This window comes from Streptomyces sp. NPDC004721, assembly GCF_053601495.1.
The window spans coordinates 114142-169020 of record NZ_JBSGBZ010000002.1 but is presented as its reverse complement, the minus strand read 5'-3'; the positions used below and the strand labels follow the sequence as shown (position 1 = coordinate 169020).

General features: G+C 70.2%; 55 protein-coding genes, 1 tRNA gene, 2 pseudogenes and 1 riboswitch (1 of these 59 only partly in view). Of the genes and pseudogenes, 25 read left to right on the top strand and 33 right to left on the bottom strand.

What is annotated here, in order from left to right; all coding sequences use genetic code 11:
* Positions 1-143 precede the first annotated feature (143 nt).
* A complete protein-coding gene (locus ACWEK3_RS02460; RefSeq protein WP_450543734.1) occupies positions 144-1046 on the top strand; it encodes an LLM class F420-dependent oxidoreductase in 903 nt (300 codons plus the stop codon).
* Positions 1047-1206: 160 nt separating this feature from the next.
* On the opposite strand, the gene ACWEK3_RS02455 is transcribed toward ACWEK3_RS02460, so the two are convergent.
* From ACWEK3_RS02455 to ACWEK3_RS02440, 4 genes are all read right to left on the bottom strand, one after another.
* Entirely contained in the window at positions 1207-2079 is an 873-nt protein-coding gene (locus tag ACWEK3_RS02455) for a fumarylacetoacetate hydrolase family protein (protein WP_450543732.1), read from the bottom strand.
* Between the two features lie 168 nt (positions 2080-2247).
* Positions 2248-2943, bottom strand: coding sequence for a YidC/Oxa1 family membrane protein insertase (locus ACWEK3_RS02450; RefSeq protein WP_453248706.1), 696 nt, complete (start codon positions 2941-2943; stop codon positions 2248-2250).
* 105 nt (positions 2944-3048) lie between these two features.
* On the bottom strand, positions 3049-3387 hold the full coding sequence (locus tag ACWEK3_RS02445; protein WP_453248705.1) for a DUF6412 domain-containing protein: 339 nt from the start codon (positions 3385-3387) through the stop codon (positions 3049-3051).
* Positions 3388-3506: 119 nt separating this feature from the next.
* Positions 3507-4034 carry a winged helix-turn-helix transcriptional regulator gene (locus ACWEK3_RS02440; RefSeq protein ID WP_225078576.1) on the bottom strand — a complete coding sequence of 176 codons (528 nt, stop codon included), beginning with the start codon at positions 4032-4034 and terminating at the stop codon, positions 3507-3509.
* Between the two features lie 135 nt (positions 4035-4169).
* On the opposite strand from ACWEK3_RS02440, the gene ACWEK3_RS02435 reads away from it, so the two are divergent.
* A complete protein-coding gene (locus ACWEK3_RS02435) occupies positions 4170-5582 on the top strand; it encodes an MFS transporter (RefSeq protein ID WP_453248704.1) in 1413 nt (470 codons plus the stop codon).
* A gap of 161 nt (positions 5583-5743) precedes the next feature.
* A complete protein-coding gene (locus tag ACWEK3_RS02430) occupies positions 5744-6802 on the top strand; it encodes an SEC-C domain-containing protein (protein WP_453248703.1) in 1059 nt (352 codons plus the stop codon).
* A gap of 21 nt (positions 6803-6823) precedes the next feature.
* Here the strand turns inward: ACWEK3_RS02430 and ACWEK3_RS02425 are convergent, their stop codons facing one another.
* Entirely contained in the window at positions 6824-7765 is a 942-nt protein-coding gene (locus tag ACWEK3_RS02425) for a LysR family transcriptional regulator (protein WP_453248702.1), read from the bottom strand.
* A 95-nt stretch (positions 7766-7860) separates the two neighbouring features.
* On the opposite strand from ACWEK3_RS02425, the gene ACWEK3_RS02420 reads away from it, so the two are divergent.
* The 5 genes from ACWEK3_RS02420 (at position 7861) to ACWEK3_RS02400 (ending at position 15846) form a co-directional block, all read left to right on the top strand.
* Positions 7861-9063, top strand: coding sequence for a nuclear transport factor 2 family protein (locus ACWEK3_RS02420; RefSeq protein WP_453248701.1), 1203 nt, complete (start codon positions 7861-7863; stop codon positions 9061-9063).
* Positions 9064-9119: 56 nt separating this feature from the next.
* Positions 9120-9884: an aminoglycoside adenylyltransferase domain-containing protein gene (locus tag ACWEK3_RS02415; RefSeq protein WP_450543720.1), complete on the top strand. Its 765-nt coding sequence runs from the start codon at positions 9120-9122 to the stop codon at positions 9882-9884.
* A gap of 112 nt (positions 9885-9996) precedes the next feature.
* Positions 9997-11655 carry a serine/threonine-protein kinase gene (locus ACWEK3_RS02410; protein ID WP_453248700.1) on the top strand — a complete coding sequence of 553 codons (1659 nt, stop codon included), beginning with the start codon at positions 9997-9999 and terminating at the stop codon, positions 11653-11655.
* Positions 11656-11931: 276 nt separating this feature from the next.
* Positions 11932-12606, top strand: a complete 675-nt coding sequence (locus ACWEK3_RS02405; RefSeq protein WP_453248699.1) for a hypothetical protein — start codon at positions 11932-11934, stop codon at positions 12604-12606.
* 99 nt (positions 12607-12705) lie between these two features.
* Entirely contained in the window at positions 12706-15846 is a 3141-nt protein-coding gene (locus ACWEK3_RS02400) for a DUF3427 domain-containing protein (protein ID WP_453248698.1), read from the top strand.
* A 12-nt stretch (positions 15847-15858) separates the two neighbouring features.
* Here ACWEK3_RS02400 and ACWEK3_RS02395 read toward each other — a convergent pair whose 3' ends face one another.
* Positions 15859-16518 carry an ATP-binding protein gene (locus tag ACWEK3_RS02395; RefSeq protein WP_453248775.1) on the bottom strand — a complete coding sequence of 220 codons (660 nt, stop codon included), beginning with the start codon at positions 16516-16518 and terminating at the stop codon, positions 15859-15861.
* 216 nt (positions 16519-16734) lie between these two features.
* Here ACWEK3_RS02395 and ACWEK3_RS02390 point away from each other — a divergent pair, with 216 nt between their 5' ends.
* Both ACWEK3_RS02390 and ACWEK3_RS02385 read left to right on the top strand, forming a co-directional pair.
* The gene (locus tag ACWEK3_RS02390; RefSeq protein ID WP_453248774.1) at positions 16735-17580 is read left to right on the top strand and encodes a helix-turn-helix domain-containing protein; all 846 of its coding nucleotides are present in this window, start codon (positions 16735-16737) and stop codon (positions 17578-17580) included.
* Positions 17580-17801 carry a DUF397 domain-containing protein gene (locus tag ACWEK3_RS02385; RefSeq protein ID WP_450543714.1) on the top strand — a complete coding sequence of 74 codons (222 nt, stop codon included), beginning with the start codon at positions 17580-17582 and terminating at the stop codon, positions 17799-17801. The genes ACWEK3_RS02390 and ACWEK3_RS02385 overlap by 1 nt, the downstream gene beginning before the upstream one ends.
* A gap of 239 nt (positions 17802-18040) precedes the next feature.
* Here ACWEK3_RS02385 and ACWEK3_RS02380 read toward each other — a convergent pair.
* Positions 18041-18516: pseudogene (locus ACWEK3_RS02380) on the bottom strand (DUF6924 domain-containing protein).
* A gap of 405 nt (positions 18517-18921) precedes the next feature.
* Between ACWEK3_RS02380 and ACWEK3_RS02375 the strand changes: the two are divergent.
* Positions 18922-20826 carry an FHA domain-containing protein gene (locus ACWEK3_RS02375; protein WP_453248697.1) on the top strand — a complete coding sequence of 635 codons (1905 nt, stop codon included), beginning with the start codon at positions 18922-18924 and terminating at the stop codon, positions 20824-20826.
* 66 nt (positions 20827-20892) lie between these two features.
* Here the strand turns inward: ACWEK3_RS02375 and ACWEK3_RS02370 are convergent, their stop codons facing one another.
* Both ACWEK3_RS02370 and ACWEK3_RS02365 read right to left on the bottom strand, forming a co-directional pair.
* On the bottom strand, positions 20893-22071 hold the full coding sequence (locus tag ACWEK3_RS02370; protein ID WP_453248696.1) for a M20 family metallopeptidase: 1179 nt from the start codon (positions 22069-22071) through the stop codon (positions 20893-20895).
* Positions 22068-23507 (bottom strand): MFS transporter, encoded by a 1440-nt coding sequence (locus tag ACWEK3_RS02365; RefSeq protein ID WP_453248695.1) that lies wholly within the window; start codon positions 23505-23507, stop codon positions 22068-22070. The genes ACWEK3_RS02370 and ACWEK3_RS02365 overlap by 4 nt, the downstream gene beginning before the upstream one ends.
* 123 nt (positions 23508-23630) lie before the next feature.
* On the opposite strand from ACWEK3_RS02365, the gene ACWEK3_RS02360 reads away from it, so the two are divergent.
* Entirely contained in the window at positions 23631-24617 is a 987-nt protein-coding gene (locus ACWEK3_RS02360) for an Lrp/AsnC family transcriptional regulator (RefSeq protein ID WP_450543710.1), read from the top strand.
* A 26-nt stretch (positions 24618-24643) separates the two neighbouring features.
* Here the strand turns inward: ACWEK3_RS02360 and ACWEK3_RS02355 are convergent, their stop codons facing one another.
* Both ACWEK3_RS02355 and ACWEK3_RS02350 read right to left on the bottom strand, forming a co-directional pair.
* Positions 24644-24841 carry a DUF1737 domain-containing protein gene (locus ACWEK3_RS02355; RefSeq protein WP_453248694.1) on the bottom strand — a complete coding sequence of 66 codons (198 nt, stop codon included), beginning with the start codon at positions 24839-24841 and terminating at the stop codon, positions 24644-24646.
* A 95-nt stretch (positions 24842-24936) separates the two neighbouring features.
* Positions 24937-25410, bottom strand: a complete 474-nt coding sequence (locus tag ACWEK3_RS02350; RefSeq protein WP_365420151.1) for a carboxymuconolactone decarboxylase family protein — start codon at positions 25408-25410, stop codon at positions 24937-24939.
* Between the two features lie 214 nt (positions 25411-25624).
* Here ACWEK3_RS02350 and ACWEK3_RS02345 point away from each other — a divergent pair, with 214 nt between their 5' ends.
* The 3 genes and pseudogenes from ACWEK3_RS02345 to ACWEK3_RS02335 all read left to right on the top strand — a co-directional run bounded on the left by ACWEK3_RS02345 (position 25625) and on the right by ACWEK3_RS02335 (position 27149).
* On the top strand, positions 25625-25933 hold the full coding sequence (locus ACWEK3_RS02345) for a hypothetical protein (protein WP_450543707.1): 309 nt from the start codon (positions 25625-25627) through the stop codon (positions 25931-25933).
* A gap of 124 nt (positions 25934-26057) precedes the next feature.
* Positions 26058-26596 (top strand): annotated as a pseudogene (locus ACWEK3_RS02340) (protease).
* Positions 26597-26630: 34 nt separating this feature from the next.
* Positions 26631-27149 (top strand): levansucrase, encoded by a 519-nt coding sequence (locus ACWEK3_RS02335; protein WP_450543704.1) that lies wholly within the window; start codon positions 26631-26633, stop codon positions 27147-27149.
* A gap of 58 nt (positions 27150-27207) precedes the next feature.
* Here the strand turns inward: ACWEK3_RS02335 and ACWEK3_RS02330 are convergent, their stop codons facing one another.
* Complete coding sequence (locus ACWEK3_RS02330) at positions 27208-28686, bottom strand: MFS transporter (RefSeq protein WP_450543702.1); 1479 nt, start codon at positions 28684-28686, stop codon at positions 27208-27210.
* A 148-nt stretch (positions 28687-28834) separates the two neighbouring features.
* Entirely contained in the window at positions 28835-30154 is a 1320-nt protein-coding gene (locus tag ACWEK3_RS02325; protein ID WP_376396313.1) for a DUF445 domain-containing protein, read from the bottom strand.
* 198 nt (positions 30155-30352) lie between these two features.
* On the opposite strand from ACWEK3_RS02325, the gene ACWEK3_RS02320 reads away from it, so the two are divergent.
* The gene (locus ACWEK3_RS02320; protein ID WP_453248693.1) at positions 30353-31684 is read left to right on the top strand and encodes an SGNH/GDSL hydrolase family protein; all 1332 of its coding nucleotides are present in this window, start codon (positions 30353-30355) and stop codon (positions 31682-31684) included.
* A gap of 27 nt (positions 31685-31711) precedes the next feature.
* Here the strand turns inward: ACWEK3_RS02320 and ACWEK3_RS02315 are convergent, their stop codons facing one another.
* The 4 genes from ACWEK3_RS02315 to ACWEK3_RS02300 are packed head-to-tail and all read right to left on the bottom strand — an operon-like array spanning position 31712 to position 35110.
* The gene (locus tag ACWEK3_RS02315; RefSeq protein WP_361415115.1) at positions 31712-32401 is read right to left on the bottom strand and encodes a DUF1707 SHOCT-like domain-containing protein; all 690 of its coding nucleotides are present in this window, start codon (positions 32399-32401) and stop codon (positions 31712-31714) included.
* Between the two features lie 9 nt (positions 32402-32410).
* On the bottom strand, positions 32411-33433 hold the full coding sequence (locus ACWEK3_RS02310) for an ABC transporter ATP-binding protein (protein WP_390724244.1): 1023 nt from the start codon (positions 33431-33433) through the stop codon (positions 32411-32413).
* A gap of 44 nt (positions 33434-33477) precedes the next feature.
* Positions 33478-34317, bottom strand: a complete 840-nt coding sequence (locus ACWEK3_RS02305; RefSeq protein WP_453248692.1) for an ABC transporter permease — start codon at positions 34315-34317, stop codon at positions 33478-33480.
* On the bottom strand, positions 34310-35110 hold the full coding sequence (locus tag ACWEK3_RS02300) for an ABC transporter permease (RefSeq protein ID WP_361415109.1): 801 nt from the start codon (positions 35108-35110) through the stop codon (positions 34310-34312). The genes ACWEK3_RS02305 and ACWEK3_RS02300 overlap by 8 nt, the downstream gene beginning before the upstream one ends.
* Positions 35111-35338: 228 nt before the next feature.
* On the opposite strand from ACWEK3_RS02300, the gene ACWEK3_RS02295 reads away from it, so the two are divergent.
* Positions 35339-37786: a transglycosylase domain-containing protein gene (locus ACWEK3_RS02295; protein ID WP_453248691.1), complete on the top strand. Its 2448-nt coding sequence runs from the start codon at positions 35339-35341 to the stop codon at positions 37784-37786.
* On the opposite strand, the gene ACWEK3_RS02290 is transcribed toward ACWEK3_RS02295, so the two are convergent.
* The 3 genes from ACWEK3_RS02290 to ACWEK3_RS02280 form a co-directional block, all read right to left on the bottom strand.
* Positions 37770-38090, bottom strand: a complete 321-nt coding sequence (locus tag ACWEK3_RS02290) for a DMT family transporter (protein ID WP_450543694.1) — start codon at positions 38088-38090, stop codon at positions 37770-37772. The two genes, ACWEK3_RS02295 and ACWEK3_RS02290, sit on opposite strands and share 17 nt — an antisense overlap.
* A 38-nt stretch (positions 38091-38128) precedes the next feature.
* A riboswitch (guanidine-III (ykkC-III) riboswitch) is annotated at positions 38129-38192 on the bottom strand.
* Positions 38193-38300: 108 nt separating this feature from the next.
* Entirely contained in the window at positions 38301-38657 is a 357-nt protein-coding gene (locus tag ACWEK3_RS02285; RefSeq protein WP_361415103.1) for a GroES family chaperonin, read from the bottom strand.
* Between the two features lie 54 nt (positions 38658-38711).
* Positions 38712-39041: a DUF3618 domain-containing protein gene (locus ACWEK3_RS02280; protein ID WP_361415101.1), complete on the bottom strand. Its 330-nt coding sequence runs from the start codon at positions 39039-39041 to the stop codon at positions 38712-38714.
* 130 nt (positions 39042-39171) lie between these two features.
* Here ACWEK3_RS02280 and bcp point away from each other — a divergent pair, with 130 nt between their 5' ends.
* The 4 genes from bcp (at position 39172) to ACWEK3_RS02260 (ending at position 41179) form a co-directional block, all read left to right on the top strand.
* A complete protein-coding gene (gene bcp, locus ACWEK3_RS02275; protein WP_453248690.1) occupies positions 39172-39639 on the top strand; it encodes a thioredoxin-dependent thiol peroxidase in 468 nt (155 codons plus the stop codon).
* Between the two features lie 135 nt (positions 39640-39774).
* A complete protein-coding gene (locus ACWEK3_RS02270) occupies positions 39775-40425 on the top strand; it encodes an HNH endonuclease signature motif containing protein (RefSeq protein WP_384088299.1) in 651 nt (216 codons plus the stop codon).
* A complete protein-coding gene (locus ACWEK3_RS02265; protein WP_450543688.1) occupies positions 40422-41096 on the top strand; it encodes an HNH endonuclease signature motif containing protein in 675 nt (224 codons plus the stop codon). The genes ACWEK3_RS02270 and ACWEK3_RS02265 overlap by 4 nt, the downstream gene beginning before the upstream one ends.
* Positions 41096-41179: transfer RNA gene (locus ACWEK3_RS02260), tRNA-Leu, on the top strand. Before ACWEK3_RS02265 ends, ACWEK3_RS02260 begins: the two co-directional genes overlap by 1 nt.
* Positions 41180-41230: 51 nt before the next feature.
* Here ACWEK3_RS02260 and rdgB read toward each other — a convergent pair.
* The 3 genes from rdgB to ACWEK3_RS02245 all read right to left on the bottom strand — a co-directional run bounded on the left by rdgB (position 41231) and on the right by ACWEK3_RS02245 (position 42906).
* Positions 41231-41833, bottom strand: coding sequence for an RdgB/HAM1 family non-canonical purine NTP pyrophosphatase (gene rdgB / locus ACWEK3_RS02255; protein WP_450543686.1), 603 nt, complete (start codon positions 41831-41833; stop codon positions 41231-41233).
* Positions 41834-41847: 14 nt separating this feature from the next.
* Positions 41848-42585: a ribonuclease PH gene (gene rph / locus ACWEK3_RS02250; protein ID WP_361415095.1), complete on the bottom strand. Its 738-nt coding sequence runs from the start codon at positions 42583-42585 to the stop codon at positions 41848-41850.
* Between the two features lie 87 nt (positions 42586-42672).
* Entirely contained in the window at positions 42673-42906 is a 234-nt protein-coding gene (locus tag ACWEK3_RS02245; RefSeq protein ID WP_141360559.1) for a glucose PTS transporter subunit EIIB, read from the bottom strand.
* 319 nt (positions 42907-43225) lie between these two features.
* Here ACWEK3_RS02245 and ACWEK3_RS02240 point away from each other — a divergent pair, with 319 nt between their 5' ends.
* The gene (locus tag ACWEK3_RS02240) at positions 43226-44530 is read left to right on the top strand and encodes a PTS transporter subunit EIIC (RefSeq protein WP_384425389.1); all 1305 of its coding nucleotides are present in this window, start codon (positions 43226-43228) and stop codon (positions 44528-44530) included.
* Between the two features lie 257 nt (positions 44531-44787).
* Here the strand turns inward: ACWEK3_RS02240 and ACWEK3_RS02235 are convergent, their stop codons facing one another.
* Complete coding sequence (locus tag ACWEK3_RS02235; RefSeq protein ID WP_376396340.1) at positions 44788-45540, bottom strand: MBL fold metallo-hydrolase; 753 nt, start codon at positions 45538-45540, stop codon at positions 44788-44790.
* Between the two features lie 217 nt (positions 45541-45757).
* Between ACWEK3_RS02235 and ACWEK3_RS02230 the strand changes: the two genes are divergently transcribed.
* Positions 45758-46207 carry a type II toxin-antitoxin system PemK/MazF family toxin gene (locus ACWEK3_RS02230; protein ID WP_453248689.1) on the top strand — a complete coding sequence of 150 codons (450 nt, stop codon included), beginning with the start codon at positions 45758-45760 and terminating at the stop codon, positions 46205-46207.
* A 493-nt stretch (positions 46208-46700) separates the two neighbouring features.
* Here the strand turns inward: ACWEK3_RS02230 and ACWEK3_RS02225 are convergent, their stop codons facing one another.
* From ACWEK3_RS02225 to clpS, 8 genes are all read right to left on the bottom strand, one after another.
* On the bottom strand, positions 46701-47216 hold the full coding sequence (locus tag ACWEK3_RS02225) for a hypothetical protein (RefSeq protein ID WP_450544537.1): 516 nt from the start codon (positions 47214-47216) through the stop codon (positions 46701-46703).
* A 185-nt stretch (positions 47217-47401) separates the two neighbouring features.
* The gene (locus tag ACWEK3_RS02220; protein WP_390872588.1) at positions 47402-48352 is read right to left on the bottom strand and encodes a PLP-dependent cysteine synthase family protein; all 951 of its coding nucleotides are present in this window, start codon (positions 48350-48352) and stop codon (positions 47402-47404) included.
* Between the two features lie 17 nt (positions 48353-48369).
* Entirely contained in the window at positions 48370-48657 is a 288-nt protein-coding gene (locus ACWEK3_RS02215) for a MoaD/ThiS family protein (protein WP_361415085.1), read from the bottom strand.
* 141 nt (positions 48658-48798) lie between these two features.
* Positions 48799-48894, bottom strand: a complete 96-nt coding sequence (locus ACWEK3_RS02210; RefSeq protein ID WP_365420089.1) for a putative leader peptide — start codon at positions 48892-48894, stop codon at positions 48799-48801.
* Positions 48895-48983: 89 nt separating this feature from the next.
* Entirely contained in the window at positions 48984-49406 is a 423-nt protein-coding gene (locus tag ACWEK3_RS02205) for a Mov34/MPN/PAD-1 family protein (RefSeq protein ID WP_450544542.1), read from the bottom strand.
* 140 nt (positions 49407-49546) lie between these two features.
* The gene (locus ACWEK3_RS02200) at positions 49547-50965 is read right to left on the bottom strand and encodes an amino acid permease (RefSeq protein WP_450544544.1); all 1419 of its coding nucleotides are present in this window, start codon (positions 50963-50965) and stop codon (positions 49547-49549) included.
* A 452-nt stretch (positions 50966-51417) separates the two neighbouring features.
* Positions 51418-52023 (bottom strand): DUF2017 domain-containing protein, encoded by a 606-nt coding sequence (locus ACWEK3_RS02195; RefSeq protein ID WP_384425370.1) that lies wholly within the window; start codon positions 52021-52023, stop codon positions 51418-51420.
* 12 nt (positions 52024-52035) lie between these two features.
* Positions 52036-52353: an ATP-dependent Clp protease adapter ClpS gene (gene clpS / locus ACWEK3_RS02190; protein ID WP_361415077.1), complete on the bottom strand. Its 318-nt coding sequence runs from the start codon at positions 52351-52353 to the stop codon at positions 52036-52038.
* A gap of 156 nt (positions 52354-52509) precedes the next feature.
* On the opposite strand from clpS, the gene ACWEK3_RS02185 reads away from it, so the two are divergent.
* A complete protein-coding gene (locus ACWEK3_RS02185; RefSeq protein WP_450544547.1) occupies positions 52510-53856 on the top strand; it encodes a nicotinate phosphoribosyltransferase in 1347 nt (448 codons plus the stop codon).
* A gap of 133 nt (positions 53857-53989) precedes the next feature.
* On the top strand, positions 53990-54577 hold the full coding sequence (locus tag ACWEK3_RS02180) for an isochorismatase family protein (RefSeq protein ID WP_388723504.1): 588 nt from the start codon (positions 53990-53992) through the stop codon (positions 54575-54577).
* Positions 54578-54718: 141 nt separating this feature from the next.
* Here the strand turns inward: ACWEK3_RS02180 and ACWEK3_RS02175 are convergent, their stop codons facing one another.
* Positions 54719-54879: the 3' end of a hypothetical protein gene (locus ACWEK3_RS02175; RefSeq protein WP_365427236.1), read on the bottom strand. It continues 178 nt past the right edge of the window; the window shows 161 of its 339 coding nt (coding positions 179-339); the start codon falls outside the window, past its right edge; it ends in the stop codon at positions 54719-54721.

Here is a 54879-nt window from a genome sequence, read left to right as displayed (position 1 = left end):
CGGGGGACTCGAAGGGTCACGCAAGATCGAGGTTGGTGCTCTCGGGGGAAGCCGGGGACCGTCCCGGGACGTCCTCCGGTGGGGATGTGCCGGACGCGTGACGATCAAGGCACAGCAACCCCCGTCCGGAGGGATCGGAACCGATGAGCGACACCACGGGCCCCGCGCGCCCCTTGCCGGAGACCATCGGCCGGTACGGCATCTGGAGCATCGGACTCCGCTCGGAGAACGCGGCCCGGCGCACCGAACTCGCCGAGGCTTCCGCCGAGTTGGAGGAACTCGGCTACGGAGCCGTCTGGCTGGGCGGCAACAGCACCGCCCGCAACGCCGCCCCGCTGATCGAGGCGACCGGGCGGATCGTCGTCGCCACCAGCATCCAGAGCGTCTGGCAGCAGGACGCCGCCGAGACCGCGGCGGAGTTCACCGCGCTGGAGTCCGCCCACCCCGGCCGCTTCGTGCTCGGCCTAGGAGTGAGCCACGGTCCGCGTGTGCAGCGGTACCGGAAGCCGTACTCGACGATGGTCGGCTACCTGGACCGGCTCGACGATCTCGACCGGTCCGGCGAGGGCGGCGTGCCCGCCGGGCGCCGGGTCCTGGCCGCCCTCGGCCCCAAAATGCTGCGGCTCGCCCGGGACCGGGCGGCCGGCGCGATCCCGTACCTGGTCACGCCGGACCACACCGCGCAGGCCCGCGAGATCCTGGGCAAGGCGACGCTGCTGGCACCGGAGTTCAAGGTCGTCCTGGAGACCGACCCGGCCCGCGCCCGCACCGTGGCCCGCGGGTACCTCGCCCCCTATCTGGAGCTGCCGAACTACACCGACAACTTCCTGCGCCTGGGCTTCACCGACTCCGACGTCGCCGGCGGCGGCAGCGACCGTCTGATCGACGCGGTGTTCGCCTGGGGCGAGGAGTCCCGGATCCGGGAGCGGATCGAGGCGTTCCACGCGGCGGGCGCCGACCACGTGGCACTCCAGGTGGTCGCCGACGGCCCGCGCGACGCCCTGCCGCGGGAGGAGTGGCGCAGGCTGGCCTCCCTGCTGGCGTGAGCGGACCGGGTCAAGAGGCGCGGGGCTGTGACAGAAAGCGGCTCCGCCGCGCGGGCGCGGGGCTGTGGCACTATGCGGCTCCCCCGCGCAGCCACGGGGAGCCACGACGGCGCCGCGGACTCGAAACCGCCCGCGGCCTCCCGGCCCGCCGGCGGAGCGCCTACGCGTCCTTGAACTCCTGCCGCTGCCGGCCCAGCCCCTCGATCTCCAGCTCGACCACGTCCCCGGACCGCAGGTACGGCTTCGGCTCGGGCCGGCCCAGGGCCACCCCGGCCGGCGTACCGGTGTTGATGACGTCACCGGGGTACAGGGTCATGAACTGGCTGGCGTAGCGCACGACTTCGGCGACGGGGAAGATCTGGTCCGCAGTCGACCCGTTCTGCTTCAGCTCGCCGTTGACCCACAGGCGCAGCGGCAGCGCCTGCGGGTCGGGGACCTCGTCGGCGGTGACCAGCCAGGGCCCGAGCGGGTTGAACGTCTCGCAGTTCTTGCCCTTGTCCCAGGTCCCGCCGCGCTCGATCTGGAACTCCCGCTCGGAGACGTCGTGCGCCACCGCGTACCCGGCGACGTGCGCGAGCGCCTCCTCATGGGACTCCAGATAGCGGGCCGTACGGCCGATGACGACTGCCAGCTCCACCTCCCAGTCGGTCTTGGCGGCGCCGCGCGGCACGAGCACGGTGTCGTCCGGCCCGACCACGGTGTCCGGCGCCTTGAGGAAGATCACCGGCTCGGCGGGCGGCTCGGCGCCGGTCTCGCGTGCGTGGTCGTGGTAGTTCAGCCCGATGCACACGATCTTGCCGATCCGCGCGAGCGGCGGCCCGATCCGCGACGCGGCCGCGTCCGACCCTTCCCCGTCCAGCGCGGGCAGTTCCCCCGCGGCGGCGGCGTCCCGGATCCGGCCGAGTGCCGCGTCGTCGGCGAGCAGAGCGCCGTCGATGTCCGGGACGATGCCCGACAGGTCCCGCAGGACCCCGGCCGCGTCCAGCAGCGCGGGCCGCTCCGCACCCGCCGTACCGACTCGCAGCAGCTTCATGTGTCAACTCCCTCGATCGCGGGCGCCCGGCCGATGAAGGCGACCTGGGTGCGGCAGACGCAACCATCGGAGGACTGGTCGATCGTCCAAGGTCAACCTCCACTCCGCAAGAGCGCGTTCACGTACTGGACCGTAGGTTCGCCGCGGAGGACGGCCGCGCCCGCGCGCTCACCGGTATAGCAGGACCCGCTCGACCGCGCTCCACGCCGTGCTGGTCACCACGTACAGCGCGGCGGCCAGCGGCACCACCGCCACGGTGACCAGCGTGAAGAAGGACATGTACGGCATGGCCTTGCCGACCGCGCCCGCGGCGCCGCCGCTCATCCCTGCCATATCGGTCGTGACCAGGGACTTCTTCGTCCGCAGGAAGTTGAACGCGGCGATGACGGCCACCACCGCGAACAGCGCCAGATACACCGCCCCGGCCGCCCCGAACACGCCGTCCCCGGCCAGGGCGTCGGCCCACCGCCCGCCGAGCGGCGCGGCAAGCAGCCGGTGGCCGAGCAGCCCGTCGCCGTCCGCGGCCGGCGTCGAGAACAGGTGGTACAGCAGGAAGAAGGCGGGCATCTGCAGCAGGCTGGGCAGGCAGCCCGACAGCGGCGACACCTTCTCCTCGGCGTGCAGCTCCAGCACGGCTTTTTGCAGCTTCTCGGGGTCCTTCCGGTACTTCTTCCGCAGCTCGCCGATCCGCGGCTGCAACGCGGCCCGCGCCTTCTGCCCGCGCGCGGCGGCCCGGGACAGGGGGTGGAGGAGGAGTCGTACGAGCGCGGTGAACAGGACGATCGCGGCGGCGGCCGCGGAGGCGTGGAACAGCGGCTGGAGCAGGTCGGCGAACCGCTCGACCAGGACGGCGAAAACGGACATGGGTGAGCCCTCCGGAGGTCTCGTCGTGCCAGGCGTACGGGAATGGCGTACGGGGATGACGGCATGACGACCCGCGCAAGGTCACGAGGTGAGGTGTGCGGTGCCCTACACGGTGGTCGCCGGAAGGGCGCGCCCGGGTGCCCGGGGCCGCGGCCGGCCCGCGGCGTCGGGATCACGCTGCGGCAGGAAGGCCGTACGGCGGTCCCGGTCCCGGATGGCCGTACGCACCCTGGTGGGCGGCACGGCGGGAGCGCAGCGGGAGGCGAGCACCGCACAGGCGACGAGCGCGGAACCGGCCGCCGCGGTCGCGGCGAGCGCGATGGCCACGGTCCCGGACAGACCGCCGGCGTCGAACAGGACGACCGGAAGCAGCAGAAGGGGAAGGAGGAGGGACAGGAGCAGCGGCACGGCGGCGGGGCGCGTGGCGACGCGACTGCGGATCACGTCGACTCCCTCCCCGTGCGCGTGCGTTGCGGTGCTCTGGTGCCGGCTGCCGGTTGCCGACGGACGGCAGGCGGCGGGCGGCGGGCGGCCTCCGGCTCACCATAGCGGCGTAGAGGCCGTTATACAGGATCGATCTCGAGGGGTTGCAGCAGCCGCCTCGGCTTGAGCAGTGCCCGGCTGACCGGATCCGCCGGGTCCGTGTCGAGTCCGGGTCCCGGTTCCATGAGGACGTCCTCGACCGGTACGACGGTCGCGCAGGAGGGGCACTCGCCGTACGGCCCGAGTTCGGTGCCGCACTCCGCGTGCCGGAAGTAGCGCAGCCGGACCTCGGTGAAGTGCTCGCGCCCCCACAGGCCGAGCGCCCGCAGGGTCGGCCACAACGCGATCCCGCGCTCGGTGACGACGTACTCGTACCGGGGCGGCGAGTCCTGGTACCGCCGCTTCTCCAGGATCCCCTCCGCCGTCAGCGTCTGGAGGCGGGCGGCGAGGACCGCGCGGGGGATGCCGAGGTGGACCAGGAAGTCGTTGTAGCGCCGGACGCCGTACAGCGCGTCGCGGACGACCAGCAGCGTCCAGCGCTCCCCGATGATCTCCAGCGCGCGGGCGATCGAGCACTCCTGCGTCGCGTAGTCCTTGCCCAGTGCCATGCCGTCCACTGTAGCCACTTTCCGAGGACTTGGTTCAATGAGCGAACTGAGGGTGTTACGGTTCACGAGCAGGTCGGTTCAATGACCGAACCTGCGTGAGCCTCTTCTCCGCCCAGCCCCCGGAAGGACGGGCCCATGACCGGGCTGAACTCCCCCACGACTTCCACCGCAGCGGTCACCACCCGCACCGCCGCCCCACGCCCCAGGCGCCGGGACGGGCCCCCGCACCCCCGGGCCACCCTGGCCGTGACCAGCGCGGCCACCACCGTGGCCCTGATGACGTACACGGCACCGATCATCACCCTCCCCGGCACCGCAGCCGCCCTGCACACCCCCCTCTCCGCCCAGGCATGGCTGCTCAACGGCACCCCGCTGGGCCTGGCCGCCCTCCTCCTGATCGCCGGCAGCCTGGCCGACGACTACGGGCGCCGCCGCGTCTTCCTCGCCGGCACCCTCACCCTGGGCCTGACCACCCTGCTGGGCGCCCTGGCGTCGACGACCTGGCAGTTCACGCTGGCCCGTATCGCGCAGGGCGCGGCCAGCGCGGCCCTGCTGGCCAGCAGCCTGGGCCTGCTCGTGCACGCCTTTCCCACCCCCCGCGGGCGGCTCCACGCGACCGGCGTCTGGGGCGCCTTCGTGAGCGGCGGCATAGCGGTCGGCCCGCTGGTCACGGGCGCCCTGCCGAACTGGCGGGCGGCCTACGCCGTCCTGGGCGCCACCGCCCTGGTCGCGGCCGCTCTCGGCACCCGCGCCCTCTCGGAGTCCCGCGCGCCGAGGGGCGGCCGGCCGGACGTCCTCGGCGCGCTGACCTTCGGGCTGGCCCTGGTGGCCCTGGTGGCCGCGCTGACCCTGGGCCGGGACGGCTGGCTGCGGGCGCCCGTGGGACTGCTGCTCGCGGCGGCCGTGACGCTGCTCGGGGTCTTCGCGCTGCTGGAGCGCCGTACCCGCACACCGATGATCGACCTGTCCCTGCTGCGCCGCCCCCGCTTCCTGGCCTCCTCGGCGGGCGGCCTGTTCACCGGCCTGGCAGTGATCGGCCTCTTCAGCTTCCTGCCGGCCCTGCTCCAGCAGACGCTGGCAATGTCGCCGATGACCACCGCCTGGCTGTTGCTGCTGTGGTCCGGCACGGGCTTCACGGTGGCCCTCCAGGCCAAGCGCCTGGCGGGGCGGGTGACGCCGCGCCGGCAACTGGTCCTGGGCTTCGTCCTCCACGCGGCCGGCGTCCTCACGATGCTCGGTGCGATCGGCTCCGGCTCCTGGCTCCGCATGCTGCCGGGCCTGCTGGTGAGCGGCGTGGGCAGCGGCCTGCTGAACGCCGCGCTGCCCCTGCTGTCGGTGGAGTCGGTCCCGCCGGACCGCGCGGCGATGGGCTCCGGCGCCCAGCAAACCCTCCGCTACATCGGCTCCTGCGCCGGCGTCGCCCTGACCATCGCCCTCGCGACGTCGACGGGCAGCCTGGCACGGGGCGCCGACGTCGCGATGGCGGTGTCGGCGGGGCTGGCGCTGGTGGGCGCGGTGAGCGTGGGGGTGTCGCGGGAGCGGGGATGAGAGTGCGGGGGCGGGGCGGGGGTGAGGACGCCGGAGCGGGGGTGAGGGTGCGGGGCGCACGGACGAGGGCTGGGCCCTGGGGCGAGGTCCCCTGGATCCCCTGGATCCCCTGGCCTGCAGATACCTCACGTTTGTCACCCTCCGGCAGTACGGTGTCCCCCATGCGCCCCGCCACGCCCGCCGAAGACGCCGACCACGCCACCGAAGCGGACCGCCTCGAGCGGACCGCCGATCTGTACCCCGAGGACGCCGAGGCCCTCCTCCTCCAGGCCGCGGCCCACCGGGAACTGTCCGGCGACCGCCCCGCCGCGACGACCCTCTACGACCGGCTGCTGTCCTCCCCCGCCGACCTGGAGAACCCCCACCTGGTCCGGGCCCTGAAAGCCGCCAACCTCTGGGAGTACGGCCACGAGGCGGAGGCGAGAGCGATCATCGAGGGCGTCCGTGCCACCGCGCCCCGCGACCCGGCCCCCTGGGTGATCGTCGCGGAGTCCCTGGAGGCCCACGACGAACTCGAAGCAGCGCATGAGACGTTCACCCAGGGCGTGGAACTGCTTCTCGCGGAAGCCCAGGAGCCCCCACACGCCACCCACCCCCTCCTCTTCGGCCGTCACCGCGTCCGCCGCATGCTGGGCACTGTCCACGACGACTGGGACATGCTGGCCGACACCCTCCACGCCTCCCCGGTCCCCCTGGACGAACTCCACGACCCGAAACGCGTCTGGTCCCTCGGCTCGGAGAACCCGGCCGAACTGCAAGCGGAGATCACCCGGCTTCGCGCCGAACTCGGCGCCTACCGCGCGGCCCTCTCCCGCCCCTTCCCGGTGGCGGTCCTGCACTGGCCGGCGGAAGAACTCTCCGAACTCCTCACGGCCTACGCCGGCCTCACGTCCGAATACCCCTCCCACGAGACCCACTTGGCGACGATAGAGGCGTCTCTGCGCGAACTGTCCTCCTCCGGCACCCCCAACCTGGGCATCGTCACGGGCACGGTCCCCTCCTACGAGGCCTTCGCCGCCTCGGAGGCCGCCTCCCCGTCCGACCCGGCCCTGCTGCCCCAGTACGCGACGACCCTGGCGGCCCGGGGCCGCGCGGTCACCTGGCCCCCGCAGCGGGGGGCGCTGTGCTGGTGCGGGTCGGGGCAGGCGTACGGGGAGTGCCATGGGGTGGCGAAGCCTGCCGCACCCGCCGCACCCGCCGCACCCGCCGAATCCGTCTGAGCAGGCCGGAAGCGAGCGGATTCAGTCCCCGTCGCGGGCATCCGTCTCAGCCGGCCGGTGCGCGGCTTGGGCGGGACGACCCGCGTTGAAGGCTGTCACGAGCTGGTCCAGCAGAGGCGCGGAACAAGGGTGCGGGTCGCGGCGCGGAGTGATCGTGTAGATGCCGCGGGTCGGGGGATCCACGAGGGCCACCGCGGTGACATCGGTCCGCAGCGCGCCGGCCAGCACCCCCGGTATCAGCGCGATGGCGTGGCCGGTAGCGACCAGCGCCAACTTGCCGGGCAGATCGGCCGCGGCGAGGTCGATGCGGGCGGTCACTCCGGCGCGGGCGGCGTGCTGGCGGAGCAGCGCCGCCGAGCCCTCGTTGTCCTCCGCCCACGTCTGCTCGGCCAGCGCCTGAATGCGCACTGGGGCGCCCCCGGCCAGCGGGTGGTCGACGGGAAGCACGACGACCATCTCGTCCGTCCCCAGGAACCGTCGTTCGAGACGCGGGTCGTTGGGCAGCCCCGGTGGCGCGTCGGTGACCACGGCGACGTCCAGGTCACCGGAGACCACACGGTCGTACAGCTCCAGGCTCAGTCCGGGCGACAGGCTCCACCGGACGGATCCGTCCGTGTCGAGCAGACGGCGTATCGCCGCGGGCACGATCCCGGCGGCCAGGGACGGCGTCGCACCGACGGCCAGTGGCCGGGCCGGCGCACCGTCACGCAGGTCCCGTACGGCACGAACCGCCCGGTCGGCCTCGGTGAGCGCGGCCGCTGCGTGACGGCGGAACACCTCTCCGACAGGCGTCGGACGCACACCACGCGCATGCCGCTCCACCAGTGGCACCCCGAGCTCGCGCTCCAGCCCGGCGATCTGCCGGGAGACGGCCGACTGCGTGTAGCCGAGTTCGTCGGCCGCCGCCGACAACGACCCGAGCCGGCACACCGTCACGAAGGTCCGCCATGAAGTGAGCGCCATGGCCCGGAAGCATGCCACCGATATGCGGATCCCGCAGAGCAGCCCTTCCACATCTGCGCTTGTCGCAACCTTCCCGGTGCCCCACGCTCGGACGCATGACCACACCGCACACCGTCGCCGTGCTCGGCCTGGGCCGCATGGGCGCCGCGATCGCGACCCGACTCGCCGACCAGGACTGGGACGTCGTCGGCTGGACACGGTCCGGTCGTCACGTCGCGGGCGCCGTCGAGACGACCCGCGACCCGAACGACGCCGTGGTGAAGGCGGACATCACAGTCCTGGCACTGTTCGACGGCCGGGCCTGTCGGCAGGTCGTCGACCGCATCCGCCCCTCGCTGCGACCGGACACGATCGTGCTGAACACCAGCACCATCGCCCCCGCCGAGGCCTCGACCCTGGCCCGGCACCTCGGCCCGTCCTACGTCCACGCGCCCGTACTCGGCTCCGTACCGGCCGTAGCCGCGGGCACCCTGCAGATCCTCGCCGCCGGCGACCGGGACGCGCTCGACCGAGTCGAACCGGTACTGCGAGCGCTCGGCACCGTGCGGCCCGTCGACGACGCGGCCACCGCCGCGGCGCTCAAGCTGGTCGCCAACAGCAGCCTCGCCGGCGCCGTCCTCGCGCTGCGCGACTCACTGCGGCAGGCCGACGCCCTGGACCTGCCCCGTCCTCAGGTACTGGACGTCCTCGAACTCGGCCAACTCGGCGGGCTCGTCACCCGCAAGCGGACGCTCCTCGCCGACCGGTCGACCACGACCGCGGCCCCGGCCGAGTTCACGATCGGCGCGCTGGCCAAGGACATGGCGCTGCTGGCCGCCGCGTCGAACAGCCCCCTGCGCAGCGCGGCCGACCTGGCCGCCACCTCTGCCGATCCGGAGGCCGACATCGCCGTAGCCGCCACGGTTCCCGCCGTGGACGATGCCGTGCTCGAACCCCTGCGCTCCTACATCCGCGGCCACGCCACCGGCGATCCCACCCACTTCCGAGACGCGTTCCTGCCCACCGCCCACATCGAGGGCATCCGGGACGGCGCGTTCGTGTCATGGCGCCTGGACGAGTACTGCGCGCTCTTCAACGGCCGCCCGGCCAGGGACGAACCGACCCGCATGCGCCACATCGACACCATCGACGTCCACGGCACCGTCGCCACCGCGTCCATGACCCTCCGGCACGGCCCGGACACCTTCACCGACGTCTTCCTGCTGGTCCAGGCCGAGGGCGGGTGGCGCATCGCCAACAAGGCGTACCACCGGACAGTGACCAGCGGTGGGGAGCGTTCTCGGACACTGAGGCCGTAGCACGAACTCCCAGAAATGAGGGTGCGTCCGCACGGGCCGGGGGGCATGCTGCTGCGATGGACCAGATTCGGGAGATCGCAAGGCTGGTCGACGACGTGCTGGGGCGCACCGTCATCGGAACCTACCTTCACGGCTCCTCCGTGCTCGGCGGTCTCAGACCGGCCAGCGACGTGGACGTCCTGGTCGTCTCTCGGCGCAGCATGAACGGCCGGGAACGACGGGCTCTTCTCCACGGGCTGTCGCGCATCTCCGGTTCCGGTTCCACCGGCGAGGCCCGTCCGGTCGAGCTCACGGTCACCGTTCAGTCGGAGGTCCGCCCGTGGCGGTACCCGCCGACCGCCGACTTCCTCTACGGCGAGTGGCTGCGCGACGAGTTCGAGGCGAGCGGGCCCCCTCGGCCGGAGCCGATGCCGGACCTGGCGCTTCTCCTCACGATGGTGCTGGCCGGCAACCACCCACTGACCGGACCGCCCCCGGCCGAGGTCCTGGACCGCGTGCCGTCCGGGGACCTGGCCAGGGCCGGCGTGGCGGGCATCCCCGGCCTGCTCGACAACCTTGACGGTGACACCCGCAACGTCGTGCTGACCCTGGCACGTATCTGGACGACGCTCGCCACCGGTGAGATCAGGTCGAAGGACCAGGCGGCCGACTGGGCCCTCGCCCGGCTTCCCCTGGACCAGCGCCCCGTCCTGGAACACGCCAGGGAGTTGTATCTCAACTGCCTGTACTGCGACGAGCACTGGAGCCAGGAGTTGAAGACGCGGGTACGCCCCCACGTGGAGACGGTGCTCGCTGAGATCGACCGGCACACGCGTCTCTGAGAGGCCGCCACCTCGGGCCCCCTGATCACGCCCTCCGCAACACGCCTTAAAGTGCTGCTTGTTGGTCGACTCATCGGATCGACGGATCTGGGGATCGGGGGGACGACGGCCGATGAACAATGCGGGCGCGACTGAGGTGTTCCAGCCCCTGCAACCGGACGACCCTCCCACGGTGGCCGGTTACCGCCTCGTCGCCCGGCTGGGCGCGGGTGGCATGGGCCGGGTCTACCTGTCGCACACGCAGGGCGGCCGCCCGGTGGCGATCAAGGTGGTCCGTCCGGAACTGGCCGACGACCCGGCCTTCCGCCGCCGGTTCCGTCGAGAGATAGCCGCCGCCCGACGGGTCCGGGGCGCGTACACCGCCGAGTTGATCGACGCCGCCGCGGACGGCGTACCGCCCTGGCTGGCCACGCTGTACGTACCGGGCCCGTCCCTCACCGAGGCCGTCGCCCGGCGCGGACCGCTGCCGGTTCCGGCGGTGCTGTGGCTGATGGCGGGGGTGGCCGAGGCACTGCAGGCCATCCACGACGCGGGCATCGTGCACCGGGACCTGAAGCCGTCGAACGTGCTGCTGGCCGCCGACGGCCCGCGCGTGATCGACTTCGGCATCTCGCTGGCCTCGGACGTCACCTCGCACACCACCACGGGCGCCGCCATCGGCACACCGTCGTTCATGGCTCCCGAGCAGGCGGCCGCGGGCGAGGTCACGGCGGCGACCGACGTCTTCGCACTCGGCCAGACGGCGGCGTTCGCGGCCCTGGGCGAGCCGCTGTACGGGGACGGCCCCGCGGTCAGCGTGCTGTACCGGATCGTGAACGACGAACCCGACCTCTCCCTCCTGCCCGAGCAACTCCGTCCGCTGATCGCCCGGTGCCTGGCCGCCGATCCGGACGAACGCCCCACCCCGGCGGAGATCGTCGAATGGTGCCGCCAACGGCTGGGCAAGGACGCCGACGCGGGCGGCGGACCGGCCGTCTGGCGGGAGATAGCGGGACCGGAGGTGACGGTCCCGCCCCCGGTCCCCAACCCCACCCATGGCTACACGCTGCCTTCGGTCGGCTGGCCGCAGCCGGCGGTTCCGGTCCCGCAGGTCACGTGGCCGCAGCCGCCAATGCCGTCGGACCCGGACGCGCGACGCACCCGCAGGCATCGCAACGCGCTGATCGCGACCGCCTCCGTGACAGCGGGCGCGCTGCTGCTGGCCGGCCTGACCTGGACAGCCATCAACGCGGCGAACCGGCTCCGCGACTGGGGTGCGTCCGCTTCCTCGACGTCCCCTCCGGAGGCCTCCGCGCGGTCCTCGGCGTCCTCATCCGGAGCCACGCCAGCCTCCGAGGCCGGTGGCCGGACACCAGAGGCGTCGCCCCCCTCCTCCACCACACCCAAGCCACCGCAAGCCGTCCCGTACCCCCAGCAGTGGCTGGACGAGAAGAACTCCCTGAACATCAAGGACCCAGTCGAGCGCAAGGACCGCAAGGGGGACATCCGCTTCGGCTGCAAGTTGGCCGGCTGCGAGCTGGAGAGCGACACCAGCGTGATCGCCTTGTCGTACGACAAGACGGGGGCCACTCTCGATTCGTGCCGCCTCACCCTCACCGACGCCCACAGGCACCGCCTCCCGCTGGCCGCGGCGGCGAACGGCAGCGAGATCTGCATCAAGCACCCCTCGGGAGACATCGCGCTGCTCGTGATCCAGGTGAAGTCCACCGCACTGCCGGACAGCGGGATCAGCTTCGTCATGGCCGACATGACGATCTGGCGGGCGGCCTAGCCAGGTCGTTCCGTCCGCATCACTGATCGCTCGCCTGCCGTGCCGCTGGCTGATGCCAGACGTCTTCGCTTCGGGCAGCGTAAGGCATCAGCGGACGTTCACTCACCCGGCCTATGGCGCCCAGTTCGAGTACTCACACCGCCAGTTGCCTCCCGATCCGCCCACCGAGCAGTGGATTCTCACCCCCACCATGGACACGATTCCATCACAGGGTCTCCACAAGTCTCCGCGGTCACGAGAAGATTCATCACTCATGCAATTCCCTGGGGGGGGACCATGAGCGACAGGACCGCGCCGCCACCTATGCCGAGCTACGGGCCACCCATGCCGCCCGTCCCGCAGCCGCAGACAAAGAAGCACCGGACAGCCATCATCGCCGCGGCCGCAGCAGTCGTTGCCGCGGCCGTCTCCGCCGCAGTCACGGCTGGCGCCACTGGAAGCAGCGGCACCAGAGCTGCTCCCACCGTCACCGTCACCGAAACCGCGAGCGACACCGCCGCGACGGCCGACGACACGACGGATTCCACGGACGAGTTCGCGGATGAGGACGACAGCGATGACGTCTACGCCCTGACCGACACCGCCACCTACGAGAACAATGTCGCCGTCAGCCTCTCCGGGTTCCAGCGGTCTGTGTCCGGGGAGTACGCGTCCCCCGAGAACACCAACTACGTGCAGTTCACAGCCAAGATCAAGAACGGGGGCAGGAAGACCCTCGACACCACCGGACTCACCGTCAACTGCTCCTATGGCGAAGATGGGCGCAGCAGCGAATCGATCTTCGACAGCGATCACAGCCTCGACGGAGGCCCCGACACCAAACTCCTCGCCAGAAGGTCTATCAACATGCCGTGGGGCTGCGAGCTCCCCAAGGGACAGAAGGTCTTCCAGGTCGAAGTGTCTCCCGACATGGAATCAGAGAGCGCGATCTTCACCGGCAAGGTGAAGTAAGCGGAAAGGGCCCCATCCTGCGGGGAGTTCGGCGGTACCGAAGGCTCGCTGTCAGTAGGGCCTGTTAGAACAGAACCATCAACGTTGATCGGGGACACGGTGGCAAAGGCGCGGGACCTGGAGCAGCCCATCGCTGGGGTGTACGAGAAGCTGATCACTCAGGACGTACGCGATGAGCTGGGGCAGCTCGAGGCCATGGGGTGGAAGGCCATCGACGCCGAGGTCAGTAAGGAGTCCTCGCCTCACGTTCTGGCCCGGCACGTCGGTGAGGTGGTCGCCCGCACGCTCAACCAGCTCCCCTCCGATCAGCGGGTCCCCTTCGTCAACAAGGTCCTGGAATCTCTGGCCATCGGGACCACCGGCCAGACCGACACCGAGCCCATAAACACGGTCGTGGAGGGCCCCCGTCAGTTGCTCGCCCTCGCCGAGCAGGAGGCGCCGGGCGCCTACGCAATCCGCCCCCTCACTCCGCTGTCCGAGACCTCGTTGCTCACCAACTCGCCGGAGGACCTCAGCCTGGGTGCCGAACTGCGGGCCGAGCTCGCGACCGCGGACCGTATCGACCTGCTCTGCGCGTTCGTGAAGTGGTACGGCATCCGAGTTCTGGAGGACGCTCTTCGCGCCGCCAAGGAGCGCGGCGTGGAGATTCGGGTCATCACGACCACGTACATGGGGGCCACCGACCGTCACGCACTCGATCGGCTGGTGCGGGACTTCGGCGCGACCGTCAAGGTCAACTACGAGATCCGCTCCACCCGCCTGCACGCCAAAGCCTGGTTGTTCCGGCGCAAGACGGGCTTCGACACCGCCTACGTCGGCAGCTCGAACCTGTCCAGGGCCGCACTGCTCGACGGCCTGGAGTGGAACGTACGGCTGTCGTCCGTCGCCACCCCCTCCGTACTGGACAAGTTCGAGGCGACGTTCGACGCGTACTGGAACGACACGGCCTTCGAGACGTACAACCCGGATCTCCACGGTGAACGCCTCGATGGAGCGCTGGCCCAGGCAGGTGGCACCAGCTCCACCACCGACCTGAAGATCAACCTTTCCGGCCTTCAGGTACGCGCCTTCCCACACCAGCGGGACATGCTGGAGCGGCTCCGCGTCGAGCGAGAGATCCGCGGGCGTCACGATAACCTGCTGGTAGCCGCCACCGGCACGGGGAAGACTGTGATGGCCGCCCTCGACTACCGCAGCATGTGCAAGTCGGACAACGAACGACCGAGGCTCCTGTTCGTGGCGCACCGCAAGGAGATCCTCAACCAGTCCCTGCGCACATACCGGGAAGTCCTCGACGACGCCTCGTTCGGAGAGCTGCTGCACGCTGGGCAGGACCCGCGTGAGTGGAACCACGTCTTCGCAAGCGTCCAGTCGCTCAATGTGCGGCGGCTGGAGCAACTGGCCTCCGATCACTTCGACGTCATCGTCATCGACGAGTTCCACCACGCCACCGCGACCACGTACCGCCGGGTGATCGACCACTTCGCGCCGAAGGAGCTGCTGGGTCTGACGGCGACCCCCGAGCGGATGGACGGGCGTAACGTCCAGGACGAGTTCTTCGAGGGACGCATCGCCGCCGAAATGCGCCTGTGGGAGGCCCTGGAGAACGATCTGCTCTGCCCCTTCCACTACTTCGGCATCCCGGACGGCATGGATCTGAGAAACCTGGGGTGGCAGAAGGGCACATACACCGATCAGGAGCTCGACAACCTTTTCACGGGCAATGACGCACGCGCCCGGATCGTGGTGAAGCAGATCCGCGACAAGGTCTCCAACCCCGGAACCATGCGGGCGCTGGGCTTCTGCGTGAGCAAGGCACACGCCCATTTCATGGCCGACTTCTTCCGCAAGGCAGGCTTCCAGGCCGTCGCGCTCGACAGCGACTCGCCCGCGGCTGTGCGCGCTCAAGCACTGCGCGATCTAGGCGACCGCAAGCTCCAGGTGATCTTCTCCGTCGACCTGTTCAACGAGGGACTCGACATCCCCGACGTCGACACGCTGCTCCTCCTCCGCCCCACCAACAGCGCCACGATCTTCCTCCAGCAACTGGGCCGGGGGCTGAGGCGTACCGAGACGAAACCGGTACTCACGGTTCTCGACTTCATCGGACAGCATCGGGCGGAGTTCCGCTTCGAGGAGCAGTTCCGGGCACTCACCAACCTCTCGCGGAACCGGCTCGTCGACCACATCGAGCATGACTTCCCGCAATTGCCGTCCGGCTGCCAGATCATCCTGGAGGGCAAGTCCAAGGACCTCATCCTCGACAACATCCGTGCCCAAGTGAACGCCACAGTCAAGACGTTGGTGAAGGAGGTCCAGGCCTACAGCACGCCACGCCTCGCCGACTATCTTCGGGAGAGCCGCCGGGAGATCAAGGAGCTCTACAAGAGCGACAACTCGTGGACGACGGTATTGCGCCGTGCCGGGCTGATCGACGAAACCGCCCCGGCAGGAGAGGCCGCTCTACTCAAGCGCGTCCACGCGTTTCTCCACGTTGACGACCCCGAGCGCGCCGAGGCCTACGGTCGTCTCCTCGAGGACGACATCCCGCCGTACGAGGACCTGAGTCCCAGTGACCAGTCCTACGCCCGCATGTTGTTCTTCAACCTCTGGGACAACGCGGGCGGCTTCACCAGCTTCCAGGCAGGCCTGGAATCCCTCCGCTCTCAGCCGGCGTTCCGTGACGAGCTCAGGCAACTGCTCTCCTACGTCATCGAACAAGCCGACCACTACCCTCTGTCTCTGTCCGGCCCCCTCACTCACGTCCCGTTGAAGGTCCACAGCGCCTACAACCGGTCCGAGATCCTCGCGGCACTCGGCGTGGCACGCTTCGGCGGTCAGATGCCACGGTCCTTCGCCCAGGGCGTGCAGTGGGTCGCGGACCTTCAGACGGACGCCTTGCTCATCACCTTGGAGAAGAACGAGAAGGATTTCTCCCCCACCATCCGGTACAGGGACTACGCGCTGAGCCCGGAACTCTTCCACTGGGAATCGCAGAACTCGACGGCCACGAACTCTCCTACCGGCATCCGCTACCAGCAACATGCCCAGCGCGGCAGTCACGTCTTGCTGTTCGTACGCCGCTACAAGAACACCGACATAGGCAAGTCCCAGCCGTGGATGCTCCTTGGCCCGGCGACCTACAAGACCCACACCGGAAGCAAGCCGATGGCCATCACCTGGCACCTGAAGCACGACCTCCCGGCCGACGTGTGGACATACTCGGCCCGGGCGAGCTGATCCACAGCAGTGCTAGCAGTCAGCGAGCTCAGCCTCGGCCTGGAAGTGGGCCTGGGCTCGCTCCAGTACTTCGTCCGGTTCCCGGCCGTGAGCGCCGAGCCAGTGAAGGAGATCGGCGATCACGTTGATCGCGGTCTCCTCCGCCACCGCCGTCCCCAGCCGAGTGAGCCGGGAGCTTTGCGGCAGCTTCGCCACCTCGGTGTAGAGCCCGAGCACATGCGCGGCTCGCGCCATACGAGGCCCCGTGGTGTGCCCGTCGTCCGCGGAGAGACTCGTAGACAGCTCACACCACGTGGCCTTGCGCCCGGCTGTGAGGTCGACGCCCCAACGGTCGGTGATGGCGTCAATGAGAGCGATACCACGTCCGGTCTCAGCGCTTGAGTCCGCGTCTGCCAGGACTGGGAGGGCTCTGGGATCGGGATCGTGGACTTCGATGCGCAAGTAGGTGCCGTTCATGAAGACGGCGAGCGTGGCCGGGGTGGCGGGCCCTACATGCTTAATGACGTTGGCGACGAGCTCGCTGACGCACAGCTGGGCAGCTTCGCTGACTTCGTGCAAGCCCCAAAGCTCCAAGTGGAGCCGCAGCATGCGCCGCAGAGCGGCAACTTCTTCCGCCTCGGCCAGAAACGGCAGCTCCCACGTCCTTCTCGGCATACATCCGGTGCACTCCATGACGTACTCCGCCTCTTCACTCACACTGTCGTTGGCGCCCTGCGCGCTCAGTGACAACATGACAACCAAGAGTCGCAGTGAGAGTTACGAAATGGAACTCTCATCTCACACGAAGAGAAGCACGGCAACGCACAACGCGCCCCGGCGCACGCCACCTTGCCGTCTCTCCTGAGGGCCAACAACGATCTGTCGCAGCAACAGGAAAGGGCCGTGGGCATGGCAGTCGGACCAACTACCCGTAGGCGCCAACTGGGCGCCGACCTACGTCGGCTCCGAGAGCTGAAGGGACTGACTCTGGAGGAGGCAGGCGCTCGCGTAGGCATCTCGAAGGCGACACTCAGCCGCTACGAGACAAAGGAAGGGACGGTGAAGTGGCCCGCCGTTGACGCCCTTTGCCGTGAGTACGGTGCCACGGACGAGGAACGTGCGGCGCTGGTGGAGTTGGCCAAAGGCGCCAAGATCCAGGGTTGGTGGCGGTCTCTAGCCGACCCCATCCCCGAGTCCATGAACCTCATGCTCACCCTGGAAGACGAGGTCGTACGCGAGGACCACTACGCCTGCATGTATATCCCGGGCCTACTTCAGACCCGTGCGTACGCCGAAGCCGTACACCGGGCCTCGGAGGTGCAGTGCCCGGAGCGCGAGGTGCAGCACATGGTCGACATTCGCATGAAACGGCAGGAGTTGTTGGATCGCGAAGAGCCACCTCACATCTGGTGCGTGATCGACGAGGCAGCCCTCCGGCGCCAGGTGGGTGGCCGGGAGGTCATGCGCCAGCAGCTGAAACACCTGCTGGTTATGTCCCAGCGACCGCGTATCACCGTCCAGGTGTTGCCGTTCGCATGCGGTGCACACGCAGCGGCCGTCGGCAGCTTCGCTGTCCTGCGTGGGCAAGCTCCCGAACTCGACGTGGTGTACGTAGACCTCATCGGCGGCGGTCTCTTCATGGAGAAGCCACAGGAACTGGAGCGCTATAGATTGGCGTTCGAATATCTCAGCGCCCAGGCACTCGACCTCGAGTCCTCTGCTGAGCTCATCGATCGGATTAGCAGGGAGCATTGATGGTGACGTCGGCAGAAGTGCACTGGTTCAAGTCCTCCTACAGCGGCGGCAGTGGGACCGAGTGTGTAGAAGCCGCCTTCGTCTCGTCCGGCGTGCTCCTGCGGGACTCCAAGCAGCCCGAGCATCCCCATCTCACCTTGTCGGCGGGGGCATGGGCGAGCTTTGTGGCTGGTGCACGATGTCCGCAAGTCACCAACGAGTTCGGCTTTTCGGCTTCCTGAGAGACAGTCCTGCCTCCCTGATCACAGCAACGCCTCGATGCCCACGTCAAGCGGAGGATGTGGGCCACCGCGCCCTGAGGTGACCAGGCATTTCACAAGTAGTGGGTGGCCCAGACCTCCAGTTCCGCACCTCGCCCTTCGGGCATGAACGGGGTCCTCACGAGGCGATGGGCCGAGACGCCAACATGGCTGTAACCCGGATGCGAAGGAGCCGGAACGAGGCGCGTAGTCGTGACTCTTCAGAAGGAACGGTAGATCCCCTCGGCGTCGTCGTGGGCGGCCGCCGCGTACTCCTCGAAGCCCAGGTTGCCGATGCTCAGGTTGGCGTAGACGTCGTGGACGCCTGCGGGGGTGGTGCGGAACTCGCGGCCGAACTCCGTCAGTTGCTCGCAGTCCTTGTCGTCCAGGCAGTCGTCCCGCGTCAGCGTGGTGACCGCGAGCAGCGGGTGGCTTCCGGCCTGCATGGTCGTTCGGTCTGCGAGGAACACGACGGACAGGTCCTCGTCAGCGCGAACCACCGTCAGGACCTCGTCGACGTGCCCCCTGCCCAGGCCGGATCGTTGACGAAGTGGACATGCGCCTCGTACGACCCGTCTCCCCAGGGCTTCATCAGTGCTGTCGCCAGGTCCTGCCATGCCTGGTCGTCGTCGTAGTCGACTCTGATGACCAGGGCATCGAACCCGTCTCGACCGGCGACGGCGGGCAGCGCTCTCATGGTTCCTTCTCCTCGGTCATGATCGATGGGCCGTGCCCGACTGTCTCATGGCCACCGTCCCCTCCTCCCCGGCAATCCCCGGAGTCCTCCCGCACCCCTCCCGCCACACCACACCTGATCTGCACCTTCCCGCCTTACGGCCTTGCGCGGAGGCGATCGTGGCGCGAACCTGGAACCCACCTGTTGGGGGCTGGGGCAACGGGCGTGGGGGGACCATGGCTGGCTGTGTCGAGCTGTCGAATTCCGGGGTGGGGCATGCCGAGGAAAGGGCGTGCGTCCGCCCGGAGTTGATGGGCCGGACGTCTCCGTAGGACGTTCCGAGGAGCAGCACAGCGGGTTGAGTCGGCAGGCGTGATGACCGCGGCCGGCCGGGGCCAGTACAGACAGTTCCAAGGGGGAGTGGCCATGCCGGCTTCGATCACCGGGCGTGTGGGGCCCCTGGCCGGGCGGCGGTTCTCTGTCGGCGCCGCTCCGGTCACCTTCGGCCGCAGCGGTGACAGCAGTGTCGTGATCGCCAGCGGGCGGGCCTCGCGTCTGCACGCGGAGGTACTGCGGGAGGCTGACCGCTACGTCCTGTACGACCGGGGAAGCCGCAACGGGACGCTGGTCAACGGGAGGCAGGTGACGTCCCACATCCTCGCGTCCGGGGACGAGATCACGATCGGCGACGAGGTCTTCTGCTTCGAGATCCCCGAGGCGATGGAGACGATCACGGATGTCCCGAACCCGCTCGCGGCCGCCGCGCCGGGTCCGGTCCTGAACGTCACCGTGTCGGGTGGCGGTCCCGTGGGGCTGAGCTTCGCCCTGCTGCTGGAGCACCTGATGGGGCGGCGCGTGGCCATCACCGTCTACGACGGCCGCTGGGCCCAGGACGGCTCGCGGGTCGTCTGGAAGAACGAGGCACAGGGCAATGTCCGGCGGCAGCAGGTCGTGACCGTCCAGAGCCGCCAGTACCTGAACCTCCCCGAGAAGGTCCAGGAGCGCTTGTTCGGCGCCGATGCGTACACCGAGATGTGGCCGGCCGGGCCGGACTCCGTGCAGGGCTACGGCCCGCGGAACATCCGGATCGCCTACGTCGAGGACGTCCTCCTGGAGATGGCGAACGAGAAATCCGACCGGATCCGGCTCGTTCCCACCCGCTTCGACGCGACCGAGCAGCGTGAGACGGTGGTCAAGGACCACGTGCTCGCCATCTGCGAGGGCGGTCGCTCACGGACCCGGGACCACCTCAGCGACAAGTTCGGCGCCCCCGACGCGTCGATCTACTCCCTGAAGGGGCAGCACGTCCAGGACGTCGTGCTGGGGCTGCGGGTGAAGTCCGAGCTGCCGGACCCCATGGCCGTCCTGCTGACGGTGGCCCAGAACCGCTTCCTTCTGAACTCCCTGCGCGGCGAGGGCTTCCTGAACATGCGCCTCACCGACGCCGAGGCCCAGGAGGTGATCGGGGTCGACCCCGTCCGGCATGTGTTCGAGCAGTGTGTCGCCTCGCGGCCCTGTCTCATGGGCCGCAACGACGAGGGCGACTTCCGCTGCTCGACCCACGGCACGCTGTTCCTGCCCGCCCTGGTCAAGGGGTCGGCCCTGTGGAAGCGCGTGCTGGAGGGCCTGGTCCTCTTCGGCGTCACCGAGAAGAACCTGAGCGCCGTCACCGGGTTCCGCCTGGACATGGTGCAGCGGCCGCGCTTCACCGCCCGGCTCCACTCCACGACGTCCAACACCCCGGGAACGTACGGCTTCCTGCTCGGGGACGCCGCCAACGCGATCCACTTCTGGCCGGGGCGTGGGCTCAACAGCGGACTCGCGTCGGCCATTTCTCTCGCACGCTCCCTCAGCAACGCCTGGCGGGGGAAGGCCTTCCGCGACGCCGACTTCGTCCGCCACGAGGCGGCGATGTCGATGCTCCAGTACCGGCACAAGAGCCGTGCCTGGAACGCGATGGTGACCACCGACGAACACGGCGACACCTGTGCGATCAAGGACACGATCGCGCAGAGCATCGAGGCGGCCTCTCCGGAGGCTTCGGACGGCGCGGCGGACAAGGCGAACGAGGCGGACATCGACGCGTTCATGGACCGGCTGCGGGAGATCCGCGACCGCCTCTCACCGCGGGTCCCTGGCATGCCGGACGACGCGACCCTCCGCGACCACCTGCGGAAACTGAAGCCCGAGACCGTCCGCACCCTGCTCGCGAGCGGAGCCTGGGACACCCTGACCGTCGGCGGCGAAGAGGTGGACATCGACATCTTCTACCGACAGGTCCCCTCACCGACACCCGTCGCGAAGCAGCCCGATCCCCGTCTGAAGGCCTGAAGACCCGAAGAGCCGAAGACCTGAAGACCTGAAAAGCCGACGCTGGGCCAGGGCGGCCCAGGGGAACTAGCAACGGCCGCGCTCGGCCAGCCGCTTCAGCAACCGGGCCCGCTGCCCCTCGTCGGTCGCGAGGCCCAGCGCCGTCCATGCCATGGCGAGCCCGCCGTCCAGGACGGCGAGGTCGGCGCTCGCGGTCGTGCCGTATCGCGTGAAGTCCGGGTTGTGCATGATCGCGTCGTCGCAGTCGTAGCCGATCATGGGGTGGATGGACGGCACGGCCTGCGAGACGTTGCCCATGTCCGTCGACCCGCCGCGCAGCCGGGGGTCGCGCGGCGGCACGGTGCGGCCGAGGTCGCCCGCCGCCTCGCGGTACAGCGCGCACATGTCCAGGTCCTGCCGCAGATCGGCGTAGTCGTTGCCGACCGTTTCGAGCGCCAGCTCGGCGCCCGTCGCCAGTGCCCCCGCCTCGAAACAGGCGCGCACCCGGGCCTGGAGCTCCCGCAGTTCGTCGATCGTCTCGGCGCGGCAGTCGTAGTCCGCCGTGGTACGGCCGGGGATGACGTTGGGTGCCTCGCCGCCGGAGGTGACGATGCCGGAGACGACCGCGCCGGGCGTCATCTGCTGCCGGTAGGCGCTGATCGCGACCTGCGCGATCATCATCGCGTCGGCGGCGTTCACCCCGCGGTGCGGCATCGCCGCCGCGTGTGCCGTACGGCCGGTGTACGCGACCTTCCAGCTGCTGATGGCGAGCGAGGTCATGCCGATGGCGTCGGTGGGCGCGGCGTGTGCCATCATCGCCGCCGCAACGTCGTCGAAGGCCCCTTCGCGCAGCATGTCGGCCTTGCCGCCGCCGTACTCCTCGGCGGGTGTGCCGAGGAGTTTGACGGTGACGCCGATGTCGTCGGCGACGGAGGCGAGCGCGAGGGAGGCGGCGGTGGCGGCGGCGCCGTTGACGTTGTGGCCGCAGGCGTGACCGATGCCGGGCAGCGCGTCGTACTCGGCGCAGATCCCGATGACCAGGTCACCGGAGCCGGCGGTCGCGGTGAACGCGGTCGGCAGGCCGCACACGCCTCGTTCGACCGCGAAGCCCGCGCCCTCGACCAGGTCGGCGATCTTCCTGGCGGACCGGTGCTCCTCGTAGGCGAGTTCCGGTTCGGCGTGCAGGCTGTGGCTGAGCGCGAGGACCTGGTCCTGCTCGCGGGTGACGGTGTCGCGGCAGCGTTCCTTCATCTGGGCGCTGGTCACTGGGCCTCCTTCGCGGGGCGGCTGTAGAGCAGGGAGACGAACGCGCCCGCCAGGGACACGGCGGCGCAGATCGCCCAGGCGTGGGTGTAGGCGGTGACGGCGGGCAGCGACCTGTCCGCCGCGGTCTCGGCGGCGAAGACGGAGAGCACCACGGCGGCGCCGAGCGAGCCGCCGACGTTGATGAGGAGTTCGTTGATGCCGGAGCCCACCGAGGTCTGGTCGTGCGGGACGGCCTCGACGGCGAGGGTCCGGGTGGAGTGCTGGAGCAGCCCGCTGCCGAGACCGACGACGGCGGTGCAGGTCAGGTAGGGCACGAGGCTGCTGTGGGAGACGTACACGGCGAGGTTTCCGGCAGCCATCAGCAGTGACCCCGCGAACAGGGTCCGCCGGTCGGAGAGCCGTGCGGCGACGGCGGGCGCGACCAGGGCGCCGAGCACGAGCGCCAGCATGTTCGGCAGCAGCGCGAACGCGGTGGCCAGCGGCGTGAGCCCGAGCCCGTAGCCCGCCTCGGCGCGCGAGGTGCTCAGGAACACCGGGTTGGCGACCAGCAGGCCGAGCATGCAGGAGCTGAAGGTCAGGGTGACGACCGCGACCACGACGACGTTGCGCCGCCGGAACAGGCGCACGTCCATGACGGGCGCCGCGGTCCGCCGTTCGACCAGCACCCACACCGCCGTCACCAGCACACCGCCGGCCAGACAGCACAGCGTCCTCGCCGAGGTCCACTCCCAGCCGGGCGCGCCGCCCTGCCCGAGCCCCAGCGTGATGGCGACGAGCCCCACGCACAGCAGCCCGGCGCCGAGCCAGTCCGCGGAGCCGCCCGGCCGTTCCTCGGTCTCCGGCAGCAGCGGCCAGGTCACCGCCAGGGCGAGACCCACCGCGGCGGCGGGCACCCACAGCGCGGCGGTCGGGGCCGCCACGTACTCGGCAATGAGGCCGCTGCTCACCGTGCCCAGTGCGAGCCCGCCGACCAGCGCCGCCACCATGAAGCTGATGCCGCGCCGGCTCTCGGCGGCGGTGCGCCGGTTGCGCAGGATGCCGACGAGCAGCGGGAAGAACCCGGCGAACGCGCCTTGGAGCACCTGCCCCGCGAGCAGCAGCCCGAACGATCGGCTCAGCCCCACCAGGACCGAGCCCATCAGCACGATGCCCAGGTTCCAGCGCAGCACGCGACGGTGACCGTGCAGATCGCCCAGCCGGGACAGGATGGGCGTGAAGGCGACGCTGGAGAGCAGGTTCGCGATGCTGATCCAGTTCAGCTCGGCGACGCTCACGTGCAGGGTGGTGGTGAGCCCCTTCAGCAGCGGGCCCAGAAAGCCCTGGGTGATGCCGCTGGACAGCTCCACCAGGACCAGGGAGACGATCACCGCGGCGACCGGGGTCGGGCGGAGGGCGGGTCTCGCGGGCGAAGGGGCGAGGATCGGGGTGTCGTTCATGGAAGCCGCACCTGTTCACGGAGAGTGGCTGGCGGAAAGTGCCACTCAAGGTCGCCCGAACGGCTTAGTCTCGGCAATGGCTCCCCGAATATTCAGTGGAAACGAGCATTTGAGAGGTGATCGTTGGCGGATTCAGGCAAGCCCGGTGAAGCGGTGCCGTCGGCCCTGGACGCGCTGGACCACGCCATCCTCCGGCTGCTGGCCCGCGACCCCAGGGCCGCCTGGGCGGATGTGGCGGGCCGCCTCGAGGTGCACGAGCGCACCGTCGCGCGCCGGCTGGACCGGCTCATCGGCTCAGGCCTGGTGCGGTTCACGGCGTTCCTGGTGCCCGAGTACCTGGGCGAGGGACTGGTCGTGGAGCTGGCGGTGCGCTGCGCGCCAGGGAAGTTGCACGCGGTGGCGCTCGCGCTCGCGCGCCGGCCGGACACACGCTCCGTGGACGTGGCCACCGGCTCGCCCGAGGTGCTGGCCGAGGTCCTCGTGCCAGGCCCCGAGCAGCTCCTGACCACGGTGGACGGATCGATCGCCGGCATTCCCGGTGTCACCGACGTGCACACGGCGGTGGTCCTACGACTCCTGCTGACCGCCAACGACTGGGACCCGTACCGCCAGGAGCCCACGCCGTCGCGCCGTCGCGTCGCCGAGGGCGGCGCCCTGCCCGAGCCGCTGGTCATCGACGAACTCGACCGCCATCTGGTGGCTCTGCTCGAGCGGGACGCGCGCATCCCCATGGCCCGGCTCGCCCGCGAGCTGTGCGTGAGCGAGACCACGGCCCGGCGCAGGCTCGCCCGGCTCATGGACTCGCACGTGCTGCACCTGCGCCTGCACACCGAGCCCGGTGTGCTCGGCTTCCCCGTCGAGGCCCGCTTCCGGCTCTCCGTCGAACACCGGGCGCTGGACACGGCCGTACGCCGCCTGGCCCGTGAATCCGACGTACGGCACCTGGTCATCACCACCGGCCGGGCGAACGTTCTCGGTTACTCCAGCCACCGCTCGGCCCAGGACGTGCACGACTTCATCACGCGGGTGTTCGCGGAGCTGGACGGAGTGACGGGGACGGAGGCGGCGCTGTTGCTGCGTTCGTACAAGAGAGCCGGGGTGGTCGTCTGACCGGCCCCGGAACCGGCCGCACGGCCCTACGCCCGCCCCTCTGACTCCGTCGGCCAGACCACCGCCTGGGCGACGACGACGTTCTCGCCGTCGAAGGTGAGGGCAGGGCCTTCATGAAGTCGGTAACCGAGGTCGAGCGCCTCGCTCACGCGCCGGCAGAACGAGGCGTCGTCCGGGCCGGTCAGGACCCGGTAACGGGGCAGTCCGTCTGGTGGTGTGGTCATGGGGAAAGGATCTCAGGCCGGCTCGACGGGTCCTCGGGCGGGCCGTTGAGGTCGACGAGCGGGCCGTTGCGGTCGACGGGGTGCCAGGCCCCGGGTCAGCCGAACATGCCGGGTTCGTAGTCGCCCGCGGGCTGCTGGACGATGACGTTCAGGCGGTTGTAGGCGTTGATCATGGCGATGAGGGTGACCAGGGCCGCCAGTTGGTCCTCGTCGTAGTGCTTGGCGGCGTTGGCCCAGGCCTCGTCGGTGACACCGCCCGCGGCGTCGGCGAGGCGGGTGCCCTGCTCCGCCAGTTCCAGGGCGGCGCGCTCGGCCTCGGTGAAGACCTTGGCCTCGCGCCAGGCGGCGACCATGTTGAGCCGTACGGCGGTCTCGCCGGCGTGGGCGGCGTCCTTGGTGTGCATGTCCAGGCAGAAGCCGCAGCCGTTGATCTGGCTGGCGCGGATCTTCACCAGTTCCTGGGTCGAGGCCGGGAGAGGCGAGTCCGACACGGTCTTGCCCGCGGCGTTGATCTGGCGGAGGAACTTGGCGGCGAGGGCGTTGCCGAAGAGGTTGAGACGGGCTTCCATCCTGGGCTCCTTGTAGTGGTTCGTTCTGCTTCGTACTGCTTCGCTTGGTTTCGCTTTCATACCTACGACGGACCCGGTCCGCGATGTGTGACGGACCCGTCGGGGCAATCGATGTGACTTGCGTCTCACTGCTTGACGAGGACGGCAGGCCCCGTCGGCCCGCCGCCTGACGTGCGGGTTAGCCTGGTTTGTCCTACGAGTGCGGGAGGCAGCGATGGTCAGGGTTCCTGCGGCAGTGGTCGCCGCGAGTGGGCTCGTCGGTGGGTACGGTGCGGCCCGGTGGACCGGGAAGCGGGAGTTGGGCGGGGCCGTGCTGGCGGTCGCCGGGGCCGCGTCGGCGTGGCAGTGGCGGCAGCGGGCCGGCGGGAAGGCGACAGGGGCGCTCACCGCCGCCTACGTCGCCGCCTTCGCCGCGTCTCATCCGCTGGCCAAGAAGGTGGGCGCCTGGCCGTCCGTGTTCACCGTCGCGGGCGCGGTCGCCCTCGCCTCCTGGGCCGTCTCCGACCGGCGGGACGCCCGCTAGGCCCCGGTCCCGGAGGGGTGGGCAGGGCCGCCGATCGTCCGCCCCGGGGGTGGTGGCGGGAATCCGTTGATCCCTGTCACTCTCGCCACTTCTTCAAGATCGGCCCGGTGTCTAGCGTCGGGGCGTGAACAAGTTCCTTCTCGCCGTGCACGTCCTGGCCGCGATCGTCGCCATCGGGCCCGTCACCGTCGCCGCCAGCATGTTCCCGCCCGCCGCGCGCCGGGCGCTGGCCGCGCCCGAGGACCCGCGGGCGGTGGAGACCGTGCGGCTGCTGCTGCGCATCTGCCGGGTCTACGCCGTCGTCGGGGTCGCCGTCCCGGTGTTCGGTTCGCCACGGCCAAGAACATGGGCGTGCTCGGCGACACCTGGCTGATCGTGTCGATCGTCCTCACCGCGCTCGCCGCCGTCGTCCTCGTCGCACTGGTGCTGCCCCGGCAGACCGCCATAGCCGAGGCCCTGGAGGAACGGCAGGTGACAGAGAGCACTGACAGTGGGGGTAGTGACGCCGCCGCGACCGCCATCGCCGTCACCACCGCTACCGCCCCCACCCTCGCCCCCAGGGCCACCGTTCGGCTCGCCATGTTCACCGGCCAGTTCAACCTGCTGTGGGCCGCCGTGACGGTGCTGATGATCGTCAGGCCGGGCTCCACGACGGGAGCCTGACGGGCGGCGTCACGGCGGGCATAGGATCCCGCTCATGTATGAACAGGGGTTCGGGCAGCAGCAGTCGGAGGCGGGAGCCTACCTCGCCGCCCTGGAGGGCCGGCTGCGGGCCGACGGGTGCGGCACCCGGTGGGAGGACTGGCACGGGATGCCCGTGCTCGTGGGACGCCGTTCCGACTTCCGGATGCGCTGGATGGCCACGAATCTGCATCTGTTCACGGTGGCCGCGGCGGTCCCCGAGGTCACGGTGGGCGCCATCAGGGACTTCACCTACGGAGTGCTGAAGTACGCCAAGGCCACCAAGGGCGGACTGCCCGTGGGCCTCCAGACCGGGGTCGCCGCCTTCCCGGTCCTGGTCAGCGAGAACGTCGACCCGGCCGCCGTGCGGTGGGCGGAGGAGCAGCAGCGCAACAAGTTCGCCTGCATGGCGCGGCCGGTGGTGGTCGACAGCGGGCAGCGCTATGTGGGCATGTACCGCGGCAAGCCCGTCCTCGGCCGGGTCTACGCGTCCCACTTCATCGAGAAGGGCACGCGGTACTTCTACGGCGACTGACCCTCGGCGGCTGATCCACGGCAGCCACCCGTGCGGCTGATCCGCGGCAGCCGCACGGCTAGGGCAACGCCTCCGTCTCCGGTGTCTTCACCGCCGTCAGCGGTGTGGCGATGTCCTCCAGGGAGCGGCGTTCGGCCTTGACCGCGAGGAAGGCGGCGACCAGGCCCGCCGCGCACATCAGGGCGGCGCCGATCCGGAAGGCGAGGACCGTGTCGCCGACCCTGCCGGTGCTGGTGAGGTCGGCGAAGAGGAGCGGGCCGCTGATACCGCCGGCCGCGGTGCCGAGGGCGTAGAAGAAGGCGATGGACATCGCCCGGGTCTCCATCGGGAAGATCTCGGAGACCGTCAGGTAGGCGCTGGAGGCGCCGGCCGAGGCGAAGAACAGCACCACGCACCAGCAGGCCGTCAGCGTGCCGGCGCTCAGCGTGCCGCGGCCGAACAGCCAGGCCGTGCCGAACAGGAGCAGGCCGGACAGCAGGTAGGTGGAGGAGATCATCACCCGGCGGCCGACCGTGTCGAAGAGGCGGCCCAGCAGCAGCGGGCCCAGGAAGTTGCCCGCCGCGATGACGGCGAAGTAGTAGCCGGTGTGGTCCGAGGGGACGTGGAAGAACTTGGTCAGGATCGCGCCGAAGCCGAAGGTGATGGCGTTGTAGAGGAAGGCCTGGCCGATGAAGAGGGAGAAGCCGAGGACGGCGCGCCTGCGGTAGTCGGCGAAGACCGTGCGGGCGATCTCGACGAAGCTCACGCTGCGGCGCTGGTGGATGGTGATCCGGCCGTGTGGCTCGGGCAGCGGCTCGTCCCGCTCGGATTCGATCCGGCGTTCGATATCGGTCACCACCTCCTCCGCCTCCCGGTCCCTGCCGTGGATCAGCAGCCAGCGCGGGCTCTCCGGGACGTGCCTGCGGACGAGGAGGATCACCAGGGAGAGGACCGCGCCGAGCGCGAACGTCAGCCGCCAGCCCAGGTCGGCGGCCAGGATGCCGGTGTTCAGGGCGAGGATCGACAGCAGGGAGCCGCCGACGGCGCCCACCCAGAAGCTGCCGTTGATGATCAGGTCGACGCGCCCGCGGTAGGCGGCGGGGATCAGTTCGTCGATCGCGGAGTTGATGGCCGCGTACTCGCCGCCGATGCCGAAGCCGGTCAGGAAACGGAAGAGGAAGAACCACCAGGCCTCGAAGGAGACCGCGGTCAGGGCGGTGGCCGCCAGATACACCGCGAGGGTGATCATGAAGAGCTTCTTGCGGCCGTAGCGGTCGGTCAGGCGGCCCCAGAAGAGGGCGCCGACGCAGGCGCCCGCCACATAGAGGGCGGCCGCGGTGCCCGTGACCTGTGCGGAGCTGATCGACAGGCCGCTGCCGGGCTCGGACAGGCGGCTGGCGATGTTGCCGACGACCGTGACCTCCAGACCGTCGAGGATCCACACGGTGCCGAGACCGACGACGATCGTCCAGTGCCAGCGCGACCACGGAAGGCGGTCCAGGCGGGCGGGGATGTCGGTGGTCACGGTACGGCCGGTCTCGGCCTCGGCGGTGGCCATGGGCGCCCTCCACGACGAGCGGAACGTCATGCGGGTTCCCCCGAACCGCGTGGATCACGCTCGGGATACGGCCGACCGGCCCAGGCTCCGCGCGACAGGGGGAAGCGACGACAGGGCCCGGGTCCCCGTCCCGGCCGCCGGCCGGGCCCTACGCCCCCATCGCCCGCGTCACCGCGTAGATCACCACTCCCGCCAGGGAGCCCACCACTGTGCCGTTGATGCGGATGAACTGGAGGTCTCGGCCGATGTGGGCCTCGATCTTGCGGGTGGTGTGCTCGGCGTCCCAGCCGGCGACGGTGTCGGTGATCAGGGAGGTGATCTCCTTGCGGTAGGTCGTCACCACGTAGACCGCCGCGCCCTCGACCCAGGAGTCGACCTTGCCCTGCGCCTTGGAGTCCTCGGCCATCCGGGCGCCCAGGGACAGCAGCGAGGCGCGGACCCGCAGACGCAGCTCGCTGCGCTCGTCCTCGGCCGCCGCCACGATCATGGACCGTACGGCCGTCCAGGCGGAGGCGATCAGGTCCTGGACCTCGCCGCGGCGCAGCACCTCGCCCTTGAGCCGCTCGATACGCGCGCGCGTGTCGGTGTCGGACTGGAGGTCGGAGGCGAAGTCGGTGAGGAAGCGGTCGAGCGCGCCGCGCGCCGGGTGCGAGGGCATGTCCCGCATCTCGGTGATGAAGCGCAGCAGCTCCTTGTAGACCCGCTCGCCGACCTTCCTGTCGACGAACCTCGGCGTCCAGCCGGGCGCGCCGCCCTGCACGGCGTCCATCACGGAGTCGCTGTGCAGCACCAGCCAGTCGTGCGCGCGGGAGACGACCAGGTCGACGACCCGCTTGTGGCCGCCGTCTGCGACGACCTTCTCCAGCAGCTTGCCGATGCCGGGCGCGATCTCCTGCGTGTTGGCTCTGCGGGTGATCGCCTCGCCGACGACGGCCTGGACGTCGGAGTCGCGCAGCACCGTCAGGGCGCCGCGCAGCGCGGTGGCCAGTTCCGCGGTCACCCGGTCCGCGTGCTCCGGCTGGGCGAGCCAGGCGCCGAGGCGGCTGCCGATGCCGACGGCGCGCAGCCGCTGCCGTACGACGTCCTCGGAGAGGAAGTTCTCGCCGACGAACTCGCCCAGCGAGATGCCGAGCTGGTCCTTCTTGGTCGGGATGATCGCGGTGTGCGGGATGGGCAGGCCGAGGGGGTGGCGGAAGAGGGCGGTGACCGCGAACCAGTCGGCGAGCGCGCCGACCATGCCGGCCTCGGCGGCCGCGGCGACGTACGCCGTCCAGGTACCGGCGCCCGCGTGCTCCCCCCACTTGGCGAGCACGTACACCACGGCGACGAACAGCAGCATCCCGGTGGCGGTCAGCTTCATGCGGCGCACCCCGCGGCGCCGCTCCTCGTCGGCGGGGCTGAACACGGTCATCGCGCGCTGGGAGACGGCGTCCGCCGTTCCCCGGCCGGCCTGTGTCGTCTGTTCCATCCACTCCACCCGTTCGGTGATCCCGCGCACAATTGTCCCTTCCTGACCGACTCCCGGAACGGAACAAGAGTTCCCGGCGTCTGTCCCGAGGGGGGTTCGGCAGGATCCAGCCAATTCTCCCCGGGCTCATGACCCACCATGTGCCCATCGGATCGGAGTGCCGGGGCTCCGGCCGGCGTCGCCCGAGGAGACACCCCCATGACCAGCCGCCACGGTTACGGCCTGCTGACCGCGATCGTCGCGCTGATCGTCGTCGTTTCCGCCGCCATCTACGCCGGGATCGCCTCCGGCACCGGCCGCCTGGCCGACGCGCCGGCCACCGGCCGTGCTTCGGGCCATTCCGCCGCCCCGGCCTCCTCCGGCACCTGGGTCGCCACCTGGGCCACCTCCCCGGCCGCCGCCGAACCCGGCACGGCGTTCAACGGCATGGCGGGCCGCTCGGTGCGCAACGTCGTGCACACGAGCGTCGCCGGGACGAGTGCCCGGATCACGCTGTCCAATCTCTACGGTCAGACGCCGCTGAACGTCACCCACGCCTCGATCGCCGTCGCCGCCGGTGACGCCACCGCGGCCGCCGCCACGCGCACCATGCGGCGGCTCACCTTCGCCGGCGCCCCCTCGGTCGTCGTACCGGCCGGCGGGCAGGTGATGAGCGACTCCGTGCGCATCGCCGTACCGCGGGGCGGCGACGTCCTGGTCACCACCTACTCCCCCACTCCGTCGGGCCCGGTCACCTACCACCCGTACGCCCGCCAGGTCTCCTACGTCGCCCAGGGCGACCGCACCGAGGACGTGACCGGAGCGCCGTACACGGAGCGGACGACGGTCTGGCGCTATCTGACCGCGCTGGACGTGCTGAGCGACGAGGCCGAGGGGACGGTCGTGGTCCTCGGCGACTCGATCACCGATGGCGTCACCTCGACCGTCGGCGCCGACCGCCGCTGGACCGACGTCCTGTCCGGCCGGCTGTGGGCGGCGGTCGAGGAGGACCGGGACGTGCCGCGCTACAGCGTCGTCAACGAGGGCATCAGCGGCAACCAGGTGCTGGCCGACCGGCTCGGGCGGCCCGCGGACAACCCCAGCGGGCTGAGCCGGTTCGAGCGGGACGTGCTGGAGCGGACCGGTGCCAAGGTCGTCGTCATCGAGCTCGGCGTCAACGACATCCTGCGCAATCCGCGGCTCGCCGACCCGCAGCAGATCGTCGGCGGGCTGCGCACGCTGGTGACGCGGGCGCACGCGCGCGGGCTGAAGGTCGTCGGGGCGACGCTGATGCCGTTCGAGGGGCACCGCGGGTACACGCCCGCGCGGGACGCGGTACGGCAGCAGGTCAACGCGGAGATCCGCAGCGGGCGGGTGTTCGACGCGGTGGTCGACTTCGACAAGGCGCTGCGGGACCCCTACGCTCCCCGGCGGCTGCGGGGCGAGTACGACTCCGGGGACCATCTGCATCCCAGTGACCTGGGGTACCGGGAGATGGCCGAGGTGTTCGAGCTGATGCTGCTGAAGAAGGCGGAGCAGGCACAGCTGTAGGCCGCGCCGTGGCAGGGGGTGCCGCGGCTACTCGAGCCTGCGGCGTTCCGCCTTGCGCTCCAGCTTCTCCTGGCGGCGCTGCTCCTTCAGGCGGCGCCGTTCCGCTTCGGTGGGCTTCCGCCTGACCCCCACGCCGCCCCAGAAGGCCAGACCGGTCACGATCACGCGCGGGGCGCCCGGCTCGCTGTGCGCGCCGTCCTCGCGGTGGTCGAAGCCGCCCATGATGCCGATGCCGCGCACCACCACCTCGACGCCGGGCGGCACGATCACATCCACGCCGCCCATGATCGCCACGCAGTTGATCACGACCTCGTGGTCGGCGAAGTTGGCGTCGCGCAGGTCGATGCCGCCGCCGCCCCAGAAGGTGAAGCAGTCGAACCGCTTGGGCACGGTCCATCGCCCCTTGCGCTCGAACCCGCCCATGATGGCGACGGCCCACGACGAGGACCCCTCGCCGCCGACCACCCGCGACGCCCAACTTCCGTCCTGCACAGGCTGCTTGACCATGTTCACCGCCGGGGCGACCACCCCGGGCACGGGCAGGTCCCGGGTGAGCGGCGCGAGTTCGCCGTACGTGCGCGCCTGGTACGCCGCCTCCAGCCGCTCCTCGAACTCGGTCATGTCGAGCCGCCCCTCGGCGAGGGCGTCCCGCAGATGTTCGACGACTCGTTCACGATCGGCGTCGGAAGCGCGAAGCTCCGGCAGGTCCTCCGTCATGGCAGCAGCCTACGAGACCGCTTTCTCGGCGTACATCCTCGCGATGACCGCCTCGATGTCGGGCTCCCGCACCGACAGGTCCACCAGCGGGTACTCCGCCGCGATCCGCGCCACCAGGGGCGCCGCCGACTCGGCCGCCGGGAAGGCCAGCCACTGCCGGGGCCCCTCGACCCGCACCACGCGCGCGGACGGCAGCTCGATCGGTGGCAGCTCGCGCTCCAGGTCGACCACCAGGGTGCGTTCGCTCTCGCCCGCCTCGTGCAGGCCGGTGAGGGGGCCGTCGTACATCAGGCGCCCGTGGTCGATGACCATCACCCGCGAGCACAGCTGCTCGATGTCCTGAAGGTCGTGCGTGGTCAGCAGCACCGTCGTACCGCGTTCGGCGTTCAGGTCGCGCAGGAACTCGCGGACCCTGGCCTTGCTGATGACGTCCAGGCCGATGGTCGGCTCGTCCAGGTAGAGGACCTCCGGGTCGTGCAGCAGGGCCGCCGCGATGTCGCCGCGCATCCGCTGGCCCAGCGAGAGTTGTCGTACGGGCACGTCCAACAGCTCGCCGAGTTCGAGGAGTTCGACGCAGCGGTCGAGGTTCTCGCGGTAACGGCCGTCGGGGATCCGGTACATGCGGTGCATCAGCCGGTAGGAGTCGATCAGCGGCAGGTCCCACCACAGGGTCGTACGCTGCCCGAACACCACCCCGATGCGCCGGGCGAGCCGGGTCCGCTCGCGGGAGGGGTCGATGCCGGCGACCCGCAGCCGGCCGCCGCTGGGCGTCAGGATGCCGGTGAGCATCTTGATCGTCGTCGACTTGCCCGCGCCGTTCGGGCCGATGTAGCCGACCATCTCCCCGCGCGCCACGCTGAAGGAGATCGAGTCGACCGCCCGCACCTGCCGCCGCTCGCGCCTCAGGAACCCCGTCTTCTTCCGCACGTCGAAGACCTTCTCGACCCGGTCGAGTTCGATGAGACCACCGCCCGCGCCGTCCCCACTGTCCACGCCGTCCCTGCCCTCCACACCGTCCACCGCCGTCGCCATACGCCCTGTACGTCCCTTCTCCCCTTCGCCCCTTGAAGTTCCCGTCAGTTCCCGGTACTCCGATACGACCGCAGCCCCACTCGCCAGGCCGCCCCCGCCAGCGCGCAGCACGCCACCGCGACCAGCGGCGGCGCGAACGCGGTCCACCGGGGCAGGTCGAGCGGATACGGCCGCCCCAGCACGTACAGCGCGGGCAGCCAGTTGACGAAGGCCAGCGGCAGCACGAACGTCACCCCGCGCACCAGCTCCTTGGCGAACACCGTCGGCGGGTACTGGAGCAGCGTGGTGCCGCCGTAGGTGAACGCGTTCTGCACCTCCGAGGCGTCCTGCGCCACGAACTGGAAGGCCGCCCCGGCCACGAACACCGCGCAGAAGATCCCGCAGCCGCTGACCAGCATCACCGGCATCAGCAGCAGCTTCAGCGGCGTCCAGTCGACGTCGAGCCGTGACATCGCCCAGCCCAGCACCAGCGCCCCCTGCGTCACCCGGCCCATCCGGCGCAGCGCGAACCGGTCGGCGGCCACCTGCGCGAGCACCGGCGCCGGCCGGACCAGCAGCGTGTCGAGGGTGCCGTCGCGCACCCGCCGCCCCAGCCGGTCCATGGAGCCGATCACCAGGTCGGCGAGCCCGAAGGCGGTGGCGGACAGCCCGTACAGGAAGGCGATCTCGGGCAGCGCGTAGCCGCCGAGCGCGTCGACGCGGGAGAACATCAGCAGGATCGCCACGAAGTCCAGTCCGGTCGCGACGAAGCTCCCGGCCGTGGTCATGACGAAGGAGGCGCGGTACGCCATCGTGGAGCGGATCCACATCGCGGCGATCAGGCGGTAGGCGCGCAGCCCTTCCACCAGCCGGTTGCCGGCCGGGTCCCCGATGGGCTCAGCCACCCTGCACCACCACTCGCCGCGTCGCCGCCGACTGCACCAGCCGCCCCGCCGCCAGCAGCGCCACCGCCCACGCGCCCTGGAAGACGTAGGTGCCGAGCGGGTCCGCGTGCCCCAGCAGGATGTCGGCGGGGGCCTGGAGCAGCGAGGACCAGGGCAGCACCCGGACCACCTCGCCCAGCGCGCCCGGGAAGACGTTCAGCGGCAGCAGCATCCCCGAGCAGAAGTACCCGGCCAGCCAGGCCATCTGCACCACGCCCGCGCCGTCCAGCAGCCAGAACGCGCTCAGCGCCACCAGGAAGCGGATGCCGAAGCCCACCAGCAGCGCCAGCGGCACCGCCCCGAGGAACGCCGCCCAGGTCAGCGGGTCCGACGGCAGGGCCACCGGGAAGAGCAGCGCCCCGAACACGAAGGGCAGCACCCCGCGGCCCAGCAGCTGGAACATCGCCCGGCCCGCGTCGGCCGACAGCCACCACAGCTGGAGGTCGGCCGGCCGGTAAAGGTCGACGGCGATGTCACCCGTTCGGATGCGTTCCATCAGCTCGTCCTCGACGCCGCCCCCGCCGATCGCGAGGGCCGCCAGGAACGCCTGCCCCAGCCACACGTACGTCACGGCCTGCGCCTGGTCGTAACCGCCCAGGTGCGGCCGGACGTCCCACAGGGCGAGGTACGTGTACACCAGGATCAGCCCGAATGCCGTATTGGTGAACACCCCGGCCGCCGTCGCCGCCCGATACGTCGCGTACCGTCTGAATCCCCCCGCCGCGACGGCCGCGTACAACCGTCCTGCGCCCACGTGCACCGCCTCCCAGGCCACGACACCGAAAGCGCGGGAGCTTAATGCGTGCCGGGCGTGACATGCCACGCGTTTTCCGGCCCCGACAAGTGCCCCGGGACCGGGAACGGAACGGTTGCCGCGAGAGTCTTCATCTGGGGGGCGCCGAAGGCGCATGACGGCGTACGGGGACGTACGGCCGTGACACGTACGGGGACGTACGACGGGAAACAGGAGTCCGAGCACGACATGAGTGACGAGCCGCAGCAGCCGAACCAGGGCGTGGCCGACCACCAGCCACCGGCGGCACCCGAGAGCGGGGGCGAAGCGGAGAGCGGGACAGGGAGCGGGGCGGAGGGCGAGACGGGCGACGGCGGAAAGGCCGGACGGCCCCGGCGCACCGGCTGGCGCCGCGCCGTACCGACCTGGCGGATGGTGCTCGGCGGCTTCCTCACCGCCATGCTGCTGGTCATCGGCGCGTTCTTCATCGGCTACTCGCTGGTGAAGATCCCGCCCGCCAACGCCATGGCCGTCAAGCAGGCCAACATCTACCTGTACGCCGACGGCTCCGAGATCGCCCGGGACGGCGAGATCAACCGGGAGAACGTCACGCTCGCCCAGGTCTCCAAGGACGCCCAGCACGCCGTGCTCGCCGCCGAGGACCGCGACTTCTACACCGAGTCCGCCGTCGACCCCAAGGCGATGCTGCGCGCCGGCTGGAACACCGCCCTCGGCAAGGGCAAGCAGTCCGGTTCGACGATCACCCAGCAGTACGTGAAGAACTACTACCTGGGCCAGGAGCAGACCGTCACCCGCAAGGTGAAGGAGTTCTTCATCGCGATCAAGCTGGATCGCACCGCGTCCAAGGACGACATCCTCGAGGGCTACCTCAACACCAGCTACTTCGGCCGCAACGCCTACGGCATCCAGGCCGCCGCCCAGGCGTACTACGGCGTCAAGGCCCAGGACCTCGACCCGGCCCGCGCCGCCTATCTGGCCGCGCTGGTCAACGCGCCCAGCGAGTTCGACGTCGTCGCCCACCCGGAGAACAAGTCCGCCGCCCTGGCCCGCTGGAACTACGTCCTGAACGGCATGGTCAAGAAGGGCTGGCTGAGCGCCTCGCAGCGGGCCGGGATGAAGTTCCCGATGCCGAAGGAGGCCACCGCCCCCACGGGCATGTCCGGGCAGCGCGGTTACATCGTCCGCGCGGTGAAGGACTACCTGGCCCAAAACAAGATCCTGGACGAGGACCAGCTCTCCGCGGGCGGCTACCAGATCACCACGACCCTGGAGAAGAGCAAGCAGGACGCTCTGGTCAAGGCCGTGGACGACCAGGTGATGAGCAAGCTCGACCGGAAGAACCGCAAGGTCGACACCTACGTGCGGGCCGGCGCCGCCTCCATCGACCCGAAGACCGGCGAGCTCGTCGCCATGTACGGCGGCATCGACTACGTCAAGCAGTACACGAACAACGCCACCCGCCGGGACTTCCAGGTGGGCTCCACCTTCAAGCCGTTCGTGTTCACCTCCGCCGTCCAGAACGGCTCCGCGACCCAGGACGGCCGCCCGATCACCCCGAACACCTACTACGACGGCACCAACAAGCGCCCCGTCCAGGGCTGGAGCGGCTCCTACGACCCCGAGAACGAGGACCAGCGGTCCTACGGCGACATCACCGTCAGCGAGGCCACGGACAAGTCCGTCAACGCGGTGTACGCGCAGATGGCCGTCGACGTCGGCTCCGACAAGGTCAAGGACACCGCCGTCGCCCTCGGCCTGTCGGCCGACACCCCGTCCCTGATCCCCACCCCGTCCATCGCGCTCGGAGTGGCCACCGCCAGCGTCGTCGACATGGCCGACGCCTACGCCACACTCGCCAACCACGGCAAGCACGCCCCGTACACGATGATCAAGAAGATCACCAAGGACGGCACCGACACCGTCGAGCTGCCCCAGCGCACCGAGACCCAGGCGATCACCCGCGAGGCCGCCGACACCACCTCCGCGATACTGCGCAGCGTCGTGCAGAACGGCACCGCCACCGCCGCCCAGGCCGCCGGCCGGCCCGCCGCCGGCAAGACCGGAACCGCCGAGGAGGACACCGCGGCCTTGTTCGCCGGCTACACGCCCGAACTCGCCACCGTCGTCTCGGTCATGGGCCAGGACCCGGTCACCGCCCATCACAAGCCGCTCTACGGCGCCATGGGGCTGGTCCGTGTCAACGGCGGCGGGCCGCCCGCCCAGATCTGGGCGCAGTACACCGGGGAGGCACTGAAGAACACCCCGGTCACCGACTTCGACCTCCAGCTCCAGCCGGGCGCCGACCAGGTCCAGCCGCCGCCCTCGGTGCCCGACGAGACCCCGGGCGACGGCGGTCAGGACGGCGGCGGCACGGCCGACCCCGGCGGCCAGGACCCGAGGCAGGACCAGGGCCAGGACCAGGGGCAGGGCCAGGGCGACGGCGCCACGCCCGACACCGGCGGCGACCCCACCACCGGCGGGACCGACCCCGGCACCCCGCCGGGCGGTCCCACCGACCCGGGCACCGGGGACGTCGGGGGCACCCCGCCGGGCGGCGCGGGAGGCGAGCCCGGCGGAGGCAGTCCCGGCACCCCGGGCGGGAACGCCGGGGCCGGTACCCCCGGCGACGGCGGCACGAACACCGGCCTGCAGGGCATGTTCAGTGACCGGACGTGACCTTGAGCCCCACCACGGCCACCAGCAGCAGACACACGAAGAAGATCCGGGCGGCGGTCGTCGGCTCCCCCAGCACCGCCATGCCGATCACCGCCGCACCGGCCGCCCCGATGCCCACCCACACGCCGTAGGCGGTGCCGATGGGCAGGGAGCGGGCGGCGTACGACAGCAGGACCATGCTGGTCACGATCCCGGCGCCGGTGAGCACGCTGGGCAGGGGGCGGGTGAAGCCGTCGGTGAACTTCATTCCGATCGACCAGCCCACCTCCAGCAGACCGGCGAGAATGAGCAGGACCCAGGCCATGACGGGCACCTCCGGGACGACGTAAGGACATGAACGGGGGTGCGTCGTCTTTGCGTTCGTCCCGGTACGGCGCGTCTCGTCGGGTTGGACCCGAGGCTAGCAAAGGAACGACAAAAGGGGCTGGTGACCATGGTCACCAAGCCCCTCGGCGGTCGGTCTGCGAAGCCGTCGTGCAGCGTCGTTGAGGACGTCCCAGGACGTCCCGTACCGCTACAGATACAGGCCGGTGGAGTCCTCCGAACCCTCGAACCGGTCCGCGGCCACCGCGTGCAGATCACGCTCGCGCATGAGCACGTACGCGACCCCGCGCACCTCGACCTCGGCACGGTCCTCCGGATCGAACAACACCCGGTCCCCCGGCTCGACGGTCCGCACGTTCTGCCCCACCGCGACGACCTCGGCCCAGGCCAGCCGGCGTCCCACCGCCGCTGTCGCGGGAATCAGGATGCCACCGCCCGAACGCCGCTCGCCCTCGCTCGTGTCCTGCCGGACGAGCACCCGGTCGTGCAGCATCCGGATGGGCAGCTTGTCGTGGTGGCTGCTGTGCTCATGTCTGTTGGCGCTCACGACTCGAACCTACCTGCCTTCGGCACCTCTGCACGCGGTGGGGCGTCGTGCCGCTCAGCGACGGCGCCGACGAGCGCCCAGAGCGAGCAGTCCGACCAGGCCGACGGCGACGAGCGCGACCGGTACGACCCGCTCCAGGCGCGGGGCGCCCTCCTCGTCCACGAACTGCGCCCGCACATCGCTCACCACCCGGTTGACCTGCACGTAGGCCCGTCCGAGCGTGTGGTCGACATGGGAGGCGACCTTGGCCTTGGCGTCCCCGACGATGGTCTTCGGGTGCACGCGCACCCCGATCTCGTCGAGCGTCTCGGCCAGCACCTCACGGCGGCGTTTGATGTCCGCCTCGATCTCAGCCGGGGTTCTGGTGTCCGCGGTGTCCGCCACCGTGCCGCCTCCGAAGTCAACTGATGCCTGTTCGGGACAGTCTGTCAGTTCCCGCTCCGACCGCGCTGTCGGCACCCCCGGTTACCCTCGGAGCGACACGGTATCCGCACGCACGAGGAGACGAGCTTCGATGACCGAGCGACTCCAGCCCGGGGACGTGGCCCCCGCCTTCGCCCTCCCCGACGCCGACGGCAAGGAGGTGTCGCTGGCCGACCACAAGGGCCGGAAGGTCATCGTCTACTTCTACCCGGCCGCCCTCACCCCCGGCTGCACCAAGCAGGCCTGCGACTTCACCGACAACCTGGACCTGCTGGCGGCCGCGGGGTACGACGTGATCGGCGTCTCCCCCGACAAGCCGGAGAAGCTGGCGAAGTTCCGCGACAAGGAGTCGCTCAAGGTCACGCTGCTCGGCGACCCGGACAAGAAGGTCCTGGAGTCCTACGGCGCCTTCGGCGAGAAGAAGCTCTACGGCAAGACCGTCGTCGGCGTCATCCGCTCCACGATCGTCGTCGACGAGGAGGGCAAGGTCGAACGAGCCCTCTACAACGTGAAGGCGACGGGCCACGTGGCCAAGATCATCAAGGACTTGGGGATCTGAGGGCTGCTCCCTCCACTTGTACGGCCCGCACCGGTGCCCGGTGCGGGCCGTTCCGCATTCCGTACGTGACTGTCCGATAAGCGGTTCGTTACTCCGTGTGGACCATGAACATGCGGCCGAGAACGGAGGGAACCCATGGGGGCCAGCGCGTACACCAAGGAGCGACTGGAGGAGGCGGCTCGCGGGGCGCAGACGCTGTCGGAGGCGCTGGAGAGGCTGGGGGTGGATCCGAGGACTGCGACGCGGCACTACATCCGGGAACGGATGAAGAAGCTGGGCGTGGATACGTCGCACTTCGAGCGGGAGGGTGTGCGGTGGACCAGGGAAGTACTCCAAGCAGCAGTCTCGGCGTCGACGAACATGTGCGAGGTACTGCGCTATCTCGGGTTGGAGATCGTCGGAGGGCAGCACACGCACATCAGCCGACGTGTCAAGGCGTACGGTCTCGACACCTCGCACTTTCAGGTGCCGACGCGAGGTGGCGACGCCAGGCCCCGTCGGACACCAGGAGCCGTGCTCGTCGAACTGCGGGACACTCAAGCCCGGCGAGTCCCGAGCGATCGCCTCAAGCGAGCGCTGCTCGCTCATGGCCTGGAAGAGCGCTGCGTCCTGTGCGGCATCGAGGCGGTGTGGCGGGGGCAATCACTGCCGCTGGAGGTCGACCACATCAACGGCAATTGGCGCGACAACCGCATCGGCAACTTGCGCTTTCTCTGCCCCAACTGTCATTCCACAACAGATACTTACCGGGGACGCGGCACGGTCCGTGACAGGCGTGACCGATGAGCAGCGGTCTGCAATACACCCGTGAGCGGCTGGAGGAAGCCGCCGCAGAGTGCTCCGACATCGACGAGGTCATCGGCTTCCTCGGCACGCGGCCATACGCCAACCTCCGGCGGTATCTCATGAAGCGATTCACCGACTTCGGCATTGACGTATCGCACTTCAGCCCCTGCGGCAGGCATCCCCAGCCCACACACGACGAACTGCGTGGGGTGATCGCTGAGTCGGCATCCCTCACAGAGGCGCTGCAACGCTTGGAACGTCCCGACAACCACTGGCAGCGTGCGCTGCTGCGCCAGTGGATCGCCGAAGAGGGCATCTCAACCGCCCACTTCCTCGGGCAGGGGCACCGGCGTGGCAAGCGGAGCCACAACGCCAGAGGCCCCGAGGACATCCTGGTGCGCCACGAAGGGAAGCGTCGGACAGACATCGCGCTGTTACGTCGTGCCCTCCGGGACATCGGAGTACCGGAACGCTGCGCAGGTTGTGGGGTCGGCCCCGAGTGGCTCGGGAAGCCCATGACGCTGGAGGTCGACCACATCGATGGAGACTGGAGTGACGATCGGAGGGAAAACCTGCGCCTGCTGTGCCCCAACTGTCATGCGATCACCAACACCTGGTGCAGGGGAGGCAGAAGGCGACGGGCGGCTCCCGGTACGATGGCAGACGGCTAGCGGCGGTGGCGCAATGGCGACGCAGCAGACTTAGGATCTGTGGCCCTTGATCGGGCTTGAGGGTTCGAATCCCTTCCGCCGCACATGAACGGCCTGCGAATCGAAGGATCGATGCGCAGGCCGTTTCTGTGTGCTCAGCCCAGCAGTTCCCGCACCACCGGTACCAGGGCGCGAAACGCCTTGCCGCGGTGGCTGATCGCGTTCTTCTCCTCGGGGGTCAGTTCAGCGCAGGTGCGGATGTCCCCGTCGGGCTGGAGGATCGGGTCGTAGCCGAAGCCGTTGGTGCCCGCGGGCTCGTGGCGCAGGGTGCCGCGCAGTTGCCCCTCCACCACGCGCTCCGTGCCGTCCGGCAGGGCGAGGGCCGCGGCGCAGGCGAAGTGGGCGGCGCGGTGGTCGTCGGCGATGTCCGAGAGCTGGGCCAGGAGCAGGTCGAGGTTGGCCTTGTCGTCGCCGTGGCGGCCGGCCCAGCGGGCCGAGAAGATGCCGGGGGCGCCGCCGAGGACGTCGACGCAGAGGCCGGAGTCGTCCGCGACCGCGGGGAGGCCGGTGGCCTGGGCCAGGGCGTGGGCCTTCAGCAGGGCGTTCTCGGCGAAGGTGACGCCGGTCTCCTTGACGTCGGGGACGTCCGGGTAGGCGTCGGTGCCGACGAGTTCGTGGGGCAGGCCGGCGTCGGCCAGGATCGCCCTGAGCTCGACGATCTTGCCGGAGTTGCGGGTGGCGAGGATCAAGCGGGTCATGCGGGGCTGCTCCTCTACTTCGCCAGGGCCGTCTCGAGTGCCGTGCGCTGGATCGCCGTGAGTTCGGCGCAACCTGCCACGGCGAGGTCGAGGAGGCTGTTGAGTTCCTCGCGGGCGAAGGGTTCGGCCTCCGCGGTGCCCTGGACCTCGACGAAGCGGCCGTCGCCGGTGCAGACGACGTTCATGTCGGTCTCGGCGCGGACGTCCTCCTCGTAGCAGAGGTCGAGCAGCGGCACACCGCCGACGATGCCGACCGAGACGGCGCTGACGGTGCCGGTGAGCGGCTGGCGGCCGGCCTTGATCAGCTTCTTGCCGCGGGCCCAGGTGACGGCGTCGGCCAGGGCCACGTAGGCACCCGTGATGGCCGCGGTCCGGGTGCCGCCGTCGGCCTGGAGGACGTCGCAGTCCAGGACGATGGTGTTCTCGCCGAGTGCCTTGTAGTCGACGACCGAGCGCAGGGAGCGGCCGATGAGGCGGGAGATCTCATGGGTGCGGCCGCCGATCCTGCCCTTGACCGATTCGCGGTCGCCGCGGGTGTTGGTGGCGCGGGGCAGCATGGAGTACTCGGCGGTGACCCAGCCCTCGCCGCTGCCCTTGCGCCAGCGCGGGACGCCTTCGGTGACGGAGGCGGTGCAGAAGACCTTGGTGTCGCCGAAGGAGACGAGGACGGAGCCCTCGGCGTGCTTGCTCCACCCGCGTTCGATGGTGACCGGGCGGAGTTGTTCGGGGGTGCGGCCGTCGATACGAGACATGGCGTCGAGCGTAGTCCCCCATGGACAAGGGGCTCCTCCCGCATCGGGAAGAGCCCCTTGACGGTGAACCGCGGCGGACCGCCGGGTTCACATCATGTCTTCGATCTCCGCGGCGATCGGGTCGGCGTCGGTGCCGATGACGACCTGGATGGCGGTGCCCATCTTGACGACGCCGTGCGCGCCGGCGGCCTTGAGGGCGGTCTCGTCGACCAGGGAGGCGTCGTGCACTTCGGTGCGGAGCCGGGTGATGCAGCCCTCGATCTCGTCGATGTTCTGGATGCCGCCCAGCCCGGCGACGATCTTCTCAGCCTTGGTGGCCATGTTCCTTCTCCCTGATCCGATCCGCTTTGTCGCAGTAACCCACAGTTGGCCCGTCTTTGCGAGCGGCCGTGCCATGGGTGCAGAATGGTGCGCTCACGGCAGCGGAACCGTCCGCCGACTGGTCTACACCAGCGTAGGCGCGGGGACCAAACGAGGCGATGCCCAGCACTCCCTGCCGCACATCACTGACCCTGAGGTCGAATCCACACGGTGCGTAGTGGCTCGGTCGTGGGAATCACGGGTTCCTTACGCCCCCTTCATCGTGTTACAACAGGTCTACACCACTGAGTGGTGTAGACCACCACCCGATGGAGGATGTATGAGCACCGCCACCGAGACGGCGGCCCCGGCGAAGAAATGGGGATCCGGCCTGTTCCAGGGCCTGCAGAAGGTCGGCCGCAGCCTGCAGCTCCCGATCGCCGTACTGCCGGCGGCCGGCATCCTGCTGCGTCTGGGACAGCCGGACGTGTTCGGCGCGGACGGACTCGGCTGGGACCAGGTCGCCAAGGTGTTCGCCGGCGCCGGTGGCGCGCTGCTGGATGCCTCGCTCGGCCTGCCGCTGCTGTTCTGCATCGGCGTCGCCATCGGCTTCGCCAAGAAGGCCGACGGCTCGACCGCGCTCGCCGCGGTGGTCGGGTTCCTCACCTATTACACGGTGATCCACCAGTTCCCGATCGAGGACGGTGTGCCGAAGGGCGCCGAGTTCGTCTCAACCGGTCTCGGCGGCGTGTGGAAGCACGGCTCCGAGATCACCGCGGCGTCTTACCAGAACCCAGGCGTGCTGGGCGGCATCATCCTCGGTCTGCTCTCCGCCGTGATCTGGCAGCGGTTCCACCGCACCAGGCTCGTCGACTGGCTGGGCTTCTTCAACGGCCGCCGCCTGGTCCCGATCATCATGGCTTTCGTCGGTACTGCGCTGGGCGTTCTGGTCGTGGTGGGCTGGCAGCCCATCGGTGACGTGATCACCGACCTCGGCAAGTGGATCACCGGGTTGGGCGCCGCAGGCGCGGGCCTGTTCGGTCTGGTCAACCGTGCGCTGATCCCGGTCGGCATGCACCAGTTCGTCAACACCGTCTCGTGGTTCCAGATCGGCGACTTCACCAACTCCGCCGGCCAGGTCGTCCACGGCGACCTGAACCGTTTCTTCGCGGGTGACCCGCACGCCGGCCAGTTCATGTCGGGCTTCTTCCCGATCATGATGTTCGGTCTGCCGGCCGCCGCCCTGGCCATCGCGCACTCGGCCCGGCCGGAGCGCCGCAAGGCCGTCCTGGGCATGATGGTGTCGCTCGCACTGACCTCCTTCGTGACCGGTGTGACCGAGCCGATCGAGTTCACGTTCATGTTCATCGCCCCCGTGCTGTACGTGATCCACGCGGTGCTGACCGCCCTGTCCATGGCGATAACCTGGGCGCTCGGCGTGCACGCCGGCTTCACCTTCTCCGCCGGCTTCATCGACTACGCCCTCAACTGGAACCTGGCGACCAAGCCATGGCTGATCATCCCGATCGGCCTGGTGTTCGCGGCGATCTACTACACCGTGTTCCGCTTCGCCATCACCAAGTTCAACCTCCCCACCCCGGGCCGCGAACCCGAGGAGGAGACCGAGGACCTCACGAAGGCGTAAGCCCGGCCACGACGTGAGAGAGCCCCCGGAGTTCCGTGACTCCGGGGGCCTTTCGTCTCCTGGACCTGCTGTCCTGGGCCTGCTGCCCTGGACCTAGTGCTGCGACCGGAAAGGTTCACCGGCTCGCGACGCCCGGCACGGCACCTCGCCGCGTTGTCGCATCACCCGAGTACATCCAGTACGAGGGCGACGCTCCGCCCCTCGATGCACCGCACCGAACGCCGCGAGCTTTCCGGCAAACCTTTCCGGCCACAGCACTAGATGTCGTACGACGCTCCGGGCGCCGCGAGCTCCACCGGGCCCGCGTAGGCCGCGCGGGCGTCGGCGAGGTTGATCTGCGGGTCGGTCCACGGGGGGATGTGGGTGAGGACCAGGCGGCGGACTCCGGCGCGCGCGGCGGCCTCACCTGCCTCGCGGCCGTTGAGGTGCAGATCGGGGATGTTCTCCTTGCCGTCCGTGAAGGCGGCCTCGCACAGGAAGAGGTCGCTGTCCCGGGCGAGTTCTTCCAGCGCCTCGCTCACTCCGGTGTCCCCGGAGTACGTCAGCGCCCGCCCGCCGTGCTCGACGCGGATGGCGTAGGCCTCCACGGGGTGGGCCATCCGCTCGGTGTGCACGGTGAAGGGGCCGATCTCGAAGGTGCCGGGCTTGACCGTGTGGAAGTCGAAGACCTCGCTCATCGAGGAGGCCGTGGGGGTGTCGGCGTAGGCGGTGGTCAGCCGGTGCTCGGTGCCCTCGGGCCCGTACACCGGGATGGGGTCGCAACGGCCTCCGTCGTACCGGTAGTAGCGCGCGACGAAGTAGCCGAGCATGTCGATGCAGTGGTCGGCGTGCAGATGACTCAGGAAAATGGCGTCGAGGTCGTAGAGACCGCAGTGGCGCTGCAGCTCGCCCAGGGCGCCGTTGCCCAGGTCGAGAAGCAGCCGGAAGCCGTCGGCCTCGACGAGGTAGCTCGAGCAGGCCGATTCCGCGGACGGGAACGACCCCGAGCAGCCGACGACGGTGAGCTTCATGAAGCAGAAACCTCCGCTGGCGGGAAAACTTCGGAGAGGAAGGTGACGGGGGTCGTGCGGTCCGTCGAGCGTAAGGCGGGATGCGTCCGGTCGCTCCTCCGGTAAGGGCTGTTGTGGGCGAACTCACCTGTGGTGTCACCGGTTCGGCTGGACCTGGAGCGCACGAGGAGCGTTGAAGGGCGCGCACCGAGGGTCGCACGCCGGTAACGTCATGGTTGTGGACACGTCCTGGTGGCTGGCGCTCGCGGCGGTGGTGCTGCTCGCGCTCGTCGCCACGCTCGTCGACGGCTGGGGACGGGGCCGCAGGCCCCCGAGAAGGTCGCGTGCCGGCCGTCTGGCCGGCCGCCGTGCCGTGGCGCGTCCGCAGCCCGCGGAGATCTGGTGGGCCAGCGTGCCCCACGGCGACGGGCCGGGGGCGAAGGACCGGCCCTGTCTGGTCCTGGCGGTGCACGGCAAGCGCGCCAAGGTCGCGGAGATCACCAGCAGGTACCACGACGAGCGGTCCGGAGTGATCCCGCTGCCACCAGGCTCGGTCGGGGACGCGCAGGGCCGGACCAGCTTCCTGGAGACCGACGAGGTCCGGGAGGTGCCGGTATGGGACTTCCGCCGCCGGGTGGGGGTCGTGGACCCGGTCCTCTGGGACCAGGTCCGATACCTGGCGGGCTGAACGAGGCCGACACGGCCCGACCGAACGGAACGGGCGCGGCCCGACCGAACGGAGCGGGTGCGGCCCGGCCGGGCGGGACGAACGCGGCCCGGCTGATCGGAGCCGGCGCGGCCCAGATGAACGGGACGGGCGCGGCCCAGCCGAGCGGAACGAACACGGCCCGACCGAACGGGGCAGACGCGGTCCAGCCGAACGGGACAGGCGCGACCCGACCGAGCAGAGCGGACGCAGCCCAGATGAACGGGACGGGCGCGGCCCAGCCGAGCGGAACGAACACGGCCCGACCGAACGGGGCAGACGCGGTCCAGCCGAACGGGACAGGCGCGACCCGACCGAGCAGAGCGGACGCAGCCCAGCCAAACGGGATAAACGCGTCCCGACTGAACGGGACAGGCACTGCCCAGCTGAACGGGACGGGCACGGCCCGGCTGAACAGAGCGGGCGCGGCTCGGCGCGCCGCGCTGTCGCGTCCGTGTGCCGTGGCCCGTCGGGCTCATGGCCCTGTCACCCGCACGGTGACCGTCCACTGTTGGATGCCCTGGCACGCGATCCGGCCGGGGCCCGCCGCGCACAGCGGGCGGGCGGAGGTCAGCCGGGCCGTTCCGGGCGTGACGGCGTCGAAGGCGGCGACGGCGTCGCCCGGCAGGATCACGATGCCGGCGTTGGCGGCCCGCAGGGCGGTGCCGCTGGACCTGACCGGTGTCCAGGGGCGGTCCTTGGTGCCGTCCAGAGTGAGCCGCACCTGCCCGCCGACGGTCAGGCAGAGGGTGCGCCCGGAGTCGGCGGCGGTGAGTTCGGCGCGGTCCGTGCAGCCGGAGGCGGTCCCAGTGGGAGAGGCGGGCCTGGACGGCGAGGCGGACCCGGACGGGGAAGCGGGCGCGGTCGTCGGCCGGGTGGGGGTGCCGTCCTTGCCGGAGCCCGCACCGTCGTGCTGTGCGCCGCAGCCGACGAGGAGCAGGGTCACCGCCGCGGCGGTGACGGTGGTGCCGTGAAGCGTCGAACGGCGCATGGGGCGGCCGCCTTTCTGCTGTGCCCGGGTGCCGTGCCCTGTCCTTCTGCCGGTATGACGTTTCTCCAGCACATCAGGATCCCGTCCCCCACGCACGCCGGAGCCCCGGCCGATACGACGGCCGGGGCCCCGCGCATGCAGATCGCGCATGCAGATGCGGACGGACCGCCGGTGAGCGCCGGGCTCTACGCCCAGAGCTGGCCCTGGAGGGCCTCGATGGCCTCCTCGGTGGTGGCCGCGGTGTAGACGCCGGTGGAAAGGTACTTCCAGCCACCGTCAGCGACGATGAACACGATGTCGGCGCTCTCGCCCGCCGTCAGCGCCTTCTTCCCGACGCCGATCGCCGCGTGCAGCGCGGCGCCGGTGGAGACGCCCGCGAAGATGCCCTCCTGCTGGAGGAGTTCACGGGTGCGGGTGACCGCGTCGGCCGAGCCGACCGAGTAGCGGGTGGTGAGGACGGAGGCGTCGTAGAGCTCGGGGACGAAGCCCTCGTCGAGGTTGCGCAGGCCGTACACCAGGTCGTCGTACCGCGGCTCGGCGGCGACGATCTTCACGTCCGGCTTGTGCTCGCGCAGGTAGCGGCCGACGCCCATGAGCGTGCCCGTGGTGCCGAGGCCCGCGACGAAGTGCGTGATCGAGGGCAGGTCGGCGAGGATCTCGGGGCCGGTGGTGGCGTAGTGGGCACCGGCGTTGTCCGGGTTGCCGTACTGGTAGAGCATCACCCAGTCCGGGTGCTCGGCGGCCAGCTCCTTGGCGACGCGCACGGCGGTGTTGGAACCGCCCGCGGCCGGGGAGGGGATGATCTCCGCTCCCCACATGCCGAGCAGGTCCCGGCGCTCCTGCGAGGTGTTCTCGGGCATCACGCACACCATGCGGTAGCCCTTGAGCTTGGCCGCCATGGCCAGCGAGATGCCGGTGTTGCCGGAGGTGGGTTCGAGGATCGTGCAGCCCGGGGTGAGCCGGCCGTCCTTCTCCGCCTGCTCGATCATGTGCAGGGCGGGGCGGTCCTTGATCGAGCCGGTCGGGTTGCGGTCCTCCAGCTTCGCCCAGATGCGGACGTCGGCCGACGGCGACAGCCGCGGCAGGCACACCAGGGGGGTGTTGCCCACCGCGGCCAGTGGGGAGTCGTAACGCATCGCTGATCAGCGACCGATCAGCGCATGCCGCCGGCGACGGCCGGCAGGATCGTCACGTTGTCGCCGTCGGCGAGCTTGGTGGAGATACCGTCCAGGAAGCGCACGTCCTCGTCGTTCAGGTAGACGTTGACGAAGCGGCGCAGCTGCTCGCCGTTCGCCTCGTCGACGATCCGGGCCTGGATGCCGGGGTGCCGGGTCTCGAGGTCGGCGAAGAGCTCGGCGAGGGTCTCCCCGTTGCCGTCCACGGCCTTCTGGCCGTCGGTGTACTGGCGGAGGATGGTGGGGATGCGGACCTCGATGGCCATGGTTTCGGGCTCCTGTCGGTAAGGATGTCGTCGGGATGGATCCCCCGGCTCGGACGCGGCCGGGCGCACCGTAGGGGTGCCCCCAGGTTTTCGGCACTGGGGAGCGCCGCGGCCCTCACGGCCGTGCGGCGGCGCGGAACGTCAACAGATGGCGCTGTTCAGCCTGCACAGGTCGACGTGCAGCCGCGCCACGAGCAGCATGCCCGGCGTCTTCTCGCTCACGTCGTGGAAAACCATGCGGTCATCGTATCGATTCCCGGTCCCGGACCCGGAGTGTGATCTCGCCACGCGGACACTTTCCATCCACGTCACGAGACGTTCCCCGATCAGTACGCCTCCACCACCTTGACCTCCTCCTCCGTGACCTCGCCCTCGACGATGCGGAACGAGCGGAACTGGAACTCGCCGAGCCCGTCGGTGTCGGCGGTGGAGACCAGGACGTAGTGCGCGCCGGGCTCGTTGGCGTAGCCGATGTCGGTGCGGGAGGGATAGGCCTCGGTCGCGGTGTGCGAGTGGTAGACGATCAGCGGCTCCTCGTCCCGGTCGTCCATCTCCCGGTAGAGCTTGAGCAGGTCCTGCGAGCCGAACTCGTAGAAGGTGGGCGAGCGGGCCGCGTTCACCATGGGGATGAACCGCTCGGGCCGGCCGGAGCCCGCGGGCCCGGCCACGACGCCGCACGCCTCGTCGGGGTGGTCCTTGCGGGCGTGGGCGACGATCTGGTCGTAGAGGGCCTGGGTAAGGGTCAGCATGGCGGCCAGCATAGACAGGCGGGCCGTTCCGTACCGGAGTTCGGTACGGAACGGCCCACATCGCGGACGTCCTGAGCGGCCGCGGGAGCGGGTTGGGGGGCCCGCTCCCGCCGCGACGTCCGGTCCTGGAGCGCCGCGGGTCAGCCGACCTTCTCGAGCTGCGGCTCGTGGCGGTCGGCGACCTGCGGGTTGCGGTTCTTGAGGACCGCCCAGCCGACGGCCAGGGCGGCGGCCCACCCGGCCATCACGTACAGACAGACGCGGGAGTCGGCGTCGTACGCGATCAGGCCGGTGACGAAGAGCAGGAACGCGATGGCGACGTAGGAGCACTTGGAGCCGCCGGGGGCCGGGAAGGAGGAGGCGCGCAGCCGGCCCGACTCGACGCCCCGGCGGTACAGGACGTGGCTGATCAGGATCATCAGCCAGGTCCAGATGCCGGCCGCGGTGGCGACGGAGGTGACGTAGCCGAAGGCCTTCTCCGGGACGATGTAGTTCAGCACGACGCCGATGCCCATGAAGGCGACGGAGACGGTGATGCCCAGCGCCGGGGTCTTGGAGCTCGACAGGCGGCTGAAGAACCGGGGGGCCTCGCCGTTGTCCGCGAGGGTGCGCAGCATGCGGCCGGTGGAGTACATGCCGGAGTTGCAGGAGGACAGGGCCGCGGTGAGCACCACGAAGTTCACGATGCCCGCGCCGGCCGGGATGCCGATGACCGCGAAAGCCTTCACGAAGGGGCTGACGCCCGGGGCGAACTCGGTCCACTTCACCACGCACAGGATGACGGTGAGGGCGCCGACGTAGAACAGGGCGATCCGCCAGGGCAGGGTGTTGATCGCCTTGGGGAGGGTCTTCTCCGGGTCCTCGGACTCGCCCGCGGTGACGCCGACCAGTTCGACGGCGAGGTAGGCGAACATCACGCCCTGGAGGGTCATCAGGGAGGAGCCGACGCCCTTGGGGAAGAAGCCGTCGAACTCCCAGAGGTTGCTGACGGCGGCGGTGTCACCGGCGGCGCTGAAGCCGAAGGTGAGGACGCCGAGACCGATCACGATCATGCCGATGAGGGCGGTGACCTTGACCATCGAGAACCAGAACTCGATCTCGCCGAAGACCTTCACGGAGATCAGGTTGGCCACGAACAGGACCACCAGGAACACCAGCGCGGTCACCCACTGCGGGACGGCGGGGAACCAGTAGTGGACGTAGATCGCGGCGGCCGTCAGCTCGGCCATTCCGGTCACCACCCACATCAGCCAGTACGTCCAGCCGGTGAAGAAGCCGAAGAACGGGCCGAGGAACTCGCGGGAGTACTCCGCGAAGGAGCCCGAGACGGGGCGGTAGAGCAGGAGCTCGCCCAGTGCCCGCATGATGAAGAAGATGATCAGGCCCGCGAGGGCGTACATGACGATGAGGCTGGGTCCGGCCTTGGCGATGTTCGCCCCTGCACCCAGGAAGAGGCCGACGCCGATGGCGCCGCCGATGGCGATCATCTGGACCTGGCGGCTGCCGAGTCCTCGCTCGTACCCCTCTTCGGGGGCTTCCGTGACCTGCGGTGAGGTCATGTGGTGTGCGCCTTTCTCCATGCCGACCCCGGGCCCTCGGTCGGCCCCGGATCGGGTTTCGATCCCCCCGGATTGATGGAGTGCGTGCCCGGGTCTCCCCGGATCCGCTGTGCCTGGCCGGCTGTTGCCGGCTCGGTGGCGCACCCGGCCGGACATGGGTGGTGTCCGCCGGGCGGTCGTGAAGATTTATCACGGCCGCAACACTGATCGACGGGGAGCTGTGTGATGCATCCCACGGGAAGAAGCGGACAAAGCGCGCAGAGCGCACCCATACCCGGCCGTCGCAGTGACGCGATCGTTATCCGGATTTGAGCGTCCCCTGAGCGAACGCGGAATCCGGATATACCGGGTGGATCACGGCATGAGCCGGGTGGTTCACGACATGGAACCACGGCATGCGCGGCACGGGACCACAGCGTGAGAGGCGCGGGACTACGGCATGAGGCGCGGAGCTACGGCATGAGAGTGGAGACGAGGGTCTCCTGGAGCCCGCCCAGCCAGAGGTAGGCCATCACCATCGGCTTGCGCGGATCCTCGTCCGGCAGGCGGTAGAAGTCGTCCGTGTCGTCCTCGTCGGCGATCTCCAGCCGGGAGCCGATGGCGAGGCGCAGGTCGTTGAGTGCGCCGAGCCACCGCCGGGACTCGGCCGGCGTCAGCTCCAGCACCGCGAGGCCGCCTTCATCCGCGGTGAGCGCGTTGAGCGCGTTGATCACCGCGAGGGCGTTCTCGCGCTTGCCGGCCCGCAGGTCGTTCTCGGTGTAGCGGCGGAACTCGGCGGAGTGGGCGCGCTGCTCGGCGGCCTCGTGCGGGTTGCCGGGAGTCTGCTCGGGGTCGCTGTAGGCGTCCGGGAAGAGCCGCTTGAGGACCGGGTCGGACGGCGGTTCGCTCGGGCCCTCGGCGAACAGCTCGGCGAGCGGGTCGGCGGGGGTGTCCTCGGCCGGGCCGGGACCGATGAGCTCGAGGAGCTGCACGGCCAGCGAGCGGATGATGGAGATCTCGACGTCGTCGAGGGCGACGGACGCGCCGCCGCCGGGGAGCGGTTCGAAGGTTCCTGGCATGGAGGGAGTTCGCTACTTCCGGTCCTGCTGGAGGGTGGCCCACAGACCATAGCCGTGCATGGCCTGAACGTCCCGTTCCATCTCCTCACGGGTCCCGCTGGAGACGATCGCCCGGCCTTTGTGGTGGACGTCGAGCATGAGCTTGGTGGCCTTGTCCTTGGAGTAGCCGAAGTACGTCTGGAAGACGTACGTCACATAGCTCATGAGATTGACGGGGTCGTTGTGGACGATCGTCACCCAGGGCATGTCGGGTTCGGGTACGGCAAAGACCTCCTCCGCCGACTCGGTCTTCTCGATCTCGATGGGTGCGGCTGCCGTCACACGGCCCATGCTGCCACCCCGAGGGGGTACTCGCATAAACGGAGGGCAAAATCGTCAGTCTGACGAAATGGGAGTACGATTCTTCGCCAGGCATCATCCGGGGGCGGTCCCCGGACCCCCGGCCGGCGCCGGGGGCACCCGCACGACATGTCTAGGAGAGCTTCGGTGGGCGTTGCGGACCTTGGGCTGCCGGTGGACGTTCCCTCGACGGCTCTGTTCACCGATCACTACGAGCTGACGATGCTCCAGGCCGCTCTGAAGGCCGGGACAGCCGGGCGGCGCAGCGTCTTCGAGGTCTTCACCCGACGACTGCCCGACGGGCGCCGCTACGGGGTCGTGGGCGGCACCGGGCGAGTGCTGGACGCGGTGGAGAACTTCCGCTTCGACGCGGGCGTCCTCGGCTTCCTGCGCGAGCGCCGGGTGGTGGACGAGCCGACCCTGGAATGGCTCGCCGACTACCGGTTCGGCGGGGACGTCTGGGGCTACCCCGAGGGCGAGGTGTACTTCCCGGGCTCGCCGATCATGCGGGTGGAGGGGTCCTTCGGCGAGTGCGTCCTGCTGGAGACCGTGATCCTGTCGATCCTCAACCACGACTCGGCGATCGCGGCCGCAGCATCCCGGATGGCCTCGGCCGCCGGCGGCCGGCCGCTGATCGAGATGGGCGCCCGCCGCACCCACGAGCTGGCCGCGGTCGCCGCCTCCCGGGCCGCCTACCTCGGCGGCTTCACCTCCACGTCCGACCTGGCCGCCGGCTTCCGCTACAACATCCCGACGGTGGGTACCTCCGCCCACGCCTTCACCCTGCTGCACGACAGCGAGCGGGACGCCTTCCAGGCGCAGGTGGATTCGCTCGGCCGGGGCACCACGCTGCTGGTGGACACCTACGACGTGACCGAGGCGGTCCGTACGGCCGTCGAGATCGCCGGGCCCGAGCTGGGCTCGGTGCGCATCGACTCCGGCGACCTGCTGCTGGTCGCGCACCGGGTACGCCAGCAGCTCGACGAGCTGGGCGCCCGGGACACGAAGATCATCGTCACCTCGGACCTGGACGAGTACGCCATCGCCTCGCTGGCGGCGGCGCCCGTGGACGCCTACGGCGTCGGCACCCAGCTGGTCACCGGCTCCGGCCACCCGACGGCGTCCATGGTCTACAAGCTGGTCGCGCGCGCCGAGACCGGCGACGCCGGGGCGCCGCTGGTGCCGGTGGCGAAGAAGTCCACCGGCGGCAAGACCTCCATCGGCGGCCGCAAGTGGGCGGCGCGCCGACTGGACGCGCACGGGGTCGCGGAGGCGGAGGTCGTGGGCACCGGTCCGGTGCCGGACCGGCTGGCCGGACGGCAGCTCCTGGTGGAGCTGGTCAAGGGTGGCGAGGTGGTCGCCCGCGAGCCGCTGGACGCCGCCCGGGACCGGCACGCGGCCGCTCGCGCCAACCTGCCGCTGTCGGCGACCCAGCTCTCCCGAGGGGAACCCGTCCTTCCGACGGAGTACGTCCACACAGGCTCGGGTAGCTAAAGCGCGTGCCCCCGCTTCGGTACGCCCCCGAAAGTCCCCTCCCGTCCGAGTGGCGGAGCCGCCGGGACCGTGGCCTCACGACCGGAACCGCGCCCCCTCCGCCCGCCGATCCGACAACCGAAGGACACCGACCATGCGCCGCGCCTTGATCGTCGTCGATGTTCAGAACGACTTCTGCGAGGGGGGCAGCCTCGCGGTGGCCGGGGGCGCCGACGTCGCCGCCGCGATCACCGAGCTCATCGGGCAGGCTCCCGCGGGCTACCGGCACGTGGTGGCGACCCGGGACCACCACATCGCGCCCGGGGGCCATTTCGCCGACAACCCCGACTTCGTCCGTTCCTGGCCCGCGCACTGCGTCGCGGGCACGGAGGGCGTGGGCTTCCACCCGAACTTCGCCCCCGTCGTCGCCTCCGGAGCCGTCGACGCGGTCTTCGACAAGGGCGCCTACTCGGCGGCCTACAGCGGCTTCGAGGGCACCGACGAGAACGGCGAGCCGCTGGCCGACTGGCTCAGGGCCCGGCACATCGACGAGGTGGACGTGGTCGGGATCGCCACGGACCACTGCGTGCGCGCCACCGCGCTGGACGCCGTGCGGGAGGGCTTCCGCACCCAGGTGCTGCTGGACCTCACCGCCGGGGTGGCCCAGGCGACCACCGAACGGGCACTGGAGGAGCTGCGGCAGGCAGGCGTGGAACTCCTGGGCAAGCCGGTCGTCGCCTAGTGCTTCTCGTTTGGATCACGCCGGGCTCGCGGGCCCGGACGTGTGGGAGCCGGTCCGAGCCGGTCCGCGCCCGACCGCGCCTCTCCAGGTCCCGTCCGGGCCCTGTCCGGGACGGGCTGTCGCGGCGCCTGCCGGTGACTGTCACGACGCCTGCCGGTGTGCGGCTGGTCTGCGCAGCAGGGCTCTGATCGGGTGCCACAGCTCCGGGGCGCCCACGGTGTCACCCGGTGACGTGCGCCATATCAGGCCGTCGGGGTGGTGCAGGACCGCGGTGACCTCGTCCGGGGTCGGCGGGGCCGCGT

Coding starts and splice junctions, on each gene's coding strand:
- ACWEK3_RS02350 (WP_365420151.1), bottom strand. CDS start 25,410: ATGGAAGCCCGTCTCAACCTCTTCGGCAACGCCCTCGCCGCCAAGTTC.
- ACWEK3_RS02240 (WP_384425389.1), top strand. CDS start 43,226: ATGAGCACCGCCACCGAGACGGCGGCCCCGGCGAAGAAATGGGGATCC.
- ACWEK3_RS02460 (WP_450543734.1), top strand. CDS start 144: ATGAGCGACACCACGGGCCCCGCGCGCCCCTTGCCGGAGACCATCGGC.
- ACWEK3_RS02430 (WP_453248703.1), top strand. CDS start 5,744: ATGCGCCCCGCCACGCCCGCCGAAGACGCCGACCACGCCACCGAAGCG.
- ACWEK3_RS02440 (WP_225078576.1), bottom strand. CDS start 4,034: ATGGCACTGGGCAAGGACTACGCGACGCAGGAGTGCTCGATCGCCCGC.
- ACWEK3_RS02450 (WP_453248706.1), bottom strand. CDS start 2,943: ATGTCCGTTTTCGCCGTCCTGGTCGAGCGGTTCGCCGACCTGCTCCAG.
- ACWEK3_RS02220 (WP_390872588.1), bottom strand. CDS start 48,352: ATGCGTTACGACTCCCCACTGGCCGCGGTGGGCAACACCCCCCTGGTG.
- ACWEK3_RS02270 (WP_384088299.1), top strand. CDS start 39,775: ATGGGGGCCAGCGCGTACACCAAGGAGCGACTGGAGGAGGCGGCTCGC.
- ACWEK3_RS02225 (WP_450544537.1), bottom strand. CDS start 47,216: ATGCGCCGTTCGACGCTTCACGGCACCACCGTCACCGCCGCGGCGGTG.
- ACWEK3_RS02405 (WP_453248699.1), top strand. CDS start 11,932: ATGAGCGACAGGACCGCGCCGCCACCTATGCCGAGCTACGGGCCACCC.
- ACWEK3_RS02425 (WP_453248702.1), bottom strand. CDS start 7,765: ATGGCGCTCACTTCATGGCGGACCTTCGTGACGGTGTGCCGGCTCGGG.
- ACWEK3_RS02375 (WP_453248697.1), top strand. CDS start 18,922: ATGCCGGCTTCGATCACCGGGCGTGTGGGGCCCCTGGCCGGGCGGCGG.
- ACWEK3_RS02320 (WP_453248693.1), top strand. CDS start 30,353: ATGACCAGCCGCCACGGTTACGGCCTGCTGACCGCGATCGTCGCGCTG.
- rdgB (WP_450543686.1), bottom strand. CDS start 41,833: ATGACCCGCTTGATCCTCGCCACCCGCAACTCCGGCAAGATCGTCGAG.
- ACWEK3_RS02315 (WP_361415115.1), bottom strand. CDS start 32,401: ATGACGGAGGACCTGCCGGAGCTTCGCGCTTCCGACGCCGATCGTGAA.
- ACWEK3_RS02290 (WP_450543694.1), bottom strand. CDS start 38,090: ATGGCCTGGGTCCTGCTCATTCTCGCCGGTCTGCTGGAGGTGGGCTGG.
- bcp (WP_453248690.1), top strand. CDS start 39,172: ATGACCGAGCGACTCCAGCCCGGGGACGTGGCCCCCGCCTTCGCCCTC.
- ACWEK3_RS02420 (WP_453248701.1), top strand. CDS start 7,861: ATGACCACACCGCACACCGTCGCCGTGCTCGGCCTGGGCCGCATGGGC.
- ACWEK3_RS02295 (WP_453248691.1), top strand. CDS start 35,339: ATGAGTGACGAGCCGCAGCAGCCGAACCAGGGCGTGGCCGACCACCAG.
- ACWEK3_RS02215 (WP_361415085.1), bottom strand. CDS start 48,657: ATGGCCATCGAGGTCCGCATCCCCACCATCCTCCGCCAGTACACCGAC.
- ACWEK3_RS02330 (WP_450543702.1), bottom strand. CDS start 28,686: ATGGCCACCGCCGAGGCCGAGACCGGCCGTACCGTGACCACCGACATC.
- ACWEK3_RS02245 (WP_141360559.1), bottom strand. CDS start 42,906: ATGGCCACCAAGGCTGAGAAGATCGTCGCCGGGCTGGGCGGCATCCAG.
- ACWEK3_RS02355 (WP_453248694.1), bottom strand. CDS start 24,841: ATGACCACACCACCAGACGGACTGCCCCGTTACCGGGTCCTGACCGGC.
- ACWEK3_RS02435 (WP_453248704.1), top strand. CDS start 4,170: ATGACCGGGCTGAACTCCCCCACGACTTCCACCGCAGCGGTCACCACC.
- clpS (WP_361415077.1), bottom strand. CDS start 52,353: ATGGGCCGTGTGACGGCAGCCGCACCCATCGAGATCGAGAAGACCGAG.
- ACWEK3_RS02390 (WP_453248774.1), top strand. CDS start 16,735: ATGGCAGTCGGACCAACTACCCGTAGGCGCCAACTGGGCGCCGACCTA.
- ACWEK3_RS02310 (WP_390724244.1), bottom strand. CDS start 33,433: ATGGCGACGGCGGTGGACGGTGTGGAGGGCAGGGACGGCGTGGACAGT.
- ACWEK3_RS02265 (WP_450543688.1), top strand. CDS start 40,422: ATGAGCAGCGGTCTGCAATACACCCGTGAGCGGCTGGAGGAAGCCGCC.
- ACWEK3_RS02325 (WP_376396313.1), bottom strand. CDS start 30,154: ATGGAACAGACGACACAGGCCGGCCGGGGAACGGCGGACGCCGTCTCC.
- ACWEK3_RS02365 (WP_453248695.1), bottom strand. CDS start 23,507: ATGAACGACACCCCGATCCTCGCCCCTTCGCCCGCGAGACCCGCCCTC.
- ACWEK3_RS02335 (WP_450543704.1), top strand. CDS start 26,631: ATGTATGAACAGGGGTTCGGGCAGCAGCAGTCGGAGGCGGGAGCCTAC.
- ACWEK3_RS02205 (WP_450544542.1), bottom strand. CDS start 49,406: ATGCTGACCCTTACCCAGGCCCTCTACGACCAGATCGTCGCCCACGCC.
- ACWEK3_RS02180 (WP_388723504.1), top strand. CDS start 53,990: ATGCGCCGCGCCTTGATCGTCGTCGATGTTCAGAACGACTTCTGCGAG.
- ACWEK3_RS02210 (WP_365420089.1), bottom strand. CDS start 48,894: ATGGTTTTCCACGACGTGAGCGAGAAGACGCCGGGCATGCTGCTCGTG.
- ACWEK3_RS02395 (WP_453248775.1), bottom strand. CDS start 16,518: ATGGAGTGCACCGGATGTATGCCGAGAAGGACGTGGGAGCTGCCGTTT.
- ACWEK3_RS02195 (WP_384425370.1), bottom strand. CDS start 52,023: ATGCCAGGAACCTTCGAACCGCTCCCCGGCGGCGGCGCGTCCGTCGCC.
- ACWEK3_RS02235 (WP_376396340.1), bottom strand. CDS start 45,540: ATGAAGCTCACCGTCGTCGGCTGCTCGGGGTCGTTCCCGTCCGCGGAA.
- ACWEK3_RS02200 (WP_450544544.1), bottom strand. CDS start 50,965: ATGACCTCACCGCAGGTCACGGAAGCCCCCGAAGAGGGGTACGAGCGA.
- ACWEK3_RS02345 (WP_450543707.1), top strand. CDS start 25,625: ATGGTCAGGGTTCCTGCGGCAGTGGTCGCCGCGAGTGGGCTCGTCGGT.
- ACWEK3_RS02455 (WP_450543732.1), bottom strand. CDS start 2,079: ATGAAGCTGCTGCGAGTCGGTACGGCGGGTGCGGAGCGGCCCGCGCTG.
- ACWEK3_RS02410 (WP_453248700.1), top strand. CDS start 9,997: ATGAACAATGCGGGCGCGACTGAGGTGTTCCAGCCCCTGCAACCGGAC.
- rph (WP_361415095.1), bottom strand. CDS start 42,585: ATGTCTCGTATCGACGGCCGCACCCCCGAACAACTCCGCCCGGTCACC.
- ACWEK3_RS02415 (WP_450543720.1), top strand. CDS start 9,120: ATGGACCAGATTCGGGAGATCGCAAGGCTGGTCGACGACGTGCTGGGG.
- ACWEK3_RS02385 (WP_450543714.1), top strand. CDS start 17,580: ATGGTGACGTCGGCAGAAGTGCACTGGTTCAAGTCCTCCTACAGCGGC.